Raw genomic sequence first — 55401 nt, 5'->3', positions numbered from 1 at the left:
GTGGTCGGTCTCGACGTACGAGCCGGGCTCGTCGAAGACGGTGGGCTCGGCGCGCTCGAACCAGGGGTGGGACAGGACCAGGTCGCCGTCGGTGCGGTCCTGGTCGAGGGCGAGCAGCGCCGGGTGCCCGTCGCGCACGAGCAGCCGGCCGCCGGGGGCGAGCAGGTCCGCCACGAGCCGGGCCCAGTCGGTGATGCGCGGCAGCCAGCACAGGGCGCCGATGCCGGTGTAGACGAGGTCGTAGCGGTCCGCGCCCGCAGCGGCGAGCACCGCGGCGCCGTCGCTGACGTCGGCGCGGTGGTAGTCGATGTCGGCCCCGGCGCGCGCGGCGAGAGCGCTCGCCTGCTCCAGGGCTGCGGGGGAGAAGTCGACCCCGGTCATGCGCGCCCCGAGGCGGGCCAGGGAGAGCGTGTCGGTGCCGAGGTGGCACTGCAGGTGGACGCCCTGGAGGCCTGACACGTCTCCGAGGCGCGGGGCGTCGAAGGACACGACGTCGGAGATCTTCGCCGGGTCGGCGACGTAGTCGTCCAGCACGTAACCCGTGCCGGGCGCGGCGTGCGCGAGGGCCCGCTCGTCCCAGTTGGCGAGGTTGAGGTCCACCGCTGCGCGCACGTCCACGGTCCTCATCCTGCCCAGTGCTCATCCCTCCCGGTAGGCGCGGCTGGGCAGGTCCCCGGCCTGCCAGGCGCGGCGGGAGGACGGCGGCGGGCGGTGGCCGTACCCGTCGCCCCTCACGGCGACGAGCACGACGGCGACGACGACGAGCACCGGGACGGTGGCGACCAGGGCCACGAGGATCTCCATGGCCCGATGTTGGCGGCCGTTGAACTCGTGCCACCAGTGGCAGAAGTGACACCGGTCATCGACTTCCTGCCACACTGCGTGGCAGGCTGTGCGCGTGGTGCTCCGCGACGTCGCCGTCCTCGTCCTGCCCGGTGTCGCCCCCTTCGAGCTCGGCATCGTGTGCGAGCTCTTCGGGCTCGACCGCAGCGACGACGGCCTGCCCGTCTACGACTTCGCCCTGGTCACCGAGCACCCCGGTCCGGTGGTGACCAACCAGGGGTTCTCGGTCAACGTCGACCACGGCCTCGAGCGCGCGGCCTCGGCCGACCTCGTGGTCACCACCCCCGTACCCCGGGGGACGACGGCGAGCCCGGCCGTCGTCGCGGCGCTGCGCGCGGCGCACGAGCGGGGCGCGCGGTTCCTCGGGGCGTGCAGCGGCTCGTACGTGCTGGCCGACGCGGGGCTGCTCGACGGGCGGCGCTGCACCACGCACTGGAAGTACGTCGACCACTTCGCCGCCCAGTTCCCGGCGGCGACGGTCGACTGCGACGTCCTGTACGTCGAGGACGGTCCCGTCATCACCAGCGCCGGCTCGGCCGCCGCCATCGACGCCGGCCTCCACCTCCTGCGCGGCGAGCTGGGCGCCGCCGGGGTCGCCAAGATCGCCCGCCGCATGGTGGTGCCGCCGCACCGGGACGGCGGCCAGGCGCAGTTCATCCCGACCCCGGTGCTCCCGCCGGAGGCGTGCGCCGACGACGACCTCGCCGCCCTGCACGTCTGGGCGCTGGAGCACCTCGCCGAGGACCTGTCGGTGGAGCGGCTCGCCGCGCACGCGCGGATGTCACCGCGGACGCTGGCGCGCCGGTTCGCCGACGCCTCCGGCACCTCACCGGCGGCCTGGGTGGCGCGGATGAGGCTGCAGCGCGCCCAGGAGCTGCTGGAGACCACCGACCTGCCGGTCGACGAGGTGGCCGCGGCCGTCGGGTGGGGCTCCGGCGCGGTGCTGCGCCACCACTTCAGCCGCCTGGGCACGACGCCCCTGGCCTACCGCCGGACCTTCGCGGGCACCGCCTAGCCGCACCGCGCCAGGGGGGCGCCGGACTGCCGGTCCGACGAGGACGGCTGCCAGTTCGAGCCCGCGTCGCTGCACCGGCGCTCGCGGGTGGTGGAGGCCGGATCCGGTGAACCGCCCGCGCACGGCACCGCCAGCGGTCACGATGGGTGGGTGAGCCAGCTACCCACCGCGGCGCGGTCCGCTGTGGTGCCGGCGCAGAGGTCGCGGCCCGACGTCGAGGGACTCCCGCTGCTGCGCGAGCGCTCGCACCGGCGCGAGCCGTCAGCTGCCCGCGGCGCGGGCGTCGCGCTCGTCGTCACGGCCCTCGTGGGCGCGCTCGTGCTGGCGCTCGGCGCCGCCGCGTACCTGTGGGTGGTCAGCGACGCCTGGCAGCAGCGCGCCGAGAGCGCCGAGTCGCAGCGCGCGCAGCTGGTGGGTACCTCGCAGGAGCTGCACCAGCGCCTCGACGCGCTGCAGGCCGACCTCGCAGCCTCGGACGCGCGCGTGGAGCAGCTGGCCGCGGAGAAGGCCCGCGCCACGGACCTGCGCGAAGCGGGGGACCGCTGAGGCGCTCCGCCGCCGTCGTCGTCCTGGTGAGCGTGCTGGGGACGGCGGCGTGCGCAGCGGTGCCGCAGATGCCGCCGGTGCAGCCTGCAGCGGCGGACCCGGCCGCGGCAGCGGCCAGCGCCGTCGCCAGCGCTGAGTCTGCGGGCGTCCTGCGCACCGCGGTGCGGGCGTCGGTGCGGGTGCGCACTGTCGGCTGCACGAACGTGCGGACCGGCTCGGGCTTCGCGGTGGACGCGCACACCCTGGTGACCAACGCGCACGTGGTGGCCGGCGCGGAGCAGCTGCAGGTGGACACGTGGGACGGTCACCAGCTGGCGGTGACGGGGTCGGTGACGGCTGCGGTGGCGGACCTCGCCGTGGTGCGCACGCGCGAGGCGCTCCCCGCCACCGCGCCGCTGGCCGACGCCGACCCGGTCGGCGGGGAGACCGTCACGGTGGTCGGCTACCCCCGCGGCGAGGCTCTGGCGAAGGCCACCGGGACGATCACCGGCCCTGCGGACGACCCCCTGCACACCGCCGCGGCGGCGGTGCTCCAGCTGGAGGCCTCGGTGGCGCCGGGCAGCTCCGGGTCGGCCGTGGTGGACGGCGACGGCGCGGTGGTCGGCGTGCTCTACGCGGGCGCCACGACCGGCGAGGACGCGTACGCGGTGCCGGTGAGCACCCTGCGCGCCGCGCTGGCGGCGCAGGGTCCGGCGGACGGGTCAGCCCGCTGCTGAGGACTTGTCGCTGCGGACGACCACGATCCCCGCGAGCACCACGGCTCCGCCGACCAGCTGGACGGTGGAGAGGTGCTGGCCCAGCAGCACCCACGCCCACGCGGCGGCGAAGAGCACCTCGGTGAGCGCCACGAAGGACGCCGGCGCCGCGGAGAGGCGGCGGGCAGCGGCGATGCCCGTGCCGTAGGCGAAGGCGGTGGCGATGGCCACCATGCCGAGCACCACCGACCACCACGGGACGGCCGCGCCGGCGAGGGCGACGTCGCCGAGGGCCACCCCCATGGGCAGCAGGCCCACGAGCGCCGCGGCGCCGAGGACGGCGGCGCCGACGAGCATGCCCACCCAGGCCATGGCCAGAGCGGGCACGCCGCTGCCGTCGTGCGCGGCGAGCACGAAGTACACGGCCAGGCAGGCGCCGGCGATGCCGGCCCACACCAGCCCGGTGCCACCGGCGAGGCCGCCCTCACCCACGCCGAGCACCAGGGCGAGGCCGCCGAGGGCCGCCAGCCCGCCGAGCGCGGTGCGCAGGCGGGGGCGCTGACCGCCGACCGTCCACGCCCACGCGACCACCAGCAGCACGCCGGAGTACTCGATGAGCAGCGCGAGGGAGACCGGCACGGTCTCGACGGCGGCGAAGAAGCCGAGCTGGCAGCCGGCCATGGCGAAGACCCCGAACGCCAGGGCCCGCCAGCGGGCGGCCCACAGCAGGTGCCAGCGGCCGCGGAGCTGGGCGACGGCGACGGGCGCCAGCACCAGGCCCGCGCACAGCATGCGCACGATGACGGCGGACCCGGGAGTCCAGCCGGCCGCCAGCAGCGCGTTGGCGAAGATGCCCGAGGTGCCGAACGCGGCGGCGGAGGCGAGCGCGTAGAGCAGGCCGCTCTGGGCCGGGAGGGTGGATGCTGCCGGGGCGGTCTGCGCCGCAGTCGCTGTCATGAGTCAAACCCCTCTACGCTCGTGACGCCGAGGGTGACGCTAGTGGTGGGCCGTGAAAGGAGTCAAGATGCTTTTCGCTCATGACACCGAGCGCGAGCTCAGTGCGCTCGTCGCCATGGTCAACACCGTCGGTCACGTCTCCGGCGAGGAGGGCCTGCCCGACGTGGAGGCGCTGGACGCCTTCTGCGAGGAGCACCGCTGGAGCGGCCGGCGCGACCACGACCTCGCCGAGCTGGAGTCCGTCCGCTCCCTGCGCCCGCGCCTGCTCGCGCTGTGGGACCTGGCGCTCGCCGGGGACGAGGCGGGCTTCGTCGAGCTCGTCAACACCCTGCTGTCCGAGGGGCGCGCGCTGCCGCAGCTGGTCCGCCACGACGGCTGGGACTGGCACCTGCACGCCACCCCCGACGACGCCCCGCTCGACCGCCGCATGGCCGTGGAGGCCGGCATGGCCATGGTCGAGGTGGTCCGCCGCGGCGAGCTCGGCCGGCTGCAGCGCTGCGCCGGCGAGGACTGCACCGACGTGTTCGTCGACCTGTCGAAGAACCGCTCCCGCCGCTTCTGCGACGGCTCGTGCGGCAACCGCGCCGCCGTCGCCGCCTACCGGGCCAGGATGCGGGGGTGAGCCCCTCCGTCGTCGACCCGGTCACCGCCCTCGTGGACGCGGTGCGGACCAGGACGACGACGGGAGCGGCTCCCGAGCTCGTCGCGCTGCACGAGGTGCTGGACCAGCACTTCAGCCGGGTGTTCGCCCAGCTGGAGCGCGTGGCGGTGCCGGGGTCCCCGCACGCCCTGCTCCTGCGCTGGCGAGGCTCGGGCGGCGCCGGCGGGGAGGCAGCGCCGCTGGTGCTCCTGGCCCACCAGGACGTGGTGCCGGCCGGGGCTGGGGCGGCCTGGACCCACCCGCCGTTCGCCGGGGTGCTGGCGCCCTCGGCGGAGGGCGAGGCCGTGTGGGGGCGCGGGACCCTGGACGACAAGGGCCCGCTCGTCGTCGTGCTCGCGGCCGTGGAGGCCCTGCTGGCGGAGGGGTTCGTGCCCGCCCGAGACGTCTGGCTGTCGTTCGGGAGCGACGAGGAGACCGGCGGCGCCTCCTCGGCCGCCGCTGTCGAGGTGCTGCGCGAGCGCGGTGTGCGGCCGTGGGTCGTGCTCGACGAGGGCGGCGCCGTCGCCGCCGGAGCCCTGCCGGGGCTGCGGGCGCCGCTGGCGGTGGTGGGTGTCACGGAGAAGGGAAGCACCGTGCTCCGGCTCGTGGCTCGAGGTCGTGGCGGGCACGCCTCGACGCCCGCCCGCGGCGGCCCGGTCGCGCGGCTGGCGCGCGCGGTGGTGGCCCTCGAGCGCGCCGAGCGCCGCGCCGCGCTCGGACCCGTGACCCTCCCCGCGGCCACGCGGGAGCTGCTGCGCCGGGTGCTGCCCGGCCCGCTGGGCGCCCTGGCGGGGCGCTTCCCCTCGGCCGCGGGGCGCCTGCTCGTGCTGGCCGGGCCCGAGAGCGCCGCCATGGTCCGCACCACGCTGGCGCTCACCGCGATGCGCGGCTCCGAGGCCGTGAACGCCGTGCCCGACGAGGCGTGGGTGGGCGTCAACGCGCGCATCATGACCGGGGACTCCGTGGACGCCGTGGTGCAGCGCCTCCGCCGGGCCGTCGCGGGCTGCGGCGTGGACGTGGAGGTGCTCGAGCGAGGTGGGGCCAGCCCCACCTCGCCCTTCGACGACGAGGCGTTCGCGCTGCTCGAGCGGTGCACGGCGCAGGTGTTCCCGGACGCGGTGAGCACGCCGTACGTGACGATGGCCGCCACCGACTCCCGCTCCTGGACGGTCCTGGCCGAGCGGGTCCACCGGTTCTCCCCGCTGCGCATGAGCCGCGCGCAGCGGGCGGGGATCCACGGCGTGGACGAGCACGTCGCCGTCGCGGACCTGCTCGACGGGGTGCGCTGGACCACCGCGCTGCTGCGCGGGCTGCCGTGACCGCGCCCGGCGCGGCGGCGCGGCGCTCGCTGGTCGCCGTCGTCGGCGTCCTGGTGCTGGTGGAGCTGGTCTCCGGCGTGCTGCAGGCGTTCTACACGCCGCTGCTCACCGACGTCGCGGCCCGCCTGCGGGTCCCCGTGGGCGACGTCAACTGGTTCGAGGCGGCCCAGCTGGCGTTCTCCGCGCTCGCGGTGCCCGTGCTCGCGCGGCTGGCCGACCTGTGGGGGCCGCGCGCGGTGCTGCTGCTCTCGGCGTCCGTGACCGCGGCCGGGTCCTGGGTGCTCGTGCTGGCGCCCGGCTTCTGGACGTTCCTGCTCGGGTGGGTGCTGCAGGGCGCCTACGTGGTGTGGCTGCCGCTGGAGGTGGCGCTCGTGCACCGCCGCACCGCGGGGTCCGCCGAGCAGGGGCGGCTCGTGCGCCGCTCGGCGGGCGTGCTCGTGGCCGGGCTGCAGGCCGGGGCGGTCCTCGGAGCGCTGGGTGCGGGGGCGGTGGCCACCGCGCTGCCGCTGCAGGCGGTGCTCGCGCTGCCCGCGGTCGCCACCACCGCGTGCGTGGTGGTGGTCTGGGCGGGCGTGGAGCGGACTCCCGGGGCGGGGTGGCGCACCGGCGGTGGCCTGGACGGGCGCGGGCTGGCGCTGCTCGCCGCCGTCCTGGGCCTGGTCATGGGGGCTCTGGTGGCCGTGAGGCTGCTCGGGGTGTCGAGCCCGGTGCCGTGGTCGCTGGTGGTGGCGGGCGCTGCGGCGGGGTGGTGGCTGGTGCGGGTGGAGGCGCGGGTCGCCTCGCCGCTGGTTGACGTGCGGCTGCTCGCCTCGCGCGGGCAGTGGCCGGTGCAGGCGAGCGCCTTCCTCTTCGGGGCGAGCGTGCTGGGGGCGCAGGTGCCGCTCGCGACGTTCGCGCGCACCGACCCCGCCGTGGCCGGCTACGGGCTGGGGACCGACGCCGCGGGGGTGTCGCTGCTCATCGGCGCCTACCTGCTGGCGATGATCACCGGTGCGCTGGTGCTGCGGCGCCTGCCGGTGGCGGCGCTGGTGGTGGCGGTGGGGTACGGGGCCCTGTTCGCCCTGCACTCCTCGGCGGCGTCGCTGCTGGCGTGCCTGCTGCTGGTGGGGTTCGGCAACGGAGCGCTCGTGGCGGGACTGCCGGCCGCCGCCGCTGCCGCGGCACCGCCGGAGCGCGTGGCGTTCGCCACCGGGATGACCAACACCACCAAGGTGGTGGGCGGGGCCGTGGCCTCGGCGGTCTTCGCGGTGGCCCTCGCGTCGACGGGGTCGCTGTCGGACCCGGCGGCGGGGGCCGCCCCGCTGGCCGGGTACTACGTCGTGTGGGGCGTCTGCGCCGTGACGTCGCTGGTCTCCTCGGGCCTCCTCGCCTCGAACGCGCGTTCGGTCGCAAGGGGTACGCTGGTCGTGTGATCGCAGCGGAGGGCCGTCCGTCCACAGGGCGCGGCCTCGCGGCGACGGACTGTCGGTGGTGGCGCCTAGCGTCGTCCCCGAACGCACCGCAGCAGCGCCCGGCCGGTCCGGGTGCCCGTCGACAGGGGTGATCCTCGTGGCCGCACCCGCCACCAAGACCAACGACAAGTCGAAGTCGCTCGAGTTCGCGCTCGCGCAGATCGACAAGCAGTTCGGCAAGAACACCGTCATGCGCCTCGGCGACGAGGTGCGCGAGCCGATGAAGTTCATCCCCACCGGGTCGACCGCGCTGGACGTCGCGCTCGGCATCGGCGGCCTGCCCCGCGGCCGCGTGGTGGAGATCTACGGCCCGGAGAGCTCGGGAAAGACGACCGTGGCGCTGCACGCCGTGGCCAACGCCCAGAAGGCGGGCGGCATCGCGGCCTTCATCGACGCCGAGCACGCGCTCGACCCGGAGTACGCCAAGAAGCTCGGCGTCGACACCGACGCGCTGCTCGTCTCCCAGCCCGACACCGGTGAGCAGGCCCTCGAGATCGCCGACATGCTCGTGCGCTCCGGAGCCCTCGACATCCTCGTCATCGACTCCGTGGCGGCCCTCGTGCCCCGCGCCGAGATCGAGGGCGAGATGGGCGACAGCCACGTCGGACTGCAGGCCCGCCTCATGTCGCAGGCGCTGCGCAAGATGACCGGTGCGCTCAACACCGCCGGCACCACCGCGATCTTCATCAACCAGCTGCGCGAGAAGATCGGCGTGATGTTCGGCTCCCCGGAGACCACCACGGGTGGAAAGGCGCTGAAGTTCTACGCCTCGGTCCGCCTCGACGTGCGCCGCATCGAGACCCTCAAGGACGGCAACGAGCCCGTCGGCAACCGCACCCGCGTCAAGGTGGTGAAGAACAAGGTCAGCCCGCCGTTCAAGCAGGCCGAGTTCGACATCCTCTACGGCGTGGGCATCTCCCGTGAGGGCGGTCTCATCGACATGGGGGTGGAGCACGGCTTCATCCGCAAGTCCGGCGCCTGGTACACCTACGAGGGCGACCAGCTCGGTCAGGGCAAGGAGAACGCCCGCACCTTCCTGCGCGACAACCCCGACCTCGGCGACGAGATCGAGCGCAAGATCAAGGAGAAGCTGGGCATCGGCCAGCCCAAGGCCGACGGCGCCGATGGTGCTGCAGCACCGGTCGAGGCCAAGGTCGACTTCTGAGCACGCGTCAGGGCGGCGGCGGTGACCCCGTCGCCGTCGCCCGGGACGTGGTGCTCCGCCAGCTGACGGCTGCTCCCCGCAGCCGGGCGCAGCTGGAGAAGAAGCTGGCGGAGCGCGGCGTGCCCGACGAGGCCGCCGAGCAGGTGCTCGACAGGTTCACCGAGGTGGGCCTCGTCGACGACGCCGCCTACGCCGAGGTCCTCGTCAGGTCCCAGCGCCTCACCCGGGGCCTGGGCCGGCGGGGCCTGGCGCACGAGCTGCGCGCCAAGGGCGTCGACGACGCCACCGCGGCCGTCGCTCTGGAACAGGTCGACGACGAGGCCGAGGAGGCCGCGGCGCGAGACCTCGTCGCGCGGCGGCTGCGGTCGATGGGGGCGCTGGCCCCCGAGGTCCAGACCCGGCGGCTGGCCGGGATGCTGGCCCGCAAGGGGTACCCGCAGGGGCTCGTCATGCGCGTGGTGCGCGAGGCCGTGCGGAGCGCTGGCGCTGAGGACGAGCTGGATCCGGAGGACTGACGGTGGACGTGGTCATCGGCGACGACGGGGTGCCGCGCTGCGCGTGGGGCGCTTCGACGCCCGACTACGCGGTCTACCACGACACCGAGTGGGGCTTCCCGGTCTCCGACGACCGGCGCCTCTTCGAGAAGGTCTGCCTGGAGGGCTTCCAGTCCGGGCTGAGCTGGCTGACCATCCTGCGCAAGCGCCCGGCGTTCCGCGCCGCCTTCGCCGGGTTCGACCACGAGGTGGTCGCCGCCTTCGACGAGCGCGACGTCCAGCGGCTGCTCGCCGACGCGGGCATCGTCAGGCACCGCGGCAAGATCGTGGCGGCGATCAACAACGCCGCCCGGGCGCGCGAGCTGGTGGCCGAGCACGGCAGCATCGCCTCCTACGTCTGGAGCTGGGAGCCGGCTGGTGAGCAGGGGCGTCCGTTCGAGGTGCGCGCCACGTCGCCGGAGTCGACAGCGATGAGCAAGGACCTCAAGAAGCGGGGCTGGACGTTCGTCGGTCCCACCACCGCCTACGCGTTCCAGCAGGCGATGGGCCTGGTCAACGACCACGCACCGGGCTGCGCGGCGCGCGAGGAGGTCGCGGCAGCCCGGGCCGCCTTCACCCCGCCGGTCAGCTCCGTCGACAGCTCCGGCGTCAGCCCCGCCGCGGCCGGCTCGCGTCCCCCGGCAGACCGAACCGGGTGACCACCCCGGAGGAGAAGAGCACCGAGTCGGGCTCGCGCGCCGCCAGCTCGGGGAAGCCGACGTCGGTGAGCAGGGAGTCCTCGAGGGCCTCGACGGAGGCGGTGCGCAGCGGCCACGGGCCGTGCTCGTTGGGGACGTACCAGGTGCGTCCCACGTGCCGCTGGTGCAGGCCCCAGCGTGCCGTCAGGAAGCGGGGCAGCCCGTCGTCGTCGTGGGCCTCGGCGGGGGAGAGCTGCGCGCCGAGCGACAGCTCGAGCCGCTGGTGCACGCCCGAGCGGCTCCCGCGGCCGCGCAGCGCGTAGGCGACGCGCTGTCCGCTGCTGTCGTCCCGCCCGCCGGCCCGGCGCCCGAACGCCATCGACGACCAGCGGTACGGCAGCCCGAACGCCGCCTGCGCACCGGCCACCACCACCAGCCGCGAGCACTCGAGGGTGAGGAAGACGATGCCGCGCCGGCCGGTGTCGTCGACGGAGTACAGGCGTACGTTGGTCTCGAGGAACGTGCCCGCCCAGGGGACCGCGGGGCCGATCGTGCGCGGCCCCAGACCCGCACCCACCATGCGGAACGGCACCAGCGCCACGTAGGTCACGCCCTGGTGGGTGTCGGGTCGCACCCCCGGGGGCATGAGGTGGGCCACCCGCTCCGGCGGCACCGCCCAGTGCAGGAACGCGGCGTCGCGCCAGGCCTGCTCCATCATCACGGGGCCGTGGAGGTCGGGTGCGCCGGCGATCGCCTCTGGCTGGACGGTCGGACTGCTGCTCACAGCCACCTATCCTCGACGGGTGGTCGCAGTCCAGCCCGTCGAGCGCACGTACGCCGTCCGCACCTACGGGTGCCAGATGAACGCCCACGACTCCGAGCGCCTCGCCGGGCTCCTCGAGGACGCCGGGTACTCCCGCGCCGACGACGAGGCCGGGCGCTCGGGTGAGGCCGACGTCGTCGTCCTCAACACCTGCGCGGTCCGCGAGAACGCCGACAACCGGCTGTACGGCAACCTGGGCCACCTCGCGAGCGTCAAGGCGCGCCGACCCGGGATGCAGATCGCCGTGGGCGGGTGCCTGGCGCAGAAGGACCGCGACGTCATCCTGGCGAAGGCGCCGTGGGTGGACGTCGTCTTCGGCACCCACAACACCCACGCCCTGCCGGCGCTGCTGGAGCGCTCCCGCGTCCAGGCCGAGGCGCAGGTGGAGGTGCTGGAGGAGCTGGAGGTCTTCCCCTCCACGCTGCCGCAGGCCCGCGAGTCCGCGGCCAGCGCGTGGGTGTCGATCAGCGTGGGGTGCAACAACACCTGCACGTTCTGCATCGTGCCGGCGCTGCGCGGCAAGGAGAAGGACCGCCGCCCCGGTGACGTGCTCGCCGAGGTGGAGGCGCTGGTCGCCGACGGCGTGGTCGAGGTGACGCTGCTGGGGCAGAACGTCAACTCCTACGGCACCGGTGTGGGGGGCTTCGGCGAGGGGCTGGACCGGGGCCGGGGCAACTCGGCGTTCGCCGACCTGCTGCGCGCCGTCGGGAGGGTCGACGGCATCGAGCGGGTGCGCTTCACCAGCCCGCACCCGGCGATGTTCACCGACGACGTCATCACCGCCATGGCCGAGACGCCCACGGTGATGCCGCAGCTGCACATGCCGCTGCAGTCCGGCAGCGACCGGGTGCTGCGCGCGATGCGCCGCTCCTACCGGTCGGAGAAGTTCCTCGGGATCCTCGACCGCGTCCGGGCGCAGATCCCCGACGCGGCGATCTCCACCGACATCATCGTCGGGTTCCCCGGGGAGACCGAGGAGGACTTCGCCGAGACGCTGCGCGTGGTCGAGGGGAGCCGCTTCGCCAGCGCGTTCACGTTCCAGTACTCCCAGCGGCCGGGCACGCCCGCCGCCACCATGCCCGACCAGCTGCCCAAGGCGGTGGTGCAGGAGCGCTACGAGCGGCTCATCGCCCTGCAGGAGCGCATCAGCGAGGCGGAGGCGGCGCAGCAGGTGGGGCGCACGGTCGAGGTGCTCGTCGGCGAGGCGAAGGGCAAGAAGGACGGCGCCAGCCAGCGCGTCTCGGGCCGCGCCCGCGACAACCGGCTCGTGCACGTCGGGCTGCCGGCAGACCTGCCCGAGGCCGACCGGCCGCGACCGGGTGACGTGGTGACCGTCCAGGTCACGCAGTCCGCGCCGCACCACCTCGTGGCCGACGTGCCGGCCGAGCCGACGGGTGGGCAGCCGCTGCGCGTGCGGCGCACCCGCGGCGGTGACGCCTACGACCGGCGCCAGCTCGCCTCGTGCGGCGTGCCGGTGCAGGGCAGCGCTGGAGCCGGTGGTGCTGGTGGCGGCCGAGCTGTCGGCCTGGGCATCCCGACGCTGCGCGCGCCCGTCGCCTGACGAGCCCGCTCAGCGGGCCTGCCAGCGCTCCACCGCTCGCTGCGCCGATCGCGCGACGAGCTGGGCGAGCAGGGCCGTCCCCGCCATGCGGGCCGCCCGGGCGCTGAGGAGGGCAGGGGCGGACACCACGAGCGGCACGTCCGTGGGCCCGAGCACCGCCGCCCACGCCTTGAAGGGGATCCCGCTGACCGGCTGCAGCAGCAGGGCGGCGGTGCCGTGCCGCCCCAGCAGCGACCGCACCCGGTCGAGGCGGGCGGGGGTGACCCCGGGGACTCCCCGCACCACGGCCAGCGCCGCGTCCGGGCGGGCGCGGGCGGCGGTGAGCGAGACCAGGCCGCCGGCGGCCATGCCCCCGACGCACGCGCCCAGCAGCGAGGGCCAGCGGCGGCGGTGTCCCAGCACGAGCGCGGCGAGCAGGTAGTCCGCAGGGACCCACCACACCGTGGCCTCGCCCGCCGCCCAGGCGAAGGTGAGCGCGGGCGCGCCGCGGCCGTCGACGAACCGCCGCCAGATCATGCTGCATGATGCCCCGATGGCCGAGTCCGCGCGCCGTCCGCTGAAGACGCGCGGACGGTCGGCGTCGCACGCGGCGGCCACCTGGCTGGCCCGGCGCGGGGCGACGCCCAACGGCATCTCCGTGGTCGGGCTGCTGCTCGCCGTCGCCGCGGGGGCGTGCCTGCTGCTGTCAGGCGGTGCGGACCCCGCAGCGGACCGCACCGCGGGACCCGGCACCGAGGCGGTGCTGCTGGTCGCCGCCGCGGTGGGCGTGCAGCTGAGGCTCGCGGCGAACATGCTCGACGGGCTGGTGGCGGTGGAGTGCGGCCGCGGCACCCGCACCGGGCCGCTGTTCAACGAGGTGCCCGACAGGCTCGCCGACCTCGCGGTCCTCGTGCCCGCCGGGTACGCCGTGGGCGGCGGCTGGGGTGCGGGGCTGGGGTGGGCGGCCGGTGTCCTCGCCGTCCTCACCGCCTACGTGCGGCTGCTCGGCGGCTCCTTCGGGCAGGAGCAGCGCTTCAGCGGACCCATGGCCAAGCCCCACCGGATGTTCGCCATCACCCTCGCGTGCCTCGTGGGCGCGGTGGAGGTGCTGGCGAGCGGGTCGGCGGGGGTCGCGCTGACCGCCGGGCTCGTCGTCGTGGTGATCGGGTCCGCCCTGACCTGCGTGCTGCGCCTGCGGGCCGTCGCAGCGGGCCTGCCGTGAGCGGAGCCGTGGCGCAGAGCCGGGCCGACGCGGCGGTCGCAGGGTCGCTCGCCGGTCTCGCCCGGCTGCTCACCGGGGCCGTGCCCGTGTGGCGGGGCCCCCGCAGCAGCGACCGGCCGCGCGTCTACTACGCCAACCACTCCAGCCACTTCGACGCCGTCACCGTCTGGGCGGGGCTGCCGCCGGAGCTGCGGTCCCGCACGCGGCCGGTCGCCGCCGCCGACTACTGGGAGAAGACCCGGCTGCGACGCCACCTCGCGGCGCGGGTGTTCCGGGCGGTCCTCATCGACCGCGCGGGCGGGGGGCCCGCGGCCACGCAGGAGATGGCCGCGGTGCTGCGCGAGGGCGACTCGCTGATCCTCTTCCCCGAGGGCACCCGCGGTGACGGGCGCGAGGTGGCCCCGTTCAAGAGCGGTCTGCACCACCTCGCGGTCGCCGTGCCAGAGGCCGAGCTGGTCCCGGTGCGGCTGTCGAACCTCAACCGCGTGCTGCCGAAGGGGGAGCGGGTGCCCGTGCCCGTCATCGCGCGCCTCGTCTTCGGCGAGCCGCTGGCGGTCGTGCCGGGGGAGCCGAAGGACGCCATGCTCACCCGGGCCCGCCAGGCCCTGCTGGCGCTGGAGGAGCGGTGAGCCTCCTGCAGGACCCGATGCTGCTGCGGCTGCTGGGCGCCGTCGGGGCGGTGCTCGTCGTCGCGACCGTCATCGGCCGCGTGCTGCGGGCGCGGTCCTCCCCGCCGAGCGAGACGGTGGTCAACCTCAACCAGCGCATCAACGCCTGGTGGGTCATGGCCGTGGTCTTCGCCGTGGCCGTGGTGACCGGGCCGGCCGGCACGATCGTGCTGTTCGCGCTGCTGTCGTTCCTGGCCATGCGGGAGTTCGTGACGCTGGTGGAGTCCAGCCGCGCCGACCACCGCGCGCTGCTGCTGGCGTTCTTCGTGGCGCTCCCGGTGCAGTACGCGCTCCTGGCGGTGCAGTGGTACGGCCTGTTCTCGATCCTCATCCCGGTCTACGCGTTCCTCCTCATCCCCGCGGTGCTGGCCCTGGCGGGTGAGACGACCGACTTCCTGCGGCGCACGGCCACCATCCAGTGGGGCCTGGCGACCTGCGTCTACGCCCTCAGCTACGCCCCGGCGCTGCTGCTGCTCGACATCGACGGCTTCGACGGGCGCCAGGGCCTGCTGGTCTTCTTCCTCGTGCTGGTCGTGCAGGCCTCCGACGTGCTGCAGTACGTCGCCGGCAAGCTCTTCGGCCGCCACCGCATCGCCCCGCGCGTCAGCCCGAACAAGACGTGGGAGGGGTTCGTCGGCGGGGTGGCCGCCGCCACCGGGATCGGCACGGCGCTGTGGTGGGCCACCCCCTTCAGCCCCTGGCAGGCGGCAGCGATGTCGCTGCTCATCGCGGTGGTGGGGTTCCTCGGGGGGCTCGTCATGGCCGCCATCAAGCGCGACCGGGGCGTCAAGGACTACGGCGAGCTGATCCCCGGGCACGGCGGCGTCATGGACCGCATCGACTCGCTCGTGTTCGCCGCACCGGTCTTCTTCCACGCCACGCGCTTCTTCTTCCAGTGACCCCCGCTGCGCCTGCGCCGTCAGCGGCTGAGCGCGGGCTCGGGGGCCGGGGCGGTCGGCGCCGAGGGGCGGCGACGGGGGCGGGACGCGCCCAGCAGCACCCCGCCCACCACGACGGCGCCGAGCGCCACCTCGCGCCAGGGCGTCGCCTCGCCCAGCAGCACGTGAGCGGCCACCATCCCGACCACCGGCACGAGCATCGAGAACGGCGCCACGGAGCTGGAGGGGTGGCGGGCCATGAGCGCCGACCACACCACCTGGCCGACCAGCGTGGCGATGAGCACGGTGAAGGCCAGCCCGGCGATCGCCAGCAGCCCGGTCCGCGAGCCCAGCCCCGTGAACGCAGCGCCGATCCGCGCCGGCCCCTCGAGCACCAGCGACGCCAGGGCCAGCGGCAGCGGCGGCACCACCGAGACCCACAGCACCAGCCGCAGCGACTCGGTGGCCGTGGGCGGCTGGCCCAGCGCCATCCGCTCCCGCCACGCCAGCCGCGAGCCGAGGTTGCCGAACGCCCATCCCAGGCCTCCGAGCAGCGTGAGGACCACCGGCAGCAGCGTCGTCCAGACGTCGGTCCCGCCGAGCTCCGCCCGGGAGGCGGCGATCCCCGCCAGCCCCGCCACGGCGACGACGACGCCGGCCACCTGCCGGCCGGAGAGCCGCTCGCGCAGCAGCACGCCGGCCAGCACCACGGTGAACGGCGCTGAGGACTGCAGCACGAGCGACGCGAGCCCGGCGGGCATGCCGACGGCCATGGCCGTGTAGAGGAAGACGAACTGGGCCACCCCGAACCCCGCCCCGTAGGCCAGCAGCCAGCGCAGCGGCACGCCGCGCGGGCGCGGGACGAAGAGCACCACGGGGACGGCGATCACGGCGAAGCGCACGGCGGCGCACAGCAGCGGCGGGAACTGCTCGAGGGAGGCGTGGATGGCCACGAAGTTGAGACCCCACGTCACGGCGACGAGCAGAGCGAGGAGGCGGGCGGTGAGCGGCACAGGACCACGGTGGGGTGAACGTGACCGTGCAGTCCATCGACATCTGGGACACCGATCGTGCAGTCTGGCTGCATGGACACCAGGGCGCTCGAGGCGCTGCGGGCGGTGAGGACGCAGGGCGGCGTCACGCGCGCCGCCGCCGTCCTCCACCTCACCCCGTCCGCGGTCAGCCAGCACCTGGCCTCCCTGACCCGCCAGGCCGGCGTCCCGCTCACCGAGCGCGTCGGGAGGGGTCTGCGCCTCACGGCCGCGGGCCTGGCCCTCGCCGAGGCCGCCGACGACGTCGCGGTGGCCCTGGAGCGCGCCCGCACCGCCGTCCTCGAGGCCCACCGCGCCGCGACGGGCCTGGTGCGGGTCTCGGCCTTCTCCTCCGGCGCCGAGCTGCTGCTGCCCGGTCTGCTGACGCGCCTGTCCGGCAGCGGCGTGGAGGTGGAGTGCACCGACGAGGACGTGCCCCTGGACGACTTCGCGCCGCTCACGGACCGCCTCGACGTCGTCATCGCCCACCGCCCCGAGGGTGAGCGCGCCTGGGTCGGCAGCCCGGGCGTGCGCGTGGTGCCGCTGCTGCGCGAGCCGCTCGACGTCGCCGTCCCCGTCGGCCACCGCCTCGTGGCGCTCGCGCAGCAGCACGGTGGTGTGCGGCCCGACGACCTCGACGACGAGCGCTGGATCGCCGTGAAGGAGGGCTTCCCCGTGGCGGAGGTGCTCCGGGCGGTGCTCGGCGCTGGCCCGGCCAGCGGCGAGCGCGCCCCGAAGGTGGTCTCGCGCATCAACGACTTCCACGTGGTGCTCGAGCTGGTGGCCGCCGGGCACGGCATCTCCCTGCTGCCGCGCTACACGTGCGGGCGCCACCCCGGGGTGCGGCTGCTGCCGCTGCTGGGGGTGCGCGCGGGACGCCAGATCGACGCCCTCTCCCGCGCCGACACCGCCGAGCGGCCCGTGGTGCGCCGCGTGCTCACGGAGCTGACGGCGCTGTCGGAGGGGCTGGCTGGCGCGGCCCGCGGGGCGAGCGGCGCCTGAGCGCCGTGGACAGCACGCCCAGCAGCACCCCGACCACCAGGAGGACCCCGCCGCGCAGCCACACGCCGGCCTCCACCTGGGTGGCGAGCAGCACGCAGGAGGCGATGCCCAGCACGGGCAGCGCGGTGGGCGTGCGGAAGTGCTCGTCCTCCCGCTCGCCGGGGCCCTCCCGGCGCAGCACGAGCACCGCCGCGTTGACGGCGGTGAACACCACGAGCAGCAGCAGGACGAGCGTGGCGGCGAGGCTGGCGACGGTCCCCGTCAGCGCCAGCAGCAGCGAGGCGGCCGTGGTGACGACGATCGCCACCCACGGCGTCCGCCGGTGCGGCAGCACCCTGGCGAAGACGGCGGGCAGCGCTCCGTCGGCCGCCATGCCGTAGGTGAGCCGGGAGCTCATGATCCCGGTGAGCAGCGCGCCGTTCGCCACGGCGACCAGGGCGATGGCGGCGAACACCACCAGCGGCACCACGCCGGCCTCGCGCACCACCTCCAGCAGCGGGCCGGAGGAGCCTGCGAGGACGTCGGTGGGCACCACGAGGCTCGCCACCACGCCCACCGCGAGGTAGACCACGCCCGCCACGGCGAGCGCGCCGAAGAGCGCCCGCGGGTAGGCCCGGCGCGGGTCGCGCACCTCCTCGGCCACGTTGACCGACGTCTCGAACCCGACGAAGGAGTAGAAGGCCAGCACCGTCCCCGCCAGCACCGCCGCTGCCGGGCCGTGCTCGGCGGTGCCCAGGGCCGTCAGGCGCGCGGGGTCTCCGCCGTCACGGGCCAGCACCACCACCCCCAGGACGACGACGAGGACGAGCCCGCCCACCTCGATGCACGTCATGACGACGTTGGCGCGCAGCGAGTCGCGGATGCCGCGGGCGTTGAGGGCCGCCAGCGCGAGGAGGAAGACGACGGCGACGAGCCAGACCGGCAGGTCGACGAACGCGGCGAGGTAGTCACCCCCGAACGCCAGGGCCAGCGCCGCCACCGACACCACGCCGGAGGCGAGCATGCAGAACCCGACCACGAAGCCGACCAGGGGCCCGAACGCCCGGGTGGTGTAGACGGCCGCACCACCGGCGCGGGGGTGCTTGGTGGCCAGCTCGGCGTAGGAGGCGGCCGTGAGCAGCGCCAGCCCCAGGGCCACCACGAGGGGCACCCAGACCGCTCCGCCGGCGGCGCCGGCGACCTCCCCGACGAGGACGTACACGCCGGCGCCGAGCACGTCACCGAGGATGAAGAGGAACAGCAGCGGCCCGGTGACGGAGCGTCGCAGTCCAGTGGGTGGTGCGTCGCCGTGGGTGTCGGTCTCGGACGTCGCTCGCGTGGACATCGCCCCAGCGTGTGCGGCTGCAGCGGTGATCGCCCCTCGGTCGGGCGGTCTCCGGGTCCCCGTCTCGTTGATCACCGTGCGTGGTCACCGGGGTGAAGTGGTCGACGAGCGGCCCACGGCGCCGCGGCGTCGCCTACGGTGCGCGGTGATGGACCTGCACGGCGTCACCGCCCTCGAGCCCGCCGGCGCCGTCCTGGACGGGCTCGCGCCGCCTGCTGACGGCGACGTGTGGCTCGCCGGCGGCACCTGGCTGTTCTCCGAGCCGCAGCCGGGTGCCCGCCGCCTGCTCGACCTGACGAGCCTGGGCTGGGAGCCGGTGGTCCAGGACGACGACGGCGCCCTGCGCATCGCCGCGACCTGCACCATCGAGCAGCTGACCCGCTGGCAGTCGTCCCACGGCCTGCCCGCGCTGGTCCGGCGCTGCGCCGACGCGTTCCTCGCCGGGTGGAAGGTGCAGGGCGTCGCCACGGTCGGGGGCAACCTCGTGACCGCCCTGCCCGCGGCGCCGATGGTGTCGCTGCTCGCGGCGCTCGACGCGGTGGCCGAGCTGTGGATCCCCGGCGGTGGTCGAGGCACGGGCACCGGTCCCGAGCCGCTGCGCCGCCACCTCCCGGTGGCCGAGCTCGTCACGGGCGACCACACCACCGCCCTGGTCCCGGGGGAGCTCGTGCGCGAGGTGGTGGTGCCGGCGGCGTCCCTGGCGGCGCGCACCGCGTTCCGCCGGGCCACCCTCACGCCGCTGGGGCGCTCCGCGAGCCTCGTCGTGGGGCGCCTCGACGCCTCGGGCCAGTCCGTGGTCACCGTGACCGCTGCGACGCAGGCACCGCTGCAGCTGCGCTGGCCGTCGCCGTCGTCCCTGGCCGAGGCCGGTGGAGCGGACGGGGCGGTCCAGGCCGTCGACGCCGCCGTGGACGGGTCCGAGCCCCGCCGGACCTGGCACGACGACGTCCACGGCCACCCCGCCTGGCGCCGCGCGATGGCGCTGGCGCAGGTGCGCGAGGTCGTCCAGGAGCTGCTGGCGTGAGCGCCGTCGTCAACGGCCGCCCCGACGAGCGCGAGCCCCGCCCCGGCCAGTGCCTGCGCACGTGGCTGCGCGAGGGCGGCTGGTCGGGCGTGAAGAAGGGCTGCGACGCCGGCGACTGCGGCGCCTGCACGGTCCACGTCGACGGCCGCGCCGTCCACTCCTGCCTCTACCCGGCCGTGCGCGCGCAGGGCCGCTCCGTGACGACCGTCGAAGGGCTGGACCACCCCTGCCAGCGGGCGTTCCTCGACGCGCAGGGCTTCCAGTGCGGCTTCTGCACCGCCGGCATGGTCATGACCGCGGCCGCGCTGCAGGACGGCGAGCACGAGCACCTGCTGGAGGACCTGCCGAGGGCCTTCAAGGGCAACCTGTGCCGCTGCACCGGGTACCGGTCCATCCGCGACGCGCTCGCCGGGCGGACCACCGTCGACCGCGAGCCGGCCGCCGGCGCCGCAGTGGGTCGCAGCACCCCGGCACCCGCCGGCCCCGACCTGGTGAGGGGCGCCGCGAGGTTCACCCTCGACGAGCCGCCGCCGCCCGGGATGCTCCACCTCGCGGTGCTGCGCTCCCCGCACGCCCACGCCCGCGTGGTCTCGCTGGACGCCGCCACCGCGCTCGCGGTGCCCGGGGTGGTGCGCGTCATCACCGCCGACGACGTCGAGCAGGTGGCGGGCCCGGTCCTGCACTCCTCCGCGCGGCACCACCGGTCCTCCGACGACCCGGACGACACGCTCGTGCTCGACAGGGTGCTGCGCTTCACCGGGCAGCGCGTCGCCGCCGTCGTCGCCGAGACCGTCGGGGCGGCCGAGGCGGGCGTCGCGGCGCTCGCGGTGGGCGTGACCTACGAGGTGCTGCCGGCCGTCTTCGACCCCGAGGAGGCCATGCACCCGGCGCGCACGGGTGCTCCGGTGCTCCACGGCGACAAGGACCCGTCCCTGACGCGGATCGCGCGGCCCGCCGACAACGTCGTCGCGGAGGTCCACGGCCACCTCGGTGACGTCGAGGCCGGCTTCGAGGCGGCCCGTTCCGCCGGCGGGGCGGTGGTGGACGGCACGTGGCGCAGCCAGCGGCTCGCGCACGCCGCCCTGGAGACCCACGCCGCCCGCGGCTGGCTCGACGGAGCGCTCGAGGAGGGGGGCCGCCTCGTGGTGCGCTCCTCCACGCAGACCCCCTTCCTCACCCGCGACGCGCTCGCCGTGGTCCTGGGGCTGCAGCGGGAGCAGGTGCGCGTGGTGGCCGGGCGCGTGGGCGGGGGCTTCGGCGGCAAGCAGGAGATGCTCACCGAGGACCTCGTCGGCCTCGCGGTGCTGCTCACCGGCCGTCCCGTGCAGTGGGAGCTGACCCGCGCCGAGCAGTTCTCCGCCACCACCACGCGCCACCCCATGACCGTCACCGCGCAGCTCGGCGCGCTGCCCGACGGCACGCTCACCGCGATGTCCGTGCGCGTGGTGTCGAACACCGGCGCGTACGGCAACCACGCGCCCGGCGTGCTCTTCCACGGCTGCGGGGAGTCGCTCGGGGTGTACCGCTGCGCCAACAAGCGCGTCGACGGGTGGGCGGTCTACACGAACACCGTGCCCGCCGGGGCGTTCCGCGGGTACGGGCTCTCGCAGCTGGTGTTCGCCGTGGAGTCCGCGATGGACGAGCTGGCCCGGGACCTCGGGCTGGACCCCTACGACCTGCGGCGCCGCAACGCCGTGGTGCCGGGCGACCCGATGACGTCCACCACGGACGAGCCCGACGACGTCGTCTACGGCAGCTACGGCCTCGACCAGCTGCTGAGGAGCGTTCAGGCGCACGTGGCAGGGGAGCGGGAGGCGGTCCGCGCGCAGGCTCCGCAGGGCTGGCCGGTGGGGGAGGGCATGGCGATCTCGATGATCGACACGGTGCCGCCGCGCGGCCACCACGCCGACGCCGCCGTCGCGCTGCTGCTCGACGACGACGGGACGGCGACGTACGAGGTCAGGGTCGGCACGGCCGAGTTCGGCAACGGCACCACCACCGTGCACGCCCAGCTCGCCGCCACCGCGCTGTGGACCACACCGGACCGCGTGCGGGTGCGCCAGTCCGACACCGACGTGGTCGGCCACGACACCGGTGCCTTCGGGTCCACCGGCACGGTGGTGGCCGGCCGGGCCGTGCACGCCGCCGCCGGCGCGCTGGCCCGGGTGCTCGTCGAGCGGGCGGCCGCCTCGGCGGTCTCGGCGACCGGCGCGCGCGTGCCGCCGGAGGTGTGCCGGCTGGACGGCGACGTCGTCGTCGTCGCCGGAGACCGCGTGCCGCTGGCCGACCTGGCCGCGGCAGCAGCGGTGGAGGGCACCGAGCTGGTCGGCAGGGGCGAGTGGGGCGGGACGCCGCGGTCGGTGGCGTTCGACGTGCAGGCGTTCACCGTCGCGTGCGACCCGGGGTCGGGGGAGGTGCGGATCCTGGCGTCCGTGCACGGCGCCGACGCCGGGGTGGTCGTCAACCCCGAGCAGTGCCGCGGGCAGGTCGAGGGCGGAGTGGCCCAGGCGATCGGCGCGGCCCTCTACGAGGAGGTCCGCCTCGACGACGCCCCCGGTGGCAGCGGCGCGGTGACCAACCCCGCCTTCCGGACCTACCACCTGCCCACCTGGGCGGACGTCCCGACGACGACGGTCCTGTTCGCGGACACCTCCGACGACGTCGGGCCGGTGGGCGCCAAGTCGATGAGCGAGAGCCCCTACAACCCCGTCGCCCCGGCACTGGCCAACGCGGTGCGCGATGCGACGGGGGTGCGGTTCCACCGCCTGCCGATGGCGCGTGACAGGGTCTGGCTGGCCTGGACGGGCCACCAGCACGGCGAGCAGGAGGACCACGCATGACCGCGGTCGAGCAGGACGGCGCGAGCACCGGGCGCAGCCCGCTGGAGCTGGAGTGGCTGGGACGGGCGATCGACCTGGCCCGGGAGAACGTCGACGGCGGAGGTGGGCCGTTCGGCGCCGTCGTCGTCAGGGTGGGCGAGGACGGCGGCGGTGAGGTCATCGCCACCGGCACCAACCTCGTCACGCCGACGCTCGACCCGACCGCGCACGCCGAGGTGGTCGCGATCCGCAACGCGTGCGCCGCCGTCGGCGACTTCCGGCTGCCCGGCTGCGTGCTCGTGTCCTCGTGCGAGCCGTGCCCGTTGTGCCTGGCCGCCTCGCTGTGGGCCCGGGTCGACGGGGTCGTCTACGCCGCCGACCGCGACGACGCCGCGCTCGCGGGCTTCGACGACCGCGCCTTCTACGAGCTGTTCGCCGCCCCGCGGGAGCGCTGGCCCGAGATGGGCTCGATCCGCGTGGCGCACCACGCCCACGACGACCGGCTCGCCCCCTTCACCGCGTGGGGTTCCCGGGCCGACCGCGTGGACTACTGACCCCGCCCCTCGCCGTCATCATGGGCGTCCGGAACAGCCTCCGCCCCAGGGGTGACGCATGGTGACCGGCTGGTCGGTGATGATCGACCAGTGATCATCTGGACCGGGTCGTGGTTCTCCAGGCACCAGCCGTGGGTGGCCCGCGGAACGTTCGCCGCCGCCCTCGCCGCACTGGTGCTGCTGGTGCGGTGGGCGCAGGGGCTGCCAGCAGACCCCTGGGTCTTCGTGGTGGTCCTGGTGGGCGCGTCGGTGGCCCGGGCGGTCCGGGACGGGATGCGCTGGCGTCGGTGGCGCGAGACCCAGCGGGTCGAGGGGTTCACCGACGAGCAGGTCTTGTCCGGTGAGCGCGTGCTGAGGCGCGGCGTCGAGCCGACCTCCGCCGCGGAGCGCGAGGCGGCTCTGCACCTCGCGGCCTTCTGCAGTCGGGACCTGGGCAGTCCCATGGCCGAGCGCTGGGCGTTCGGCTTCCTGGCCGTCGTGCTGGTGGTGCTCGCTGCGGTGGACTCTGCTCGTTGGCTGGTGGTGCTCGCGCTGCTGGTGCTCATGATGGCGGTGTCCCGGGCCAACCGCCGGCGGCTCGACCGGCGCTGTGGCGAGCTGCTCGCGCAGGTGGCCGTCCGGCCGTGACCACGGGAGAGGCGTCAGTCTCCGCCGCCGCCTCCGCCGCCGTCAGAGCCGCCGGAGCCGAAGCCGCCGTCACCTCCACCGCCGAACTAGCCGCCACCCCCGAACGACCCGCCGTCGCCGTGGTGGCTGTGGTGGCCGCCACCCCCGTGGCCGTGGCCGTGGGAGTGGCCGTTCCAGGTGCTGGAGCCGTAGTCGGCGCTGCCCGCGTCGCCGCCGACGAAGGGCGCGCCGCCGGCGTCGCGTCGCCGACGCGTCGCCGGCGGCCTGCCCTCGTTGGCGCGGACCGCGTAGCCCGCGACGGCGACGACGACGATGATCACGAGACCGAAGACCAGCAGGCCCGGGTGCATGTCCCGGAGGCTAGGGCCGCATGGTCCGGAAGTCCATGATCACGGAGGGAGAGTGCTCGGGAGGTCCATGATCACGGACGGGGGGTGCGGGTGGCGGCGTCGTGCAGACCTCGCCGCTTCATGGCCTCCCCGTAGAGCGCAAGGCCCGCGTTGACCAGCACGAGCCCCGCCGTCCCCTCCGCCACCCACCGCAGCAGCGGCGTGCCGGACGAGCGGCGCGCGGAGGCGTCGAGGGTCACGGCGAGCCCGCTGCCCACGAGCAGCATCCCGCCCGGCGCGAGGCGCCTCCAGACGGACAGGTCTTCCTCAGGCGTCGGCGCCACGGGCCTGCGCTCCCCCCAGGTGCTCGGCGAAGAACGCCTCGATGCGATCCCACGCGTCGGCTGCCGCCTCGGGCTCCGGGCCCGCGCCGATGACCCGCTGCATCACGGGCCGCAGCAGGCGCGGCCCGGTGGGGGCGTCGTTGAGGAAGGAGTGCCCGGCGCTGGGGTACTGCCGCACGTCGTGCGGCACGCCCGCGTGGGACAGGGCGCGCTCCAGGCGGTCGGCGGCACCCTTCAGCGACGCGTCGCGGCCGCCGTAGCTGCCGACGACGGGGCAGGCGCCGGCCAGCAGCGCGTCGAGCTCGACGTCGTCACCGGGCAGCCGGCCGTAGTTCACCGACGACGCGGCGTAGTCGCCTCCCGGGCGCGACGGGCTCGCCAGCTGCAGCGCGAACGCCCCGCCCATGCAGAACCCGATCACCCCGATCCGCCCGGTGCACTCCGCGAGGGCCACCAGCTGCTCCCGCGCCGCAGCGACGTCCTCGAAGGCCCGCCCGCGCCCCGCGGCCAGGGCGCGGAAGGTGGCGGTGAGGCACCTGCGGGCACCGCCGGCGGTGAACAGGTCAGGCATGAGGGCGAGGTACCCGGCCTCCGCCAGGCGCTCCACCTGCCGGCGCATGACGTCGTCGACGCCGAACGCCTCGTGGACCACCACCACGCCGGGCCACGGGCCGTCGCCGTGCACGGCGCGGTCGGGCACCCCCAGCACGCCGTGCAGCTCCGGGCTGCCGCCCGGGCGCGGCTCCAGGCGGACGTCGGTCAGCCGGACGCCGCTCGCCGTCGTCCTGGTCGTCGACGTCGTCACGGGTGGAACACCGCGCGCAGGCAGCCGTCGGCCTTGTCCTTGAAGATCTGGTACCCGTGCACGGCGTCCTCCAGGGGCATGTGGTGCGTGGCCAGCCACGACGTGTCGAGTTCACCGCGCTGCAGGTGCTCCAGCAACCGGGGGACGTACCGCTGCCCGTGCTGCTGCGCCGAGCGCAGCGTCAGCCCCTTGTTGGTCACCACGCCCATGGGGAAGGAGTCGGTGAGGCCGTACACGCCGAGCACCGACACCACGCCGCCCTTGCGGCAAGCCAGCAGCGCCTCGCGCAGCGGGGTGGCCCTGTCGGTCTCCAGGCGCACCGCCTGCTTGACCCGGTCCACCACCTGCTGCACCCCGGTGCCGTGGCCCTCCATGCCCACCGCCTCGATGACGCTGTCGGGCCCGCGCCCGCCGGTGGTCTCGCGCAGGGCCTCCTGCACGCTGTCGACCTCGGAGTAGTCGATGGTCTCGGCGCCCAGGTGCTCGCGGGCCAGCGCGAGCCGCTCGGGGAGCCTGTCGACGACGACGACCCGCTCGGCGCCCATCAGCTGCGCCGCCGCGGCGGCCATGAGGCCCACCGCGCCCGCGCCGAAGACGGCCACCACGTCGCCGCGGGAGATGTCGCAGAAGTCGGCGCCGGTCCACGCCGTGGGGGCGGCGTCGGAGGCGAAGAGCGCCTGGGTGTCGCTGACGCCGTCGGGCACGGTGAAGCAGTTGACGTCGCCGAACGGCACGCGCACGAGCTCGGCGTGGCTGCCGGCGTACCCGCCGAAGGGGTGCGTGTAGCCGTAGATGCCACCGCTCGGGTACCCCAGCACGGGCTGCTGCACGGCGGCGTTCGGGTTGGTCGTGTCGCACAGGGACGGCATCTCGTGGGTGCAGTACCAGCACCGCCCGCACGAGATGAAGCTCGGGACGACGACGCGGTCGCCGATCCGCACCCGGCGCACCTCGGGCCCGGTCGCCACGACCTCGCCCATGAACTCGTGGCCGAAGACGTCGCCGGCGCGCATGCCGGGCAGGTAGCCGTCGATGAAGTGCAGGTCCGAGCCGCACGTGGTGGTCTGCCGCACGCGCAGCAGGACGTCGTGCGGGTTGATGACGGTCGGCTCGGGGACGTCGGCCACGGCGAGGTCGTTGACGCCGTTCCACACCAGGGCGCGCATCCTCAGCCCCTCTCGTCGCGGGTCGTGGGCTGCGGGCGCAGCGTCGGGAGCTCCCCGCTGACGAGCAGCGCGCGCAGCCGGTAGAGCAGCGTGAAGGCGGCCGCGCCGGCGGCGAGGCGGGGCAGCGGCAGGTCGAGGACCAGCCGCACCTCCACGCCGTGGTCGCGCGGCGCGGGGGAGGTGGAGACGTCGATGCTGCCGGTCGAGCCGTCAGCGCCGCTGACCCCGCCCTCGTAGCGCAGGCCGTCGGCGCGGCGGGTCAGCGCGGTGTCCCAGGCGAGACCGCCGTGGCCCTCGCCGGCGGCGAGGCTCCAGCGCTGCCCGCCCCCGTGCGGCTCCACGGAGCCGAGCTCGCCGAGCAGCCGGGACAGGGTGGCGGGGTCCTCCAGGGCGGTGAGGACGTCGACGGCGGGCGCCGTCATCGTCACGGTCTGCTGGACCGGCCTCGCGCTCTCGGACGACCTGCCGGGGAGGTGCTCGAGCACCGCGCGGGCGGCACCGACGAGCCTGCCGTGATCACTGTGCGTCACCTCTTCGACGCTACGGCGCGTCCCCCGGGGGAGCGACCCGATCACGGTGCCCCTCGACCCGCCCCTCTCCCCGGCCCTCGAGGAGGTGCAGCAGCAGCTCGACGGCGGCGTCGGCGCGGGCACGGCCGCGGCCGTCGTCGTCCTCGGCGAGGGTGGAGAGGGTGAGGCCGTCGAGCACGGCCACCACGAGGGTGGCCAGCGCCTCAGAACCGCCTCCCACCTGCTGCAGCGCCGCCGCGCGGTAGGCCGCGTACTGCTGGCGGGCGAGGTCGTGCAGGGACGGGTCGCGCAGCGCAGCCGTGGTGAGCTCGACCAGCGCCAGCTGCCGCCCCGCGGTCATCCCGGACAAGCGGTGGTGGGCGTCGCGGAGGTCGCTGGCGCCGGCGGCGCGCTCGCGCACCTCGTGGAGCAGCGCGTCGGTGACGGCGGCGACGAGCTGCCGCTTGTCGGCGAACCAGTAGTGGACGGTCCCCAGCGGCAGTCCGGCCTCCGAGGCGACCCGCCGGGTGGTGGCGGCGGGCAGGCCCTCCGCCTCGACCACGCGCAGGGCGGCGGTGACGAGGGCGTCCCGGGTGCTGCCTGACCTCACGCGCTCATCCTGCCGGGTGGGGGCCGGGAACCGATCGGCTGGTCTGGTCGTTCGACCTGGACAGATGACCAGATCGTTCGGAGGCCACCCATGACCGCTCTCACCGTCCCCGCGTCCACCACCACCGTCGCCGTCGTCCCGGCCGCCCCGGCGGACCTCCCGGAGGCCGCGGACCTGCTCGCCGACGCCTTCGCGGGGGAGCCGCAGGTCGCCGCCCTCCTCGGCACCGGGACGGCGGAGACGCCGGACGCGCGCCGGCGCCGCGTCCACCTGTACCGCGCCGAGCTGGTCGGCCCGCTGGCCGGGGGGACCGTCGACCTGGCCCGCGACGGCGAGGACGGCGCGCTGCTGGGCGTGGCCGTCTGGCACGACCCGCGCCCAGCGGGCGGTGGGGTCCTGCACGCGCTGCGCGCCCTCCCCGACCACCTGCGCGCCTTCGGCGCCAGCGGGGTGCCGCGAGCCCTGTCGGCGCAGCGGGCCTTCGGCCGGGCCCGGCCGCGCTCGCCGCACTGGTACCTCGAGGCCGTCGGCGTGGCTCCGGCCGGGCAGGGGCGCGGGGTGGGGCGGGCTCTGCTGCAGCACCGGCTGGACCGCGTCGACGAGGCCCGGGAGGACTCCTACCTGGAGTCGTCCTCGCCGCGCACCACCCCGCTGTACCGGCGGCTCGGCTTCGTCCCGCTCGGCCCGGTGCGCGGGCTGCCGTCGCGGGAGGCGCCGCTGGGCATGTGGCGGGTCAGCCCGCGAAGGTGAGGACCAGCAGCACCACGTTGAGGACGACGACGGCCGCCACGGCGAGCACCGCCAGCGCCCGCACGAGCGGGGTGTTGGCGTGCTCGCCCATCACCGCCCGGCTGGAGGTGAGCCGCAGCAGCGGGACGAGCACGAACGGGATGCCGAAGCTCAGCACCACCTGGCTGAGCACCAGCGCCTGCGTCGGGTCGACGCCCGCCAGCAGCACCGCGATCGCCGGTACCAGCGTGAAGGTGCGGCGCACGAGCAGCGGCGGGACGCGGCGCTGCAGCGTGCCCCAGATGACGGCGCCCGCCTGGGAGCCCACCGACGTCGAGGCCAGTCCCGAGGCCAGCAGCCCGATGGCGAACAGCAGCCCGACGGCCGGCCCGAGCGCGGACACCACGGCGGCGTGCGCGCCCTCCAGGGTGTCGGTGCCGTCCACACCGCGCAGGGAGGTGGCGGCCAGCAGCAGCATCGCGATGTTGACCACGCCGGCGAGGACCAGCGCCGCGACGACGTCGGCGCGGGTGGCGCGCAGCGCGCGGGGGACGCGCGACGGATCGACGGCGCCGCCGTGGTGGTCTCGCGCCAGGCCGGAGTGCAGGTAGATGGCGTGGGGCATCACCGTGGCGCCGAGCATGCTCGCCGCCAGCAGCACCGTGTCGGCGCCGTCGAAGCGCGGGACCAGCCCGGCGGCGGCCTCGGCCGCGTCGGGCGGGGCCACGACGAGCCCGGCGAGGAAGCCCACCGCGATGACGCCCAGCATCGCGATGATCACCGCCTCGAAGCGGCGGACCCCGTCGCGGGAGTTGAGCGCCAGCACCGCCGTGGAGACCGCGCCGGTGACGACCCCGCCCAGCCACAGCGGCAGGCCGAACAGCAGGCTCAGCGCTACCGCTCCGCCGATGACCTCCGCCACGTCGGTGGCGACGGCCACCGCCTGCGCCTGGCTGAAGAAGGCCAGCCGGCCGCGGGGGCCCAACCGGTCGCGCAGGTGCTCCGGGACCGTCCTGCCGGTGACCACGCCGAGCTTGGCGGACAGGTACTGCACGAGCACGGCCATGGCGTTGGCCACGACGAGCACCCACAGCAGCAGGTAGCCGTACTGGGCGCCGGCGGTGAGGTTGGCGGCGACGTTGCCCGGGTCGACGTAGGCGACGGCCGCGACGAACGCCGGCCCGAGCAGGTGCAGGAGCTTCCGCTCCGGCGCGCCGGCTGGGCCGGTGGCGCGGGTGGCGGTGGACGTCACCCCACCAGGGTGCCAGAGGTTTCGGTCGACCGAAACCCGGTGGGGTCGAGGTCGAGCGCCGCCAGGTCGCGGCGGGCGGCGAGCAGGTCGAGCCCGATGGCCTGCGCGAGCTCTCCGCCGCCGGCCAGCGGCATCGCGACGGCGCAGCCCGCTGAGCGACCGGCCGGCTTCGTCGTCGTCGTCGTCGACGGCGCGGGGAGGGCGGCGGGGGAGCGGAGCCGGCTGACGAGCACCCGCGGGGCGTCGAGCGCGTCCCAGGCCGGGGAGCCGGGCCCGAGGGCCACCGACTGCCGCAGCCACGGGGCGCCGGCGAGGTCGGCCCGCAGCGTGCCGCGCCAGCGGCCCGGCGCCTCCCGCCAGCGGCCGAGGACGGTCACCTCGAGCAGGTCGAGGTGGGCGCCCCCGGCGACGTCGAGGGTGGTCACGGCGTGCAGGTCGCTGCCGCGCACCGCGACCAGCGGCTCCAGCGCCACGTCGAGGTGGGCCCCCTCGGCTACGCGCAGCCGCAGGTCGAGGCGCGCCGGCCGGCCGACGCGGTCCGGCATCGACAGCGTCGCCGCGACACCGCGCAGCGACAGCCGCGCGCCGCTGGCGACGACGACGTCGACCTCCACCGCGTCGCCGCCCAGCGGGCCCGCGCCCGTCCCCACGAGGTGCACCTCGGCCGGACCGGTGCGCCGGGCGTTGAGGATGCCCTCCGCGCGGTTGGTGGTGAGCCGCGTGGTCCCACCGGGGCCGGGCGCGGCGACCAGCTCGACCCTGGTGAGCACTGCCAGCCCGCAGTCAGCCGGCTGACGCTGGTGACGCGGCGAGCTCGCGGCGCTGGGCCAGCAGCTGCTGGACCCACGCGGCCACGGGTGTGGCGCCCGGGTCCTCCCGCAGGCTCGTGAACGCCACCGGGCGCTCCCCGCGCAGCGCGGACGCGTCCCGGTCCATGACGCCGAGGTCCGCGCCGACCATGGGGGCGAGGTCGGTCTTGTTGATGACCAGCAGGTCGGAGGTGATGACGCCGGGGCCGCCCTTGCGCGGCACCTTGTCGCCGCCCGCCACGTCGACCACGAAGATCTGCGCGTCCACCAGGCCGTAGCTGAAGGTGGCGGTGAGGTTGTCGCCGCCGGACTCCACGAGCACGACGTCGGGGTCGAAGCTGTCCTCCAGCTCCTCCACCGCGTCGAGGTTCATGGCGATGTCGTCCCGGATGGCGGTGTGCGGGCAGGCGCCCGTCTGCACCGCGGTGATGCGCTCAGCGGGCAGCACGCCGTGGCGGACGAGGAAGTCGCCGTCCTCGGTGGTGTAGATGTCGTTGGTCACCACGGCCATGTCCAGGCCGGCCCCCTCCGGGCCGAGCGCCCGGCACAGGGCCGCCACCAGCGCGGTCTTGCCGGAGCCGACCGGGCCGCCGATGCCGATGCGCAGCGGCGCGGACGGCGAGCGGCGCGGGGTCGCCACGGGCGCGTGGGTGTGGGGGACCCCCTCCGCGTGGGCCCGGGCGTGGTCGTCGTCGTGCTGGTGGTCGTGCTGGGGGAGGGGGTTGCCGTACCGGTCCTGCGGGGCCGGGTGGGTGTGCGGAGGCTCGGTGAAGCGCAGGTGCGCCTCGACGTCCGGCTGGGCCGGGGTGTGGTCGAGGTCGGGCGTGCGCTCGGCACCCGTCGGCTGCGGGTTCGGATGCGGGTCCTGCTGGGTCACGGGCGTGGTCCTTTCACGAGGCGAAGAGCTTGTCCTGGCGCGGCGCGTGCCGGGTCACCAGGAGGTCGGTCAGGGGGTCGGACTCCGCCGGGGGCTCCTCGCCGCGGGACACCGCGTCGGCGGCGTCGGCGGCGAGGGCGTCCTGCAGGGGCGCGAGGGAGGCGAGCACGGCGGCCACGGTGACCGGGTCGAGCCCGAGCAGGCGCGCCGCGGCCGTGGCCGGGGCGGTGCCCGTCAGGTAGAGCGCCACGAGCGCGGCGTCGCGGGGGGAGCCACCGGCTGCGGCCGCGGCCACCCCGATCGCGAGCGGGTGGTGCGGCGCCCGGGCCACCTGCGCGAGGGCCGCCCACGCCGCGCTCGGCCACGCCACTGACGCCACCCGGACCAGACCGCGGCCCTGCGCCCGGGACGCCTCGCGAGCGGCGGGCGCCGGCAGCCGGACCTCCGCCTCGCCGTCGAGGACCCTCAGTGCCGACACCTGTCCGTGATCGTGGTCCCCCGCGAGCGGGAGGTGCCCCCAGTCCCGAACAGCCGCGCACGACGCGGCCGCGAGGTGCGCCGCGACGACGCCCGTGGTGAGCAGGCGTCGGCGCAGCAGCGTGCCGAGAGAGGCCTCGTCACGGACGTACCCGTCGACCACGGCCTGCTCGGTGCCGGACGAGTGGGCGTGTCCGCCGGCGGGCAGGCGGGAGTCGGCCAGGGCCAGGAGGGCCGCCGTGGCGCTCAGCGGGTCGCTCCCATCAGAAGAGGAAGTACCGCTGCGCCATGGGGAGCACCGCGGCGGGCGACTCCTCCACGACGTCGCCGTCGATGCGCACCGTGAAGGTGTCGGGGTCGACCTCGATGCGCGGCAGGGCGCCGTTCTCGGGCATGTCCGCCTTGGTGAGCCCCCGCACGTCCTCGACCGCCACCAGCCGGCGCTGCACGCGCAGGCGGTCGGCGAGGTCGTGCTCGAGGGCGGTGGGCGCCACGAAGTGCACCGACGTCGCCGCGGCCACCGGTGCCGCCGCCCCGAACATCGGCCGCGGCAGCTGCGGCTGCGGCGTGGGGATGGACGCGTTGGCGTCGCCCATGGCCGCCCAGGCGATGAAGCCGCCCTTGAGCACGAGGTGCGGGCGGACGCCGAAGAAGGCCGGGTCCCACAGCACGAGGTCGGCGAGCTTGCCGGGCTCCACCGAGCCGACCTCGCCGTCCAGCCCGTGGGCGATGGCCGGGCAGATGGTCGTCTTGGCCACGTAGCGGCGGGCGCGGAGGTTGTCGTCCCCTGCGGCGCCGCTGGGGTCTCCGGCGAGCGCGCCGCGGCGCACCTTCATGGCGTGCGCGGTCTGCCACGTGCGCAGCACCACCTCACCGATGCGGCCCATCGCCTGGGAGTCAGAGCCGATCATCGAGATGGCCCCGAGGTCGTGCAGGACGTCCTCCGCGGCGATCGTCGAGGGCCGGATCCTGCTCTCGGCGAAGGCGAGGTCCTCGGGGATCCGGGGGCTCAGGTGGTGGCAGACCATGAGCATGTCGAGGTGCTCGTCGATCGTGTTGACGGTGTGCGGCCGCGTCGGGTTGGTCGAGCTGGGCAGCACGTTGGCGTGCGAGGCCACCGTGATGATGTCCGGCGCGTGACCGCCCCCGGCGCCCTCGGTGTGGTACGCGTGGATGCCCCGCCCGGCGATCGCCGACAGCGTCGACTCCACGAACCCGGCCTCGTTGAGGGTGTCCGAGTGCAGCGCCACCTGGATGCCGTGCTCGTCCGCGGCGCGCAGCGCGGCGTCGATGACGGCCGGGGTGGAGCCCCAGTCCTCGTGCAGCTTCAGCCCCGACGCGCCCGCCAGCAGCTGCTCCTCGATGGCCGCCGAGGAGGTCGTGTTGCCCTTCCCGAGGAGTGCGACGTTGACGGGCCAGCCGTCCATCGCCTCGAGCATGAGCGGGGTGTGCCACGCGGGCGTGACCGTGGTGGCCTTGGTGCCCTCCGCGGGCCCGGTGCCGCCGCCGACGAGCGTGGTGATGCCGTTGCCGAGGGCCTCGGGCACGATCTGCGGGCAGATGAAGTGGACGTGGGAGTCGACGGCGCCAGCCGTGAGGATCTTCCCGTTCCCGGCGATGACCTCGGTGGACGGGCCGATGACGAGGTCGGGGTGGACCCCGTCCATGGTGTCGGGGTTGCCGGCCTTGCCCAGCGCGACCACGCGGCCGTCGCGGACGCCCACGTCGGCCTTGACGATCCCCCAGTGGTCGAGGACCACCGCGCCCGTGATGACCGTGTCCAGCGCCCCCTCGGCGCGGGTGGTGCGGGCCATGCCCATCGACTCGCGGATGACCTTGCCGCCGCCGAACACGGCCTCCTCCCCGGAGCGGCCGGGGCCGCCGCAGCGGTCCTCCTCCACCCGGATGAGCAGGTCGGTGTCCGCCAGCCGGATCCGGTCCCCGGCGGTGGGGCCGAAGAGCGCGGCGTAGCGCTCCCTGGAGATGTCCGCCATCACAGCCTCCCGGGCGCGGGCAGGGTCAGGCCGGGGACCACGCGGTCCCCGGCGATCGGCACGAGCGCCACCTCGCGCTCCACGCCCGGCTCGAAGCGCACGGCGGTGCCGGCGGCCACGTCGAGCCGGAGCCCGTGCGCCGCCGTCCGGTCGAAGGCGAGTGCGGTGTTGGCCTGGGCGAAGTGGAAGTGGGAGCCCACCTGCACGGGCCGGTCGCCGGTGTTGACGACGACGAGGGTGGTGCGCGGGGCGCCGGGCAGCGTGGCGACGGGCTCCGCGTCGTCCGCGACGAGCACCTGCCCCGGCCACCAGCTGGTCGACGGGCCGGTCACGGGATCGGCTCGTGCACGGTGACGAGCTTGGTGCCGTCGGGGAAGGTCGCCTCGACCTGCACCTCGTGCAGCATCTCCGGGACGCCGTCCATGACGTCCTCCCGGGCCAGCACGCCCCGCCCCGCCGACATCAGGTCGGCGACGGTGCGCCCGTCGCGCGCTCCCTCCAGGAGGAAGGAGGTGATGACGGCGACGGCCTCGGGGTGGTTGAGCCTCAGCCCTCGCTCACGCCGCCGCCGCGCCAGGTCGGCGGCGTAGCTGAGCATCAGGCGCTCCTGCTCGTGCGGTGTCAGCAGCACGGGCCGACGCTAGCCGAGCGGGCGCGTCCTCGGGGAGGTCGACCTCGAACGGGTCCTGCTGGGAGCGCACGCTGTGCAGCGGCGGCACGCCGATGCGGGGCCGGCGGCGCAGCCGGGGGCCGAGCCAGCCCTCGACGGCCACGCCCGCGCGCACCACGAGCACGCCGAGCAGCGCCCCGGCGACGAGGTCGCTGAACCAGTGGAAGCCCAGGTACAGCGACACCACCGTCATCACCGCGCTCGGCACCAGCACGCCCACGAGGGCGGTGGACCTGCGGATGCGGGTGCCGCGGGCCCGGGCCACGAGCAGGACGACGAAGGCGGCCGCCGAGGCCGCGTTGGCCCCGTGGCCGGAGGGGAAGGCCTGCCCGCCGGGCACGAAGAGCTGCGGGTCGCCACTGATCGCCAGCCCGCGCGCGAGGGAGAACTTGGCGACGGCGATGACCACGTTCATCGCTAAGATCGTCCCGAGCACCAGCCACAGCGAGGACCAGCTGCCCCGGCGTCGGCACGCCCACAGCGCGGCCGCGATCACGACCGGGGTGACCAGCCACCGCTGGCCCGTGTGGTCGAGCACGTGCGCGAGCACGAGGTCCGGACCGGTGTGCGGCAGCGCTGCCATCCAGGCGTGCAGGCGCACGTCGACCACGGTGGTCAGCGGCCCTCCGAGGAGCAGGTCCAGCAGGACCCCGAGCAGCGCGACCCCGGCCAGCAGCGGCCAGCGCACGGCCAGCCAGGCGGCGGCCGCCTCGCGGTGCTCGCCGGTCCCGCGCAGCAGGGCTGCACGCGGGCCGAGAGGCATCGGATCAGTCGTCACAGTTCCTTGTTACCCGTTTCACATGAACAGAACCTGGCAGAAGTGGTCGCCCAGAGTCACGATCCGACAACGATGGAGGTGCCGGTGGTCGAGACGTCCACGCCCGAGGAGCGGACCTGCACGCCCGTGACCTGCTGCGAGAACGGCAGCTGTCCCAGCGGGACCTCGAAGGCCAGCTGCGAGCGCAGGCCGCTCAGCACCGAGCGTGACAGGCGATCGATCACCGCGCTCCTTGAGAGCAGCTGGCGGGGCACCGCCCTCACGGTCGCGCCACCAGCGCCACCGCCGCCGTCCACGGTGAGGTCGACCGCGGCCGACAGCGACAGGTCCTGCCCGAGCACCCTGGCGGTCCCGGTGACGCGCAGGTCCTGCCCGTCGGCGGCCACCGACAGCGGCACGTCCCGCTGGGCGAGCACCCTGTCGAGCTCGGCGTAGGACAGGCGGGCCGTGGTGGCGGTGCGTGCCACGGCCACCTGTTCGACGCGTCCGTCCAGCACCTCGGACAGCGGCAGGTCGACGCCGGACAGCCGGGCGTCGACCTCCTCGAGGCGGACGTCCCCCGCCGGCACCCCGCGGGCCACGACCCGCACGTCGTCGTAGCGGCCCCGCACCGCCTGCGGGAGGAACCAGCCTCCCCGCACCTGGACGTCCACGCCGCCCGTCGCGCCGGTGAGGCGCGCCACCTCGGTGGCCACCCGCTCCTGCGCCGCCGCGCGCACCCCGCGGTCCACCACGGGCGCCGCGACCACCGCACCCCCGGCGAGCACCGCCAGCACCAGGAGGGTGATGACCAGCCGCCTCAGCACCGGAGCATCGTCTCAAGCGCCTAGCCTCGCGGCATGTCGCTCCTGGACGTCCTCCTCGGTCGCACGCCACCCAGCGGCGGTGAGGCCCAGGCGCTGGCCGCGTGCCTGGACGCCCCGCTGTGGGTGGCCAGCGTGCTGGACGGCGCGCCCTACGCCGACGTGGAGCAGCTGCTGGAGCAGGCCGACGCCGCAGCCCGGGCCCTGCCGCCCGAGGCCGTGCTCGCCGCGCTCCGGACCCACCCGCGCATCGGGGAGCGCCCCACCGGTGACAGCGCCCACGAGCGCATGTCGCGCCTGGAGCAGTCCGGTGTCTCGCAGGACGCCGAGACCCGCGAGCGCCTGGCGGCGGGCAACGCCGCGTACGAGGCGCGCTTCGGGCACGTCTTCCTCATCCGCGCCGCGGGGCTGTCCTCCGAGGAGGTCCTCGCCGCGCTCGAGGTCCGCCTCGGCAACGACGCCGCCGCGGAGCTCGAGGTCGCGGGGGACCAGCTGCGCCAGATCGCGCTGCTCCGCCTGCAGGCGGCGCTGGCGGCCTAGGCCGCTCGGGGGGTGGGCGCTGGAGGGGGCACCAGCGTGCGCCGATGACGTGATCATGCAGCTCCCGACCCCCTCGCCGGCCCGCGCGGGAGCTCGGGCCCTGGGCGCGGCGGCCCTGGTGGGCCTGCTGCCCGCGGCGCTCCTCTGCCCGCTGGCGCTGGCGCCGGAGCCGTCCGCGGTGCCGCTGGCCGCCGCGCTGGTGGGGGAGGCCGTCCTGGGGACCGCCCTCGCCCTGCTCATGGCGGTGCACCTGGGCACGACGGCGCGGGTCGCCGGCATCGGGGCGGTCGCGTCCGCCGCGTCCCTGTCCGCCGTGGTCACCGCCCTGGCGGCCCGGCCCCTCGCCGCGGCCGGTGACCTCGACCTCCCCACCGCCCACGGCCTGCTCGTCGTCGCCGCCGGCGCCGCCTGCCTGGTCGTCATGGCCCTCGTGACGGCGTCCCACGCGCGCGGCGGCCGTGACCACCGCCCGCGCGCGGCCGGTGTCCTCGCGGCGGTGGCGCTGCTCCTGCCCGCGGCGGTCCTCGCGCGCCAGCTGGTCCCCGGTGGCGCGCAGCAGCTCCTCGCGACCGCGCTGCTGGTGCTCGTCGGGGGTGCTGGGGGATGGGCGGTCGTGCAGGGCGTGCGCTCGTCGCCGCCCCGCGTGCGCCAGGTGCCGTGGGACGGCGACCTGGCCGTCCACGCCCTGAGCTGCGTCATGGCCGTGGGCGTGCTGGCCTTCGTCGACGTCTCGGACACCCCGGTCCCCTGGCTGCTGGGCGTGGTCGCCCTGGGCTGCGTGGGCGCCAAGGTGCTGCTGCTCCAGCGCGAGCTGTTCGTGCTGCGGGGCGTACGGCGCCGCGCGCACACCGACACCCTCACCGGTCTGGCCAACCGCACGGCCCTGCTGGCCGAGCTGGACGCCGCGGCGGCCGCAGGAGCACCGCTGGCGGTGCTCCTGCTGGACCTCGACGGGTTCCGCCGCGTCAACGACGCCCTGGGCCACCGCGCCGGGGACGAGGTCCTGCGCTCCGCCGCCCAGCGCCTCGTCGAGGCTGCGGGGCACGGGGCCGTGGTGGCGCGCCTGGGCAGCGACGAGTTCGCCGTGCTGCTCACCGGAGCGGGAGCCGCCTCGCGCCCCGCAGCCCTGCAGACCGCCGCCGCCGTGCACGAGGTGCTCGGCGAGACCCACGAGGTCGAGGGGTTCTCCGTGGTCGCCGCCGCGCACACCGGCGTGGTCGTGGAGCCCGCGCCCGGTGGCACGGCCCCGCTGGACCTCCTGCGGCGCGCCGACGTCGCCATGCACTGGGCCCGGACGCTGCGCTCGGAGCCGGTGGAGCACCACAGCGGCCTCGACGACGCGGTGCGGGAGTCCGTGGAGCTGGTCGGCGAGCTGCGCCGGGCCCTGGACGGCGACCAGGTGCGGCTGCACTTCCAGCCCCAGGTCGACGTGCTCACCGGTCGCGTCCGCGGCACCGAGGCGCTGGTGCGCTGGGCCCACCCCGAGCGCGGGGTCCTCACGCCCGACGTCTTCCTGCCCGTGGCCGCTGAGGCCGGCCTGATGGGCCGGCTGACGTCCGTGGTGCTGGAGGCCGCCATCGGCCAGGCGGCGGCGTGGGACCGGGCCGGGACCCCCGTGCCGGTGTCGGTCAACCTCACCGCCACCGACGTGCGCCCCGAGCTGGTCGACGAGGTGGCGCAACTGCTCGTGCGCGAGCAGCTGCCGGCCTCGCTGCTCGTGCTGGAGATCACCGAGACGGTGCTGGTGGTCGACCCCGCGGGGACGGCGGCGGTGCTGGCCGACCTCGTGGAGCTCGGCGTGGAGGTCAGCATCGACGACTTCGGCACCGGCTACTCCTCGCTGGAGGTGCTCCTCAGCCTCCCCGTCACCGAGCTGAAGATCGACAGGACCTTCGTGTCGCGGGCGCTGTCCGATCTCAGCCGGTACACCGTCGTGCGCAGCACCATCGACCTGGCGCACGGCCTGGGCCTGCGGGTGGTGGCCGAGGGCGTCGAGGACGACGACGTCCTGCGGCTGCTGCGCGAGCTGGGCTGCGACGTCAGCCAGGGGTACCTCCACAGCCGTCCGCTGCCCGCGCCCGAGGCGACCGCGTGGCTGGCCGCTCACGCGGATCCGGCACCGACCTCCCCGCACGAGGCGGTGCCTGGCTAGCCTCCGGCCCATGGGGCTCAGCACGCACGTCCTCGACACCGCTGCCGGTGCCCCCGCCGCGGGCGTCCCGGTCTCCCTGTCGCTGCGCGCCGGTGCCGAGGCGTGGGCGCCGCTGGTGACGGCCGTCACCGACGACGACGGGCGCGCCGTGCTCCTCTTCGACGACCCCGACCCCGGCACCTACCGGCTGCTGTTCGACACCTCCGGGCGCAGCGGGTTCTTCCCCGAGGTCGCCGTCGTCGTCGTCGTCCCCGAGGGCGACCCCGGGCAGCGGCGGAGCCTGCACGTGCCGCTGCTGCTGTCGCCCTTCGGCTACACCACCTACCGCGGGAGCTGAGCCGCTCGATGAGCTACGACCTGTCCTGGAACCAGTACGGCAAGGCCGAGGTGCGCGTGGTGCACGTCGAGCGGTCGGGCCCCGAGCACGTGGTCCGCGACCTCAACGTGACCACTGCGCTGCGCGGGGACTTCGGCCCGGCGTACACCGACGGCGACAACGCTCGCGTGCTCACCACCGACGCGCAGAAGAACACCGTCTTCGGCCTGGCCCGCGAGACGGGCGTGGGGGAGCCGGAGGCGTTCGCGCTGGCCGTGGCCCGCCAGCTGCTCCAGGCGTGCCCGTCCGCCGACGTGGCCCGCGTCGTGGTGGAGGAGTTCCCGTGGAGCCCCCTCGGCTCCGGCGGCCGCGCCTTCTCGCGCACGGGCTCCCACGTGCGCACCGCCGAGCTGGAGCTGACCCGCGCCGGCGCGGTGGAGCTGTCGGGCGGGGTGGCCGAGCTCGTGGTGCTCAAGACCACGGGGTCGGAGTACCACGGGTTCCTCAAGGAGCGGTTCACCACGCTCGCCGAGACCGACGACCGCCTCCTCGCCACCCAGGTCACCGCCCGGTGGCGCTACGCGGCGGACACCGCCGGGGGCCTGGAGGGCGCCGACCACGCGGCGGTGCACGCCGGTGCGCTCGCCGCGCTGCTGGAGGCCTTCGCCGGGCACCACTCCCTGGCGCTGCAGCAGACGCTCCACGCCATGGGCACCGCCGTCCTCGACGCCCGCCCCGAGCTGGCCGAGGTGACGCTGTCGCTGCCGAACAAGCACCACTTCCTGCAGGACCTGTCGCCGTTCGGCCTGGACAACCCCGGCGCCGTCTTCCACGCCGACGACAGGCCCTACGGCCTCATCGAGGGGACGATCAGCCGCCGGTGATGGACGACCTGCTCGCTCGCCTCGACGACCAGCTGGCCGACCTCGACGCCGCGCTCGCGGCGCCCCCCGTCGAGCTGCCCCGGCCCCAGCCCGTGCACACCGCGTACGTGCCGGCCGACGCCGGCGACGACGGCACGCCGCAGGAGTGGGGCCGCCGCGCCCTGGGCCTGCTCGCCCGCCACGCCCCCGGCACGGCGGCGCTGGCGGCGGCGACGGGGCTGGACGTCGACGACGACGACCGCGAGCGGCTCCTCGAGCTGCTGCGCACCCGGCCGGTGGCCGACCTGCGCCTGGACCTGGAGGACGGCTACGGCCTGCCGGGTGAGGCGCCGGGGCGCCGCGGTGACGCCGAGGAGGACGCCCACGCCGACGCCGCCGGGGCGGCGCTGGCGCGGATCGCCGGGCGGCGCGTGCGCGGTCAGGTCGCGCCGGCGGTGGCGGGGGTGCGGGTGCGCTCGTTCGAGGCGGGCACCCGGCGGCGCTCGGTGCGGACCCTGGCGCGCGTCGTGGCCGCGGTGGCGGCCACCGCCGAGCGCGGTGCGGACGCCCCGGAGGTGGAGCTCGGGGCGCTGCCCGACCACCTGCTCGTGACCCTCGCGAAGGTCAGCGACCCCGCGCAGGTGGCCGCGCTCGCCGACGTGCTCGACGCCCTCGAGGACGCCCACGGCCTGGAGCGCGGCTGGGTGCGCGTCGAGGTCCAGGTGGAGGTGCCGGCGCTCGTGGTCTCCCCGGACGGGCGCGCCGCCGTGGCCCGCTGCCGCGAGGCCGCCCGCGGCCGGCTGACGGGCCTGCACTACGGCACGTACGACTTCTCCGCCGCGTGCGGGGTGCCGCCGGCGCAGCAGAGCCTGGAGCACCCCCTGGCCGACCACGCCAAGGCCGTGCTGCAGCTGGCCGCCGCCGGGACGGGTGTGGCCGTCAGCGACGGCTCCACCAACGTGCTGCCCACGGGCGGCGCCGACGGCTCGGACACCGCCCAGGTGCACGCGGCGTGGGCGCTCCACGCGCGCCTGGTCGTGCGCCAGCTGGAGCGCGGGCTGGCCCAGGGCTGGGACCTCCACCCGGGGCACCTCGTGACGCGGCACCTGGCCAACCTCGTCCACGCCCGGTCCGGGCTGCCCGAGGCCGAGCGGCGCCTGGGGGCGTGGGTCGCGGCGACGGCGGCGCGGGCCGCTGCCGGGGACGACGCGGCCGCGGGCGTGGCCGACGAGCCCGCCACCGCGCAGGCGATGGCGCGGCTGCTCGTGCGGGCCGACGTGGTGGGCGTGCAGGACCTGGCGACCAGCGCGCAGCGGGTCGGGATGGACGGGCCGGCGCTGGAGGCGCTGGCCAGCAGGAGGGTCGGCTGATGGGACCGTCGAGCGAGCTCGACCTCGTCGTCCACGCCGAGCGCGCCGTGCTCCCCGGGGGGACCAGGGCGGTGGCGCTGGGAGTGCGGGACGGGCGCATCGCCGCCGTGGTGGGCCTGGACCGCCGTGGTGACCTGCCGCCGGCGCGGCAGGTGCTCGAGCTGGGCGACGACGAGGTGCTGCTCCCGGGCCTGGTCGACACGCACGTGCACGTCAACGAGCCCGGCCGCACGGCCTGGGAGGGCTTCGACACCGCCACGCGCGCCGCGGCCCTGGGCGGGGTCACGACCGTCATCGACATGCCGCTCAACTCGGTCCCCGCGACGACGACGGTCGACGCGCTGCGCGTCAAGCGGGACGCCGCGCGCGGGGCGGTGCACGTGGACGTCGGGTTCTGGGGCGGGGTGGTGCCGGGGAACACCGGCGAGCTGGCCGGGCTGGTGGCGGGTGGCGTGTTCGGCGCCAAGTGCTTCACCGCGCCGTCGGGCGTGGACGAGTTCGAGCACGTCAGCCCCGCCCAGCTGCGCGAGGGCCTGGCGGAGCTGGCGCGGCTGGGCTCGCGGCTGCTCGTGCACGCCGAGGACCCGGCCGTGCTCGACGAGGCCGCGGAGCAGGTGGCCCGGAGCCTGGCGCAGGGGGCGGACCCGCGCTCGTTCGCGCTGTTCCTCGCCTCCCGGCCCGCCGCCGCGGAGGACTCCGCCGTGGCCGACGTCGTCGCGGCGGCCCGCGAGCTGCGCGGGACGGGCCCGCGCGGGGCCGCCGTGCACGTCGTGCACCTGGCGAGCGCGTCGGCGCTGCCCCTGGTCGCCGCGGCGCGCGCTGAGGGCCTGCCGGTGACGGCCGAGACCTGCCCGCACTACCTCACCCTCGACGCCGCGGCCGTGCCCGACGGCGCCACGCAGTTCAAGTGCTGCCCCCCGGTCCGCGAGGCCGAGGTGGCCGACGCGCTGTGGGCGGCGCTGGAGGCCGGTGTGCTCGACTCCGTGGTCTCCGACCACTCCCCGTGCACGCCCGACCTCAAGCTGCCCGGGGCGGGCGACTTCCTCGCCGCCTGGGGCGGCATCGCCAGCGTCCAGCTGGGCCTGCCGGTGGTGTGGACCGCCGCCCGCCGGCGCGGGGTGGGCCTGGAGCGGGTGGTCGACTGGATGGCGGCCCGGCCGGCGGCGCGGGTGGGCCTGGCCGGGCGCAAGGGCTCGCTCGTGGTGGGCGCCGACGCCGACCTCGCGGTGCTGGCGCCGGAGGAGGAGCTGCTGGTGGAGCCGGGGATGCTCGCGTTCAAGAACAAGGTCACCCCGTACGCCGGGCAGCGGCTGCGCGGCGCGGTGCGGTCGACGTGGCTGCGCGGGCGGCGCGTGGCGCCGTCCGGGAGCGAGCACCCGGGCGGTCGGCTGCTGCACGCCCTGCACCAGGATGACCCGGCGTGAGCAGCACCGGCCAGACTGCAGCCCTGACCGACCTCGCCAGCCGCGTCCTCGGCGGGGTGGTCGTGACGTGCAACGACCAGTTCTACGCCGACGCCTCCAACCTCCTGCTGCCCCACCCGCCGCGCTACGACCCCGACGCCTACGACGCCAAGGGCAAGGTCTACGACGGCTGGGAGACCCGCCGCCGCCGGACCGTCGGTGACGACTGGGTCGTGGTGCGCCTGGCAGCTCCCGGCGAGGTGGAGCGCATCGACGTCGACACCGCCTGGTTCAGGGGCAACTACCCGGCCGCCGCCACCGTCCACGGCGCGTGGCTCGAGGGCTTCCCCGGCCCGAACGACGTGTGGCAGCTGCCCGAGCACGTGTGGCGCCCTCTCGCGCCGCGCACGCCGCTGACCGGCGACGCCGTGACGTCGATCGCGGTCACCCCCGAGACCTCCCCGGAGCTGGCGGGGCGCCGGGTCTCGCACGTGCGGCTCACCATCCACCCCGACGGCGGCGTCGCCAGGCTCCGGGTGCTGGGCCGGCCGGTGCCCGACCCTGCCCTGCTCACCGGCACCGTCGACCTGGCCGCCACCGAGAACGGCGGGCGGGTGCTCGGCTCATCGAACGAGTTCTACGGCTCCGCCGACCACCTGCTCGCCCCCGGCCGCGCCGCGACGATGGCCGACGGCTGGGAGAACGCCCGCCGCCGCGACGGCGGCAACGACTGGGTGGACCTGCAGCTGGCCGGCGCCGGGCGTCTGCGCCGGGTGGAGGTCGACACGACGTGCTTCGTGGGCAACGCCCCGGGCCGGGTGGTGCTGCGCGGGGCTGACCTCCGGTCGGCCGGGACCGGCGCGGGCGAGGGTGCTGACCCGGCGTCGTGGCCGGTGCTGCTCGACCTGCACCCGCAGCCCGACACCCGGCACGTCCTCGCCCTCGGCGCAGCGGGCGCGCCGGGTGCCACGGACCGGGCGGTGACGCACGTGCGGCTGGAGGCCCACCCGGACGGCGGCATGAGCCGCCTGCGGCTGTGGGGAGAGCTCGACGACGACGCGCTGGCCGCTGCCGCGCGCCGCTGGGAGGAGACCGCGCTGTGAGGACGCTGGTGGCGCCGTGACGAGGCTGGTGCTGCGGGGGGCCCGCTGGCCCGGGGACGTCGCCGTGGAGGACGGCTGGATCACCGCCGTCGGGGACGTGGCGTCGGTGCCGGCGCTGCCCGGCGACGAGGTGCTCCGCGTCGACGGCGACCTGCTCACCGCGGGGCTGGTCAACACGCACCACCACCTCTACCAGCGGATCACCCGCGGGTGGGCGGCCAACTCCACCCTGTTCGGCTGGCTCACCACCCTCTACCCGGTGTGGGCGGGGCTGGACGCCGACGACGTCGAGGCCGCCGCCACCGTGGCCCTGGCGGAGCTGGCGCTGTCGGGGTGCACCACCGCCGCCGACCACCACTACCTCGTGCCCCGCGGTGACGACTCCGTCTTCGACAGGCTCGTCGTGGCCGCCCGCCGCGTGGGCGTCCGCCTGCACCTGGCGCGCGGGTCGATGGACCTGGGGGAGTCCGCCGGCGGCCTGCCCCCGGACGCCGTCGTGGAGGACCTCGACGCGATCCTGGCCAGCACCGAGCGCGTGGTGGCCGCCCACCACGACGGCGTCGACGTGACCGTCACCGTGGCGCCCTGCTCACCGTTCTCGGTGACGCCGCAGCTCATGCGCTCCTCCGCCGAGCTCGCCCGTGCGGTCGTGCCGGGCGGTCTGCAGCTCCACACGCACCTGGCCGAGACCCTCGACGAGGAGCGCGACGCGCTGGCCCGGTTCGGAAGGCGTCCGCTGGACCTCCTGGAGGACTGGGGCTGGCTCGGCGACGACGTCTGGCTCGCCCACGGCATCCACTTCGACGACGACGAGGTCGCCCGCCTCGGGGCGGCCCGCACGGGCGTGGCGCACTGCCCCAGCTCCAACGCCCGCCTCGGCGCTGGCACGTGCCGCGTGGCCGACCTGCGCCGCGCCGGCGCCCCCGTCGGGCTCGGCGTGGACGGCTCCGCCTCCAGCGAGCCGGGGTCGCTGTTCGGCGAGCTGCGCCAGGCCCTCTACGCCGCCCGCCTGAGGAGGCTCGACCCGACCGAGCTGACGGCCGCCGACGTCCTCGACGCGGCCACCCGCGGCGGCGCCGCCTGCCTGGGCCGCGACGACGTCGGCGCCCTGCAGGTGGGGATGCGCGCCGACGTGGCCGTGTGGCCGGGCGAGGACCTCCTCGACACCCCGGACCCGCTGGCCGGGCTCGTCCTCGGGCCCGACCGGTCCGTGCGGCACCTGCTGGTCGGCGGCCGCCGGGTCGTCGTCGACGGGGAGCTGGCGGGCCTGGACCTGCGCGCGGCCCGGGCCGACCTGGCCCGACGCGCCTCCCGCCTGTTCGCCTGAGGGGGCCGTCTGAGGGCCCCTCAGACGGGTGGGCGCCCGGGAGACGACGCGATCACCCCGGGTGCCGGGCCACCCCTCAGGGCGAGCGTCGTCGGCATGCACACCACCTGGGGACCCGCACTGGACGCCGAGACCGCCCTGCGCCGCGAGCGCCTGGGCCGGGAGCTGCGCCGGCCCGCGCCGGCTCCCGCACCGGCACCGGCACCCGAGCGGAGGAGGGGAGGATGGGCCGCGTGGACCCGATCGACACCGGCGCGCCGCCGATCGTCGGTCGCGACGCCGAGCTGACCGAGCTGCTCGCGGCGCTGGCCCGCGCTGAGGCCGGTCGCCCCGGCGCGGTGCTCGTCACCGGCGACGCCGGCGTCGGCAAGACCCGGCTGGTCCGGGCCGCCGCGGAACTGGCCCGCGGACGCGGCGCGCGCGTGCTCGTGGGCCACTGCCTGGACCTCGGCGACGTCGGGATGCCCTTCCTGCCCGTCGCCGAGGTGCTGAGCGACCTGGTCGGCGGCCTGGTCAGCGGCCAGGACGACAGGGGTGACGACGCCGTCCGGCGGGCGCTGGAGCGCCGCCCGGTGCTGGCGCGCCTGTCCCCGGCGGTGGAGGGGCTGCTGGGCCGCTCGTCGGCGTCGTCGTCGCAGGCCCGGGTGGGCTCGGACAGGCTGGCGCTGTTCGAGGCGCTGGAGGGGCTGCTGGCCGACCTGGCGCCGGCCGACGGCGCCGTCGTGCTCGTGCTGGAGGACCTCCACTGGGCCGACGCCTCGACGCGCGACCTGCTGCGCTTCCTGCTCGCGCGGCTGCGGGCCGGCCGGCTGGTCGTGCTCGGCTCCGTGCGCGCCGAGGACCTGCACCGGCGCCACCCGCTGCGCCCCCTGCTCGCCGAGCTCGGCCGCCTGAGCGCGGTCCGGCGCCTGGAGCTGCGCCCGCTGACCACCGACGCCCTGGTGGAGCACCTGCGCCACCTCGAGGCCGGCGCGGGGCGCAGCGAGGCGCAGCTGGCGGCGGTGGCCGCCCGCAGCGAGGGCAACCCGTACTACGCCGAGGAGCTGCTCGCCAGCACCACCGCGGGCGGACCGGGGCTGTCCGACGTGCTGCTGGGCCGCATCCACGCCCTCGACCCCGCCGCCCGCCGCGCCGTCGCCGCGGCCGCCGTGGGAGGCCAGGTGGTGTCCGACAGGGTGCTCCGCGCCGTCCTGGACAGCGTGCTCGGCGACGGCCCGGGGGGCGCGGTGGACGCCGCGCTGGAGGAGGCCGTGAGCGCCGCCGTGCTCGTGCCCCGCGCCGACGGGTACGCCTTCCGCCACGCGCTGCTGCAGGAGGCGGTCCTCGACGACCTCCTCCCCGGCGAGCGCACGTCCCTGCACGCCGCCCACGCCCGGCTCCTGGCCGACGCCGCCCGCGCCGGTGCCCCGCTCGCCCCCGCCGCGGAGATGGCCCGGCACGCCCTCGCCAGCCACGACGCCCCGGCTGCGCTCGCGGCCAGCACCGCGGCGGCCGTCGAGGCCCTGGGCCGGCTCGCACCCGCCGAGGCCCTGCGCCACGTCGAGCAGGCGCTCTCGCTGCTGCCGGCGGTCCCGGGAGCGGACGAGGCGGACCTGGCCGCACCCCTCGCCGCAGCCGTCTCCAGCGCCCCGCGGCTGACGGCGGTGGCGGCCGAGCTGGCCTCACGCGCGGGTGAGCTGGGACGCGCGGTCGAGCACGCCCGCCGTGCGGTCGCCGTCGTCGACGCCGACGACCCGCTCCAGGCCGCGGGGGCCCGCACGCGGGCGGCGGTGCACCTGCTCGCGGCCGACGTCGACGGGTCGCTCACCGCGCAGGCCGCGGACGTGCTCGACGGTGCCGAGGGGCTGCTCGTGCAGCTCGACGGGCGGGTCCTCGACGCGGTGCGCGCGCGGCTGCTCGTGCAGCGGGGTCGCGTGCACCTCGCCCGCGACGAGCTCGCCGCGGCGGAGGTGGCCGCCCGGGAGGCGCTCCCCCTGGCCCGCGCCGCCGGCGACGCGGCGGCCGAGGCCGAGGCGCGCGCCACGCTCGCCGTGGTGCACGACGTCGCCGGTGGGGACGCCGAGGTCACCGCGCACCTGGCGCGCGCGCTCGACCTGGCCGCGGCGGCCTCCGACCCGCTCGCCGCCTCCCGCGCCAGCTACCTGATGGGCATGCACCACTGGGGTGCGGGGCGCGTGGAGGAGGCGCTGGCCCGGTTCGAGCGGGTCAGCGCCGAGCTGGCGGCGCACGGGCTCGCGTGGAGCAGGTACGGGGTCGCGGCCGTGTGGATGACCTCGGTGGCGCGGGCGGCCGCGGGTGACCTCACCGGCGCCGCGGCGGCCGCCGCCCGCGGCGGGTCAGGGCCCGACCCCGTCCACCGCACGCTGTCGCAGGCCGCGGGCCTGCAGGTGGAGGCCGCGCTCGGGCAGGACGGCGTGGCCGAGCGCGCGCAGGCGCTGCTGCCGGCGGTGGCCTCCGACCCGCTGTCCACGATGCTCGCGCTCGGCGGCCGCGCGGAGGCCCTGGCCTGGCGGGGTCACCCGCGGGAGGCGGCGCGGGCCGCTGAGGACGCGGTCGCCGTGGCCGAGCAGCTCGACCTGGAGGAGGCGCTGTCGGGGGTCTGGCTGTCCGCGCTGGCCGTGGCCGCGCTCGCCGACGCCGGTGCGGACCCCGCTGAGGGGGCTGACCTCGCCCGGCGCGGCAGGGCGCTGGCCCAGCGGCCCCCGGGCCGCGGCGGGCCGCTCGGGCCGGAGGGGCGGGCGTGGCTGGCCCGCCTCGACGCCGAGCTGGCCCGCCTGGTCGAGCCCGGCTCGGCCGAGGCGGTGGCGGCCTGGCGGGCGGCGCTGGAGGCGTTCGGCTACGGCCACCGCTACGAGCAGGCTCGCTGCCGCTGGCGACTGGCTGCGGCGCTGCTGGACACCGGCCGCGCCGAGGTGCGCGAGGAGGCCCGCGAGCTGCTGGTCACCGCTCTGGCCGAGGCCGAGGCGATGGCCGCCGCTCCGCTGGCCACCGCGGTGCGCGACCTGGCGCGCCGGGCGCGGCTGCGGCTGGGCCCCGGACCGGACGGGCGCGTCGTCGTCGACAGCCCCCTCACCGACCGCGAGGCCGAGGTGCTGGCCCTCGTCGCGCAGGGCCTGACCAACCGGCGGGCGGGGGAGCGGTTGTTCATCAGCGAGAAGACCGTCAGCGTGCACCTGTCCAACGCCATGGCCAAGCTCGGCGCCTCGGGCCGCGCCGAGGCCGTGGCGGTGGCCACCCGGCGGGGTCTGCTGCCTACGGGATGATCTGTGGCCTGCGTCACGCCGCCGTGGTCTCCCGTGCTCCCAGGGTGCGCACAGCGTCGAACGGCCGTAGCAAGGGGCGTCCGGCGGGTCCCCGCTGGGCGCCTCGAACCCCCGGAGGTCACCGTGTCTCGCTCCCCGTGGTCGCGCCGCCAGTTCCTGGGCGCCCTGGGAGCCGGGGGCGCCGCCGCCCTCGGCGCCGGGTCGCTGGCCAGCTGCTCCAGCGCCGGATCCGGCTCGGGCTCCGCCTCCGGGGACGGCGGGCTCACCTTCACGCTGTGGGGCGGCGACGAGGAGCTCGCCGCCTTCAAGGCGGTCGCCGACGCCTACCAGCAGGCCGAGGGCACCACGGTGACCCTCAACCAGCTGCCCTACGCCGACGTCCTCCCCTCGGTGGACTCGCGGATCCAGGCCGGCGACCCGCCCGACCTCTTCCGGGTCTCCTACATCGACATCGGCAGGTACACCACCCTCGGGGTGCTCGCCGACATCTCCGACGCCCTGCCGTCGGGCTACTCCGACGCCTTCACCCCCGCGCTGTGGAAGGCCGTGCAGGACCCGGACGGCAAGCCGGTGGGCGTGCCGCACCACACCGACTGCTCCGCGATCGTCTACAACGCCCCCGCGTTCGCCGCCGCCGGCATCACCGCCCCCACCTCGCTGGACCAGGCGTGGACCTGGGAGCAGTTCACCCAGGTGCTCACCGAGGTCAAGGGTGCGAACGGCGGGAAGTACCCGGTGGCCGTCAACTGGCAGGCGGCGGGCGCCTACCGCTGGCTGAGTTTCCTCGCGCAGGCCGGGGGCTCGGTCTTCAACGACGACCTGTCGCAGGTGACCATCGCCTCCGACGCCGGGAAGAAGGCCCTCACCTACACCCAGGGGCTGTACACCGCCGGCCTGCACGACCCCACCTTCCTCGTGCAGGCGGCCAACTACCCCGACGAGACCTTCCCCACCGGCCAGCCGCTGTCCATCGCCACCGGCGACTTCAACCTGCCGTCGCTGGTCACCAGCGCCACCGGCTTCGAGTGGGGCGCCACGTACCTGCCCCGTGACGCCGCCGCCGCCACCGACCTGGGCGGCAACGCCGTGGTGGTCACCGACGGCCCCAACGCCGAGGCCGCCGCGAAGTTCGCCGCGTTCCTCGCGAACGCCGAGAACATGAAGAGCTTCTGCGAGGCCACCACCGTGCTGCCCACCCGCAGCGACGTCACCGGCCTCACCTACGCGGTGCGCCCCGACCTCATGCCCGTGTTCGTCGAGCAGGCCACCACCATCCCCGCCAGCCTCGTGGCGGCCAGCACCTCCCCGGTGTTCACGCAGGTCAACCAGGCCCTGCAGCAGCAGCTGGAGGGCGCCTTCGCGGGCGGGGCCGACGTCGACGCCACGCTCGAGAACCTGCAGCAGGCCATCGAGCAGGCGCTGCAGCAGCAGGCCTGAGCCGTGGCGCTCATCGGCTCAGCGGCGGCCCTCCAGGACGCGCCGCGGCCCGCGCGCCGCACGCGGCGCCGCGGCGAGGCCCTCGCGGGGCTCGCGCTGGCCTCGCCGGCGCTGCTCGTCTTCGCGGTCTTCATGTTCGTGCCCCTGGGCATGACCGCCTACTACTCGCTGACCCGGTACACCGGCTTCGGCCGGCCGCGCTTCCAGGGCCTCGACAACTTCGTCCAGATCGGGTCCGACCCGCTGTTCTGGCGGGCGCTGCTGAACACGGGCGTCTTCACCGCGGTCAGCGTGCCGCTGAGCGTGCTCGGCGGCCTGGGACTGGCCCTGCTGCTGAACCGCCACCTGCCGGGGCGCGGGCTGCTGCGGGCGCTCTTCTACGTGCCGGTGGTGATCTCGGCGGTGTCGGCGGGGATCATCGCCCGCTGGATCTTCAACGAGAACTTCGGCGTGGCCAACCGGCTGCTGGGGCTGCTCGGCCTGCCCGAGGTCGGCTGGCAGACGAGCGGCCCCGCGGCGCTGGCGTCGGTCATCGCGGTGCAGGTGTGGACCAGCCTCGGGTTCGCCATGGTCGTCTACCTCGCGGGGCTGCAGGGCATCAGCGGCGAGGTGTACGAGGCCGCTGAGCTGGACGGCGCCGGCCGCTGGCGGGTGCTGCGCTCCATCACGTGGCCCCTGCTCGGTCCTACGACGTTCTTCATCCTCGTCTACATGGTCATCACCTCGTTCCAGGTGTTCGACGTCGTGGTGATCATGACCGGCGGCGGCCCGCAGAACGCCACGACGTTCCTGGTCAACTACGCCTACGACGCCGGCTTCCAGCAGCGCCGCCAGGGGTACGCGGCGGCCCTGGGCGTGGTGCTCTTCGCCATCGTCATGGTGCTCACGCTGCTGCAGTGGCGCGCGGGGCGCCGCAGGGACCTCGCATGAGCGTCGCGACGCCCTCGCGCCGCGGCGTGGAGCGCCGCGTCACCGGCTGGCGCCTCACCGCCGCGGTGCTCCTCGCCGTCGTCGTCGTCTTCCCGCTGTACTGGATGCTCGTCACGGCGCTGTCCAGCCCCGGCGTGCTCACCCGGCCCGACGCGGCGCTGTGGCCCACCCAGCTGCGCTGGGAGAACTTCACCCGCCCCCTGCAGCAGTACCCCTTCGCCCGGTGGGCGCTGAACTCCGCGACCATCGCCGTCATCTCGGTGGCCCTCACGGTGGCCATCAACCTGGCGGCCGGCTACGCCTTCGCCAAGCTCGACTTCCCGCTGAAGAACACCCTGTTCCTCGCGATCGTCGGCACGCTGATGATCCCCGTGCAGGTGATCATGGTGGCCCAGTTCCAGCTGGTCATCGACCTCGGACTGGTCAACACCCCCACCGGAGTGGTGCTGCCGCGCCTGGCGGAGGCGTTCGGACTGTTCATGGCCCGCCAGTTCATGGACGCCATCCCCGACGAGCTGCTCGAGGCCGCCCGCGTGGACGGCGCCGGCGCGCTGCGCACCTTCGTGTCCATCGTCCTGCCGCTGTCCAAGCCCCTGGTGGCCGTGCTCGTGATCTTCACGTTCATGTGGCGCTGGAACGAGTTCATCTGGCCGCTCATCGTCCTGCCCGACCCCGACGCCTTCACGCTGCCGCTGGGCCTGCGCTTCCTGCAGCAGCAGTTCGGCAACGACTACGGCTCGCTCATGGCGATGTCGCTGCTGTCGATCCTGCCGATGCTGCTCGTCTTCGCCGTCTTCCAGCGGTACTTCGTCGAGGGGGTGGCGCGCAGTGGGCTCAAGTGAGGCTGCGGCTGCCGCCTACGCCTCGGCGCTGCGGGCCTCGGGCGAGCTCACCGAGTGGTCGCTGACCGGCTACGACACCACCGGCGTGCCCGTGGTGGCGACCGCCTGGGACCCGCAGGACGGGCCCGACGCCCACGGCGTGGGCTACGGCACGGGCGAGCTCGAGGCCCGCGTCGGAGCGCTGGGCGAGCTGGCCGAGCGCGTGGTGCTGTCCCCGCGCCTGAGCAGGCTCCTGGCCGGCGCCCGCCGCGCCACCCGCGCCGAGCTCGTGGCCGAGGTCGGCCACGGCGGCGTGGTGGACCCGCTGGAGCTGGCGCTGCCCGCGGGATCGCCCTACGGCGTGGACCAGCCGCTCGACTGGGTCCCGGCCGTGCGGTGGCGCACGGGCGAGCAGGTGCTCGTGCCCGCCGACGCCGCCGGCTTCGACGCCTCGCTGCGCTCCCCGGGCGGCCCGGGGCAGCTCTTCACCCCGGTCTCCAACGGCCTGGGCGCCGGGACCGGTGACGACGCCCTGGTGCGGGCGGTCTCCCACGGCCTGCTCGAGCTGCTCCAGCGCGACGGTGACACCGTCAGCTTCAAGGCCCTCGACACCGGGGAGGTGGTCGACGTCGACGCGCTGGCCTCCCACCTGGCGGCGGACGGCGACGACGGGCTCGCCGGCGTGCTCGCCCGGCTGCGCGCCGCCGGCACCACCCCGGTGGTCAAGCTGGCGAGCACGGAGCTGGTGCCGGTGGTGTTCTGCCACGGCAGCGCCGAGGCGCCCGGCACACCGCCGCTGGCCGTCGGCGCGGTCGGCGAGGCCGCCCACCCCGACGCCGCGCTCGCCGTCCGCAAGGCGCTCCTCGAGCACGCCGCCTCGCGGGCCCGGCGCGTCTTCGCCTTCGGGCCCCTCGACGACGTCGAGCGCCTCAGCCCTGACTACTGGGCCCGCGAGCAGCGCCGCCCGGTGGGGGAGCAGGAGGAGCGCGCGCTGCGCGAGGCGGCGGCCTGGGCGCGGCTCGACCTGCCCGGGCTGCGCGCCGCCGTCGAGCCGGCCTTCTCCCGGCGCTCGCGGACCGTGGGGGCGCCTGAGCTGCTCGCGGCCTCCAGCCCCGGCGAGCGCGGGCCCGCCGACCTGCTGGCGCTGCTCCTGGCGCGGCTGGAAGGCTTCGACGTGCTGGTCGTCGCCTCCGACGAGCGCGACGGTGGCGCCGGCGGCGTGCGCAGCGCCAAGGTGGTGGTCCCCGGACTGGAGGTGGAGACGCTGTCGTACGGACGCATCGGCGAGCGCGTGGCGCGCCGCCTGCTCGACCGCGGCGCTCGCGGGAGCGCAGCGCCGGGCGGAGACCTCGTCACCCGCTCCGGCGGTCCCGGCCGGCTGCCGGTCCGGCTGACCGCCGACGCCGTCGAGCGGCTCGGCGGTCCGCTGTGGTGGGACGCCGCCCGCGCCGCCGAGGTGCTCGGCCCCCTCTACCCGCTGTACCGCGAGCCGCGCCGGCACGCCCCCCAGCGGCTGGGGCTGGCGTGAGCGCTCTGGAGCTCCTGCGCCGCTCGCAGGACCGCGACCTCGCCGGGGAGGGCATCCCCATGGCCCTCGCGCTGCTCGACGAGGTCGACGAGGTGGTCGAGACCCCCTCCGGAGGGTCGACGGCCTCGCCGGCCGACGCGGCGCTCGTCGCGCACCTCGACGCGCTGCGCGCCGCGCTGGCCCCCGACCAGCGCGACGGCGACCTCGGCGTCATCGCCTCCCTCCTCACCGCCGCGGCCTTCCACGAGGCCGACCAGCTCGACCAGCAGCTCGACCAGCAGCTCGACCAGCCGCTCGACCAGCCGCAGGCGGCCGCAGCGCCACCGCTCGCGTCGTCGTCCTTCCCCCCGGGGCAGCGGGCGCGGCTCGGGTGGCAGCGCCACCGCGAGGCGATGGCCGCGGGGCGCGTGCTGAGGGTGGTCAACTACCACAACACCCCCGAGCACGGCCGCGACCGGCTGCGCGCCGAGCTGGCCCGCTGCGCACGGCACGCGGTGGCCGTGGGGTGGGAGGACCTGCTCGCCTTCTTCGCCGACGGCGCCTGGCCCGACGAGCGGCCCCGCTTCGCGCCCGTCTTCTACGAGGGGTACGCCAACAGCGCCCAGGTGGCCGCGCCGGTGTGCGAGGAGCTGGGACTGACCGGCTGGTTCCCGGTGTGCACCGGCTTCGTCGACTGCCCGCCGGCCCAGCAGGAGGTCTTCGCGAGGTCGCACTTCATCGCCGTCGACCCCTCCGAGCGCGACGGCCGCCGCCTCGCCATGACGCGCGAGCAGGTGGCCGAGCTCGCCCAGCGGCACGTGGTGCTCCCGCACACCTCCTCCCACGACGGCATCGGCGAGACGTCCCTGACCGCCGGTCAGGACGACGACGAGCGGGAGGTGTCGGCGCCGCTGCGCCTGCTGCAGGAGTGGACCGGCGGCCGCGCCGCCCCCGCCACCGCCTGGATGGGCGGCACGCCGTGGGGGCTGCACCCCGGCCACGACGACGCCGTGACCGCCGCCGGGCACCAGCTGGTCATCAGCAACACCGCCGTCCAGCGGGTCGGTCCTCCGGCCAGGTGATCTCCGGTCGTCTGCCCTCCAGGGGACGCCCCGGGGCGTCGACGACGCACCCGTGATCACGGAAGCGCGGACCGGACCGGGGACGCAGGTGCGCGTCGGTGCTCTCGCGGCCCTGCTGCTCGTGCTCCCTGCCGCCGCGGCGCCGCTGTGCACCCCGCAGATGCCGCCGACGTGGGTGGTGGTCAGCGCCTGGGTGGCCGTCATGGCCCTGGTGTGGGCGCAGGCCCGCGTGCTCAGCCACCACGTGGCCGTCTCCGCGGGCAGCCTGTGGCACGACGCGCTGCTGGCGACCCTCGCCTGCGCCTCCGCGCTGCTGGTGCTGCTGCTGCCCGTGCTGCGGGGCGCCGCCGGCATGGGCGAGGCGCTGGCCGTGCTGGTGCTGGTCGAGGCCGCTGCCGCGGTCGTCAGCCTGGGGACGGGCCTGTCGACCCTCGCCCAGGCGCGCCGCGGTGCGGACCCGCGGGTGGTCTGGTCCGTGGCCGCCGGGGCGGTGGCGGTCGTGAGCCAGGTGCTGTGGCCGCTGCGGATGGCCGTCCCCGCGCTGCGGGAGCCCTGGCCGTCCGCCGCGCTGGCGGTGGTGGTGCTGCTCGGCTGGGCGGTGGTGGTGGCCGGCCTCGTGCGCGCCTCGGTCCCCGCCGAGGTGCAGCGGCGCCGCGCGCCCTGGGACGAGGACCTCGTCAGCGTGCTGACCTGCGGCACCGTGGCGACGGGCGTGCTGCTGGTCGGGGCGCTCGTGGGCATCCCCACCGCCGCGGCGCTCGCCGCGGCCCTCGCTCTCGTGCTGCTGCTGTCCAAGGTGCGGCTCCTCGTGCGCGAGCTGGTGTCCCTCCAGGGCTCCCACGAGGCCGCGGTCACCGACGAGCTGACGGGCCTGGGCAACCGCCGCTCCCTCGTCGCAGCGCTCGACGCCGCCCTGCAGACCCGCGAGGACGTGGCGCTGCTGCTGCTCGACCTCGACAGGTTCAAGCACGTCAACGACGCCATGGGCCACCTCGCGGGTGACGAGCTGCTGCGCCAGGTCGCCGCCCGGCTGCGCGGGGTCATGGTGTCCGGTGCGGTGCTCGCGCGCCTCGGCGGCGACGAGTTCGCCGTCCTCCTGAGCGGCCCCGCGGCGCGGGCGGCGCACGAGGTCGCCCTCGGCGTGCACGCGGCCCTGCTGCAGCCCGCCGCCGTGGAGGGGCACCTCGTCCACGCACCCGCCAGCATCGGGGTGGCCCAGCGCGCGGCGGCCGTCACCGGAGGCGCCGGTGGTCACGTGACCAGCACGGGCGACGACCTCCTGCGCCGCGCCGACACCGCGATGTACGCGGCGAAGACCGGCCGCAGCGGGGTGGCCGTGCACGGCCACGACCACGACCGCCGGGCCCGAGAGCTGCTGCAGACCGCCGAGGAGCTCCGCGTGGCGCTCGCCCACGGCGAGCTGGTCCTGCACTACCAGCCGCAGGTGGCGGTCGCCGACGGCGCCCTGGTGGGCGTGGAGGCCCTCGTGCGCTGGCAGCACCCCCGCCGCGGCCTGGTCGCCCCCGACGCCTTCCTCGGGGTGGCCCAGGACGTCGGGCTCGGCGAGGCCGTCACCGACGCGGTGCTGCGCCTCGCCGTGGCGCAGGCCGCGGCGTGGCGCGCCGCAGGCACCCCGGTGCGCGTGTCCGTCAACCTCACCGCGCACGACGTCCAGCCCGCGCTGGTCGGCCGCGTCTCGGGGCTCCTCCTCGCGCACGGGCTGCGCCCGGGGCTGCTGGCCGTGGAGATCACCGAGACCAGCGTCGTGGCCGACCCCGTCCGCGCCGCCGCCGTGCTGAGGGACCTGGTGGGCCTCGGCGT

56 protein-coding genes and 1 pseudogene (2 of these 57 running past the window's edge) are annotated in these 55401 nt (G+C 76.0%); 35 read left to right on the top strand and 22 right to left on the bottom strand.

Annotated features, from left to right (window positions below):
- Together FMM08_RS18455 and FMM08_RS23180 are read right to left on the bottom strand one after the other, a co-directional pair.
- Positions 1-612 carry the 5' portion of a class I SAM-dependent methyltransferase gene (locus FMM08_RS18455; RefSeq protein ID WP_187279860.1) on the bottom strand. 228 nt of this gene lie to the left of the window's left edge, so the window shows 612 of its 840 coding nt (coding positions 1-612); the start codon lies at positions 610-612; its stop codon lies off the left edge, out of view.
- Between the two features lie 27 nt (positions 613-639).
- Positions 640-804: a hypothetical protein gene (locus FMM08_RS23180; RefSeq protein WP_187279852.1), complete on the bottom strand. Its 165-nt coding sequence runs from the start codon at positions 802-804 to the stop codon at positions 640-642.
- 97 nt (positions 805-901) lie between these two features.
- Between FMM08_RS23180 and FMM08_RS18450 the strand changes: the two genes are divergently transcribed.
- The 3 genes from FMM08_RS18450 (at position 902) to FMM08_RS18440 (ending at position 3120) form a co-directional block, all read left to right on the top strand.
- A complete protein-coding gene (locus tag FMM08_RS18450) occupies positions 902-1858 on the top strand; it encodes a GlxA family transcriptional regulator (RefSeq protein ID WP_147927932.1) in 957 nt (318 codons plus the stop codon).
- A gap of 150 nt (positions 1859-2008) precedes the next feature.
- Positions 2009-2404 carry a hypothetical protein gene (locus FMM08_RS18445; RefSeq protein ID WP_147927850.1) on the top strand — a complete coding sequence of 132 codons (396 nt, stop codon included), beginning with the start codon at positions 2009-2011 and terminating at the stop codon, positions 2402-2404.
- A 26-nt stretch (positions 2405-2430) separates the two neighbouring features.
- Positions 2431-3120 carry a S1 family peptidase gene (locus FMM08_RS18440; protein ID WP_222710935.1) on the top strand — a complete coding sequence of 230 codons (690 nt, stop codon included), beginning with the start codon at positions 2431-2433 and terminating at the stop codon, positions 3118-3120.
- On the opposite strand, the gene FMM08_RS18435 is transcribed toward FMM08_RS18440, so the two are convergent.
- Positions 3106-4056 (bottom strand): EamA family transporter, encoded by a 951-nt coding sequence (locus FMM08_RS18435; protein WP_147927849.1) that lies wholly within the window; start codon positions 4054-4056, stop codon positions 3106-3108. The two genes, FMM08_RS18440 and FMM08_RS18435, sit on opposite strands and share 15 nt — an antisense overlap.
- 67 nt (positions 4057-4123) lie before the next feature.
- Here FMM08_RS18435 and FMM08_RS18430 point away from each other — a divergent pair, with 67 nt between their 5' ends.
- The 6 genes from FMM08_RS18430 (at position 4124) to FMM08_RS18405 (ending at position 9823) form a co-directional block, all read left to right on the top strand.
- Positions 4124-4678, top strand: a complete 555-nt coding sequence (locus tag FMM08_RS18430) for a CGNR zinc finger domain-containing protein (RefSeq protein ID WP_147927848.1) — start codon at positions 4124-4126, stop codon at positions 4676-4678.
- Positions 4675-6015, top strand: a complete 1341-nt coding sequence (locus FMM08_RS18425; RefSeq protein ID WP_147927847.1) for a M20/M25/M40 family metallo-hydrolase — start codon at positions 4675-4677, stop codon at positions 6013-6015. The genes FMM08_RS18430 and FMM08_RS18425 overlap by 4 nt, the downstream gene beginning before the upstream one ends.
- Positions 6012-7427, top strand: a complete 1416-nt coding sequence (locus FMM08_RS18420) for an MFS transporter (RefSeq protein ID WP_147927846.1) — start codon at positions 6012-6014, stop codon at positions 7425-7427. Before FMM08_RS18425 ends, FMM08_RS18420 begins: the two co-directional genes overlap by 4 nt.
- 136 nt (positions 7428-7563) lie before the next feature.
- Positions 7564-8631, top strand: coding sequence for a recombinase RecA (gene recA / locus FMM08_RS18415; RefSeq protein WP_147927845.1), 1068 nt, complete (start codon positions 7564-7566; stop codon positions 8629-8631).
- A gap of 50 nt (positions 8632-8681) precedes the next feature.
- Positions 8682-9146 (top strand): regulatory protein RecX, encoded by a 465-nt coding sequence (locus FMM08_RS18410; protein WP_255472582.1) that lies wholly within the window; start codon positions 8682-8684, stop codon positions 9144-9146.
- A gap of 2 nt (positions 9147-9148) precedes the next feature.
- A complete protein-coding gene (locus FMM08_RS18405) occupies positions 9149-9823 on the top strand; it encodes a DNA-3-methyladenine glycosylase I (RefSeq protein ID WP_147927843.1) in 675 nt (224 codons plus the stop codon).
- Here FMM08_RS18405 and FMM08_RS18400 read toward each other — a convergent pair.
- A complete protein-coding gene (locus FMM08_RS18400) occupies positions 9774-10586 on the bottom strand; it encodes a YqjF family protein (RefSeq protein WP_255472581.1) in 813 nt (270 codons plus the stop codon). The genes FMM08_RS18405 and FMM08_RS18400 overlap by 50 nt on opposite strands.
- Before the next feature lie 76 nt (positions 10587-10662).
- Here FMM08_RS18400 and miaB point away from each other — a divergent pair, with 76 nt between their 5' ends.
- Positions 10663-12186, top strand: coding sequence for a tRNA (N6-isopentenyl adenosine(37)-C2)-methylthiotransferase MiaB (gene miaB / locus FMM08_RS18395; RefSeq protein WP_439653573.1), 1524 nt, complete (start codon positions 10663-10665; stop codon positions 12184-12186).
- A 9-nt stretch (positions 12187-12195) separates the two neighbouring features.
- On the opposite strand, the gene FMM08_RS18390 is transcribed toward miaB, so the two are convergent.
- Complete coding sequence (locus tag FMM08_RS18390) at positions 12196-12702, bottom strand: hypothetical protein (protein ID WP_147927841.1); 507 nt, start codon at positions 12700-12702, stop codon at positions 12196-12198.
- Positions 12703-12718: 16 nt separating this feature from the next.
- Here FMM08_RS18390 and FMM08_RS18385 point away from each other — a divergent pair, with 16 nt between their 5' ends.
- From FMM08_RS18385 to FMM08_RS18375, 3 genes are read left to right on the top strand one after another with little or no spacing between them, the layout of a single operon-like run.
- On the top strand, positions 12719-13387 hold the full coding sequence (locus FMM08_RS18385) for a CDP-alcohol phosphatidyltransferase family protein (RefSeq protein WP_222710933.1): 669 nt from the start codon (positions 12719-12721) through the stop codon (positions 13385-13387).
- Positions 13384-14016 carry a lysophospholipid acyltransferase family protein gene (locus FMM08_RS18380; protein WP_222710932.1) on the top strand — a complete coding sequence of 211 codons (633 nt, stop codon included), beginning with the start codon at positions 13384-13386 and terminating at the stop codon, positions 14014-14016. Before FMM08_RS18385 ends, FMM08_RS18380 begins: the two co-directional genes overlap by 4 nt.
- Before the next feature lie 17 nt (positions 14017-14033).
- Positions 14034-14954 carry a phosphatidate cytidylyltransferase gene (locus FMM08_RS18375; protein WP_147927928.1) on the top strand — a complete coding sequence of 307 codons (921 nt, stop codon included), beginning with the start codon at positions 14034-14036 and terminating at the stop codon, positions 14952-14954.
- A 20-nt stretch (positions 14955-14974) separates the two neighbouring features.
- On the opposite strand, the gene FMM08_RS18370 is transcribed toward FMM08_RS18375, so the two are convergent.
- Positions 14975-15946, bottom strand: coding sequence for an EamA family transporter (locus FMM08_RS18370; RefSeq protein WP_147927839.1), 972 nt, complete (start codon positions 15944-15946; stop codon positions 14975-14977).
- Positions 15947-16018: 72 nt separating this feature from the next.
- On the opposite strand from FMM08_RS18370, the gene FMM08_RS18365 reads away from it, so the two are divergent.
- Complete coding sequence (locus FMM08_RS18365; protein ID WP_147927838.1) at positions 16019-16966, top strand: LysR family transcriptional regulator; 948 nt, start codon at positions 16019-16021, stop codon at positions 16964-16966.
- Here FMM08_RS18365 and FMM08_RS18360 read toward each other — a convergent pair.
- The gene (locus FMM08_RS18360; RefSeq protein ID WP_147927837.1) at positions 16902-18290 is read right to left on the bottom strand and encodes an APC family permease; all 1389 of its coding nucleotides are present in this window, start codon (positions 18288-18290) and stop codon (positions 16902-16904) included. The genes FMM08_RS18365 and FMM08_RS18360 overlap by 65 nt on opposite strands.
- Positions 18291-18438: 148 nt before the next feature.
- On the opposite strand from FMM08_RS18360, the gene FMM08_RS18355 reads away from it, so the two are divergent.
- The 4 genes from FMM08_RS18355 (at position 18439) to FMM08_RS23175 (ending at position 23314) form a co-directional block, all read left to right on the top strand.
- Positions 18439-19314 carry an FAD binding domain-containing protein gene (locus FMM08_RS18355; RefSeq protein ID WP_147927836.1) on the top strand — a complete coding sequence of 292 codons (876 nt, stop codon included), beginning with the start codon at positions 18439-18441 and terminating at the stop codon, positions 19312-19314.
- Positions 19311-22154, top strand: coding sequence for a molybdopterin-dependent oxidoreductase (locus tag FMM08_RS18350; RefSeq protein WP_147927835.1), 2844 nt, complete (start codon positions 19311-19313; stop codon positions 22152-22154). Before FMM08_RS18355 ends, FMM08_RS18350 begins: the two co-directional genes overlap by 4 nt.
- Positions 22151-22687 carry a nucleoside deaminase gene (locus FMM08_RS18345; protein WP_147927834.1) on the top strand — a complete coding sequence of 179 codons (537 nt, stop codon included), beginning with the start codon at positions 22151-22153 and terminating at the stop codon, positions 22685-22687. Before FMM08_RS18350 ends, FMM08_RS18345 begins: the two co-directional genes overlap by 4 nt.
- 90 nt (positions 22688-22777) lie before the next feature.
- Positions 22778-23314, top strand: a complete 537-nt coding sequence (locus FMM08_RS23175) for a hypothetical protein (protein ID WP_187279851.1) — start codon at positions 22778-22780, stop codon at positions 23312-23314.
- Positions 23315-23400: 86 nt separating this feature from the next.
- Here the strand turns inward: FMM08_RS23175 and FMM08_RS18335 are convergent, their stop codons facing one another.
- The 6 genes from FMM08_RS18335 to FMM08_RS18310 all read right to left on the bottom strand — a co-directional run bounded on the left by FMM08_RS18335 (position 23401) and on the right by FMM08_RS18310 (position 27077).
- Positions 23401-23664, bottom strand: a complete 264-nt coding sequence (locus FMM08_RS18335) for a hypothetical protein (RefSeq protein WP_147927833.1) — start codon at positions 23662-23664, stop codon at positions 23401-23403.
- A gap of 71 nt (positions 23665-23735) precedes the next feature.
- Entirely contained in the window at positions 23736-23987 is a 252-nt protein-coding gene (locus FMM08_RS18330; protein WP_147927832.1) for a hypothetical protein, read from the bottom strand.
- A complete protein-coding gene (locus FMM08_RS18325; protein WP_147927831.1) occupies positions 23971-24792 on the bottom strand; it encodes a dienelactone hydrolase family protein in 822 nt (273 codons plus the stop codon). The genes FMM08_RS18330 and FMM08_RS18325 overlap by 17 nt, the downstream gene beginning before the upstream one ends.
- The gene (locus FMM08_RS18320) at positions 24789-25958 is read right to left on the bottom strand and encodes a zinc-dependent alcohol dehydrogenase (protein ID WP_147927830.1); all 1170 of its coding nucleotides are present in this window, start codon (positions 25956-25958) and stop codon (positions 24789-24791) included. The genes FMM08_RS18325 and FMM08_RS18320 overlap by 4 nt, the downstream gene beginning before the upstream one ends.
- A gap of 2 nt (positions 25959-25960) precedes the next feature.
- Positions 25961-26488 (bottom strand): hypothetical protein, encoded by a 528-nt coding sequence (locus FMM08_RS18315; protein WP_147927829.1) that lies wholly within the window; start codon positions 26486-26488, stop codon positions 25961-25963.
- A gap of 10 nt (positions 26489-26498) precedes the next feature.
- Positions 26499-27077, bottom strand: a complete 579-nt coding sequence (locus FMM08_RS18310; RefSeq protein ID WP_187279850.1) for a TetR/AcrR family transcriptional regulator — start codon at positions 27075-27077, stop codon at positions 26499-26501.
- Positions 27078-27167: 90 nt separating this feature from the next.
- Here FMM08_RS18310 and FMM08_RS18305 point away from each other — a divergent pair, with 90 nt between their 5' ends.
- Positions 27168-27827, top strand: a complete 660-nt coding sequence (locus FMM08_RS18305) for a GNAT family N-acetyltransferase (protein WP_147927827.1) — start codon at positions 27168-27170, stop codon at positions 27825-27827.
- On the opposite strand, the gene FMM08_RS18300 is transcribed toward FMM08_RS18305, so the two are convergent.
- The 9 genes from FMM08_RS18300 to FMM08_RS18260 form a co-directional block, all read right to left on the bottom strand.
- Entirely contained in the window at positions 27811-29058 is a 1248-nt protein-coding gene (locus FMM08_RS18300) for an Nramp family divalent metal transporter (RefSeq protein WP_147927826.1), read from the bottom strand. The genes FMM08_RS18305 and FMM08_RS18300 overlap by 17 nt on opposite strands.
- The gene (locus FMM08_RS18295) at positions 29055-29828 is read right to left on the bottom strand and encodes an urease accessory protein UreD (protein WP_187279849.1); all 774 of its coding nucleotides are present in this window, start codon (positions 29826-29828) and stop codon (positions 29055-29057) included. Before FMM08_RS18295 ends, FMM08_RS18300 begins: the two co-directional genes overlap by 4 nt.
- Before the next feature lie 13 nt (positions 29829-29841).
- Entirely contained in the window at positions 29842-30507 is a 666-nt protein-coding gene (ureG, locus tag FMM08_RS18290) for an urease accessory protein UreG (protein ID WP_147927927.1), read from the bottom strand.
- A gap of 250 nt (positions 30508-30757) precedes the next feature.
- Positions 30758-31384, bottom strand: coding sequence for an urease accessory UreF family protein (locus FMM08_RS18285; RefSeq protein ID WP_222710930.1), 627 nt, complete (start codon positions 31382-31384; stop codon positions 30758-30760).
- Positions 31385-31484: 100 nt separating this feature from the next.
- Positions 31485-33215: an urease subunit alpha gene (locus tag FMM08_RS18280; RefSeq protein ID WP_147927823.1), complete on the bottom strand. Its 1731-nt coding sequence runs from the start codon at positions 33213-33215 to the stop codon at positions 31485-31487.
- Positions 33215-33547 (bottom strand): urease subunit beta, encoded by a 333-nt coding sequence (locus FMM08_RS18275; protein ID WP_187279848.1) that lies wholly within the window; start codon positions 33545-33547, stop codon positions 33215-33217. The genes FMM08_RS18280 and FMM08_RS18275 overlap by 1 nt, the downstream gene beginning before the upstream one ends.
- Positions 33544-33846 (bottom strand): urease subunit gamma, encoded by a 303-nt coding sequence (locus FMM08_RS18270; protein ID WP_147927822.1) that lies wholly within the window; start codon positions 33844-33846, stop codon positions 33544-33546. The genes FMM08_RS18275 and FMM08_RS18270 overlap by 4 nt, the downstream gene beginning before the upstream one ends.
- Complete coding sequence (locus tag FMM08_RS18265) at positions 33773-34663, bottom strand: phosphatase PAP2 family protein (RefSeq protein ID WP_222710929.1); 891 nt, start codon at positions 34661-34663, stop codon at positions 33773-33775. The genes FMM08_RS18270 and FMM08_RS18265 overlap by 74 nt, the downstream gene beginning before the upstream one ends.
- A gap of 56 nt (positions 34664-34719) precedes the next feature.
- A complete protein-coding gene (locus FMM08_RS18260; RefSeq protein WP_147927820.1) occupies positions 34720-35469 on the bottom strand; it encodes an LmeA family phospholipid-binding protein in 750 nt (249 codons plus the stop codon).
- Between the two features lie 33 nt (positions 35470-35502).
- Between FMM08_RS18260 and uraD the strand changes: the two genes are divergently transcribed.
- The 16 genes and pseudogenes from uraD to FMM08_RS18185 form a co-directional block, all read left to right on the top strand.
- On the top strand, positions 35503-36006 hold the full coding sequence (gene uraD, locus FMM08_RS18255) for a 2-oxo-4-hydroxy-4-carboxy-5-ureidoimidazoline decarboxylase (protein WP_147927819.1): 504 nt from the start codon (positions 35503-35505) through the stop codon (positions 36004-36006).
- Positions 36007-36061: 55 nt separating this feature from the next.
- Complete coding sequence (locus FMM08_RS18250; RefSeq protein ID WP_147927818.1) at positions 36062-38158, top strand: putative bifunctional diguanylate cyclase/phosphodiesterase; 2097 nt, start codon at positions 36062-36064, stop codon at positions 38156-38158.
- A gap of 10 nt (positions 38159-38168) precedes the next feature.
- A complete protein-coding gene (locus FMM08_RS18245; protein ID WP_147927817.1) occupies positions 38169-38495 on the top strand; it encodes a hydroxyisourate hydrolase in 327 nt (108 codons plus the stop codon).
- A gap of 8 nt (positions 38496-38503) precedes the next feature.
- The gene (gene pucL, locus FMM08_RS18240) at positions 38504-39358 is read left to right on the top strand and encodes a factor-independent urate hydroxylase (RefSeq protein ID WP_147927816.1); all 855 of its coding nucleotides are present in this window, start codon (positions 38504-38506) and stop codon (positions 39356-39358) included.
- Positions 39358-40707 (top strand): DUF6986 family protein, encoded by a 1350-nt coding sequence (locus tag FMM08_RS18235; RefSeq protein WP_147927815.1) that lies wholly within the window; start codon positions 39358-39360, stop codon positions 40705-40707. Before pucL ends, FMM08_RS18235 begins: the two co-directional genes overlap by 1 nt.
- Positions 40707-42131, top strand: coding sequence for an allantoinase AllB (allB, locus tag FMM08_RS18230; protein ID WP_147927814.1), 1425 nt, complete (start codon positions 40707-40709; stop codon positions 42129-42131). Before FMM08_RS18235 ends, allB begins: the two co-directional genes overlap by 1 nt.
- The gene (gene alc, locus FMM08_RS18225; RefSeq protein WP_147927813.1) at positions 42128-43213 is read left to right on the top strand and encodes an allantoicase; all 1086 of its coding nucleotides are present in this window, start codon (positions 42128-42130) and stop codon (positions 43211-43213) included. The genes allB and alc overlap by 4 nt, the downstream gene beginning before the upstream one ends.
- 16 nt (positions 43214-43229) lie before the next feature.
- Entirely contained in the window at positions 43230-44540 is a 1311-nt protein-coding gene (locus FMM08_RS18220) for an 8-oxoguanine deaminase (protein ID WP_147927812.1), read from the top strand.
- A 224-nt stretch (positions 44541-44764) separates the two neighbouring features.
- Positions 44765-45346: pseudogene (locus tag FMM08_RS24250) on the top strand (ATP-binding protein); the annotation flags it as partial.
- 2160 nt (positions 45347-47506) lie between these two features.
- Positions 47507-47803, top strand: a complete 297-nt coding sequence (locus FMM08_RS24245; protein ID WP_439653572.1) for a helix-turn-helix domain-containing protein — start codon at positions 47507-47509, stop codon at positions 47801-47803.
- A gap of 123 nt (positions 47804-47926) precedes the next feature.
- On the top strand, positions 47927-49240 hold the full coding sequence (locus FMM08_RS18210) for an extracellular solute-binding protein (RefSeq protein ID WP_187279846.1): 1314 nt from the start codon (positions 47927-47929) through the stop codon (positions 49238-49240).
- A gap of 3 nt (positions 49241-49243) precedes the next feature.
- Positions 49244-50170: a carbohydrate ABC transporter permease gene (locus FMM08_RS18205; RefSeq protein WP_222710928.1), complete on the top strand. Its 927-nt coding sequence runs from the start codon at positions 49244-49246 to the stop codon at positions 50168-50170.
- Positions 50167-51012 carry a carbohydrate ABC transporter permease gene (locus FMM08_RS18200; protein ID WP_147927809.1) on the top strand — a complete coding sequence of 282 codons (846 nt, stop codon included), beginning with the start codon at positions 50167-50169 and terminating at the stop codon, positions 51010-51012. Before FMM08_RS18205 ends, FMM08_RS18200 begins: the two co-directional genes overlap by 4 nt.
- A complete protein-coding gene (locus tag FMM08_RS18195; RefSeq protein WP_147927808.1) occupies positions 50999-52519 on the top strand; it encodes a YcaO-like family protein in 1521 nt (506 codons plus the stop codon). The genes FMM08_RS18200 and FMM08_RS18195 overlap by 14 nt, the downstream gene beginning before the upstream one ends.
- Complete coding sequence (locus FMM08_RS18190) at positions 52516-53580, top strand: hypothetical protein (RefSeq protein ID WP_147927807.1); 1065 nt, start codon at positions 52516-52518, stop codon at positions 53578-53580. Before FMM08_RS18195 ends, FMM08_RS18190 begins: the two co-directional genes overlap by 4 nt.
- A gap of 52 nt (positions 53581-53632) precedes the next feature.
- Positions 53633-55401 carry the 5' portion of a putative bifunctional diguanylate cyclase/phosphodiesterase gene (locus FMM08_RS18185; RefSeq protein ID WP_147927806.1) on the top strand. The gene runs 337 nt beyond the window's last position, so the window shows 1769 of its 2106 coding nt (coding positions 1-1769); the start codon lies at positions 53633-53635; its stop codon lies beyond the right edge, outside the window.

Source organism: Quadrisphaera setariae (assembly GCF_008041935.1).
GTDB lineage: Bacteria > Actinomycetota > Actinomycetes > Actinomycetales > Quadrisphaeraceae > Quadrisphaera > Quadrisphaera setariae.
This window is presented reverse-complemented; position numbering and strand designations above follow the sequence as displayed.

Bases quoted from the DNA above. Each gene is read 5' to 3' on its own strand.
- pucL (WP_147927816.1), top strand. From the start codon at position 38,504: ATGAGCTACGACCTGTCCTGGAACCAGTACGGCAAGGCCGAGGTGCGC.
- FMM08_RS18435 (WP_147927849.1), bottom strand. From the start codon at position 4,056: ATGACAGCGACTGCGGCGCAGACCGCCCCGGCAGCATCCACCCTCCCG.
- FMM08_RS24245 (WP_439653572.1), top strand. From the start codon at position 47,507: ATGGCCGCCGCTCCGCTGGCCACCGCGGTGCGCGACCTGGCGCGCCGG.
- FMM08_RS18345 (WP_147927834.1), top strand. From the start codon at position 22,151: ATGACCGCGGTCGAGCAGGACGGCGCGAGCACCGGGCGCAGCCCGCTG.
- FMM08_RS23180 (WP_187279852.1), bottom strand. From the start codon at position 804: ATGGAGATCCTCGTGGCCCTGGTCGCCACCGTCCCGGTGCTCGTCGTC.
- FMM08_RS18250 (WP_147927818.1), top strand. From the start codon at position 36,062: ATGCAGCTCCCGACCCCCTCGCCGGCCCGCGCGGGAGCTCGGGCCCTG.
- FMM08_RS18320 (WP_147927830.1), bottom strand. From the start codon at position 25,958: ATGCGCGCCCTGGTGTGGAACGGCGTCAACGACCTCGCCGTGGCCGAC.
- FMM08_RS18390 (WP_147927841.1), bottom strand. From the start codon at position 12,702: ATGATCTGGCGGCGGTTCGTCGACGGCCGCGGCGCGCCCGCGCTCACC.
- FMM08_RS18375 (WP_147927928.1), top strand. From the start codon at position 14,034: ATGCTGCTGCGGCTGCTGGGCGCCGTCGGGGCGGTGCTCGTCGTCGCG.
- FMM08_RS18305 (WP_147927827.1), top strand. From the start codon at position 27,168: ATGACCGCTCTCACCGTCCCCGCGTCCACCACCACCGTCGCCGTCGTC.
- uraD (WP_147927819.1), top strand. From the start codon at position 35,503: ATGTCGCTCCTGGACGTCCTCCTCGGTCGCACGCCACCCAGCGGCGGT.
- FMM08_RS18200 (WP_147927809.1), top strand. From the start codon at position 50,167: ATGAGCGTCGCGACGCCCTCGCGCCGCGGCGTGGAGCGCCGCGTCACC.
- FMM08_RS18235 (WP_147927815.1), top strand. From the start codon at position 39,358: ATGGACGACCTGCTCGCTCGCCTCGACGACCAGCTGGCCGACCTCGAC.
- FMM08_RS18335 (WP_147927833.1), bottom strand. From the start codon at position 23,664: ATGCACCCGGGCCTGCTGGTCTTCGGTCTCGTGATCATCGTCGTCGTC.
- FMM08_RS18355 (WP_147927836.1), top strand. From the start codon at position 18,439: ATGGACCTGCACGGCGTCACCGCCCTCGAGCCCGCCGGCGCCGTCCTG.
- FMM08_RS18280 (WP_147927823.1), bottom strand. From the start codon at position 33,215: ATGGCGGACATCTCCAGGGAGCGCTACGCCGCGCTCTTCGGCCCCACC.
- FMM08_RS18365 (WP_147927838.1), top strand. From the start codon at position 16,019: ATGGACACCAGGGCGCTCGAGGCGCTGCGGGCGGTGAGGACGCAGGGC.
- FMM08_RS18245 (WP_147927817.1), top strand. From the start codon at position 38,169: ATGGGGCTCAGCACGCACGTCCTCGACACCGCTGCCGGTGCCCCCGCC.
- FMM08_RS18385 (WP_222710933.1), top strand. From the start codon at position 12,719: ATGGCCGAGTCCGCGCGCCGTCCGCTGAAGACGCGCGGACGGTCGGCG.
- FMM08_RS18360 (WP_147927837.1), bottom strand. From the start codon at position 18,290: ATGTCCACGCGAGCGACGTCCGAGACCGACACCCACGGCGACGCACCA.
- allB (WP_147927814.1), top strand. From the start codon at position 40,707: ATGGGACCGTCGAGCGAGCTCGACCTCGTCGTCCACGCCGAGCGCGCC.
- FMM08_RS18430 (WP_147927848.1), top strand. From the start codon at position 4,124: ATGCTTTTCGCTCATGACACCGAGCGCGAGCTCAGTGCGCTCGTCGCC.
- miaB (WP_439653573.1), top strand. From the start codon at position 10,663: ATGAACGCCCACGACTCCGAGCGCCTCGCCGGGCTCCTCGAGGACGCC.